Genomic DNA, 56,917 nt, shown 5'->3' with positions numbered 1-56,917 from the left:
TTCAGCGGGCTCTTTCTGGATCATAGCGTCGATCGAGATACCCAGATCGGCCAGGATGCGCGTCACATCGGCCAGCACGCCGGGCTTGTCGAACACGCGCAGGCGCAGATAGTAGGAGGTGCGAACCTCGTCGATCGGCAGTACCGGCACATCGGACAAGGCGTCCGGCTGGAAGGCCAGGTGCGGCACGCGGTTCTCCGGATCGGAGGTGAGCATCCGGGTCACGTCCACCAGGTCCGCTACCACCGCGCTGGCGGTCGGCTCCGCACCGGCGCCGCGGCCGTAATACATGGTCGCGCCGACGGCGTCGCCTTTCACCAGCACCGCGTTCATCACGCCTTCCACGTTGGCGATCAGGCGCTTGGCCGGGATCAGCGTCGGGTGGACGCGCAGCTCGATGCCCTTGTCGGTGCGTTTGGTGATGCCGAGCAGCTTGATGCGGTAGCCCAGTTCCTCGGCGTAGGCGATGTCTTCCTTGGTCAGCTTGCTGATGCCCTCGGTGTAGGCCTTGTCGAATTGCATCGGAATGCCGAAGCCGATCGCCGCCATGATGGTAAGCTTGTGCGCGGCGTCGACGCCCTCGATGTCGAAGGTCGGGTCGGCCTCTGCGTAGCCGAGTTCCTGCGCCTGTTTAAGCACGGTATCGAAGGCCAGGCCCTTGTCGCGCATCTCGGTCAGGATGAAGTTGGTGGTGCCGTTGATGATGCCGACGATCCACTCGATGCGGTTGGCGGTGAGGCCCTCGCGCAACGCCTTGATGATCGGGATACCGCCTGCCACCGCCGCCTCGAAGGCAACCATCACGCCCTTGGCCTGCGCCGCCTTGAAGATTTCATTGCCGTGCAGCGCCAGCAGCGCCTTATTCGCCGTGACCACGTGCTTGCCGTTGGCGATCGCTTTCAGGATCAGTTCCTTGGCGAGCGTAGTACCGCCGATCAGCTCGACGACGATATCGATGTCCGGGTTGTTCACCACTGCCATCGGGTCGGCGGTGATTTCCAGCTCTGGGCCGGCGAGTTTCCGTGCCATTTCCAGGTTGCGATCCGCCGCCATCTTGATGCGAATCTCGCGCCCGGCACGACGGGTGATTTCCCCGGCATTGCGCCGCAATACCGTGAGGGTGCCGCCGCCGACGGTGCCCAGGCCTAACAATCCTACGTTGATGGGTTTCATATGTGAGTTTTCAATTATCCGTTGTCAGTAATCAGTTCAGGAGCCATGCCGCTTGCGGTAATGCTCGAGGAAGCGCGCAATGCGTCCGATGGCCTCGGTGAGGTCGTCCACGTTGGGCAGAAACACCACCCGGAAATGGTCGGTATTGGGCCAGTTGAAGCCGCTGCCCTGAACCAGCAGGACCTTCTCCTCGAGCAGCAGCTCGAGGATAAACTCCTGGTCGTCGGCAATCGGATACATTTTCGGGTCGAGCCTGGGGAACAGATACATCGCCCCCTGCGGCTTGACGCAGGACACACCGGGGATGTCGGTCAGCAGTTTCCAGGCGAGGTCGCGCTGCTTAGCCAGACGACCGCCGGGCGCGACCAGATCGTTGATGCTCTGATAGCCGCCGAGTGCGGTCTGAATGCCGTATTGCGCCGGCACGTTGGAACACAGCCGCATCGAGGCGAGCATGGTCAGCCCCTCGACATAGTCCTGGGCATGACGCTTTTCACCCGAGACCACCAGCCAGCCGGCGCGATAGCCGGCGGCGCGGTAGTTCTTCGACAGCCCGTTGAAGGTGATGAACAGCACATCGTCAGCCAGCGAGGCGATCGAAGTGTGGGTCGCGCCATCGTACAAGACCTTGTCGTAGATCTCGTCGGCGTAGATGATCAGTTGGTGCTGACGGGCAATCTCGACGATCTCCTGCAGCAGTTCCACCGGATACAGCGCACCGGTCGGGTTGTTCGGGTTGATCAGGACGATGGCGCGGGTATTCGGGCCGATCTTGCCGCGGATGTCGTCCAGGTCGGGCAGCCAGCCCGCCTGCTCGTCGCAGATGTAGTGGCGCGTCACGCCACCCGCCAGGGTCACTGCCGCGGTCCACAACGGGTAGTCCGGCGTCGGCACCAGCACTTCATCGTCGGTATTCAACAGTGCCTGCATCGCCATCACGATCAGCTCGGACACGCCGTTGCCGATGTAGATGTCCTCCATCTGCACATCGCGAATCTTTTTTTCCTGGGTGTAGTGCATGATCGCCTTGCGCGCGGCGAACAGCCCCTTGGAATCGGAATAGCCGGAGGCATTGGGCAAATTGTGAATCACGTCCTGGAGAATTTCTTCCGGTGCTTCGAAACCGAACGGCGCCGGATTGCCGATGTTGAGCTTGATGATGCGGTGACCGTCCTCCTCCATCTGCCGGGCGCGCGCCATCACCGGGCCACGGATGTCGTAGCAGACGTTGGCGAGCTTGGTGGATTTAAGTACGGGTTGCATGGCTTCGAGCCCCTTTTTGCGCCGGCGACGTAGTCGCTCCACAGAATGCGCTTAAAAGGTATAATCTTACCCGACCGTCCCTTGTCCCGCAAATGGAGGCCCACCTTGAAATTCCACCTGGCCGACGCTGCCGGCTTAAACCTTTTCACCGGCTACGACACCGATTATGTCGCGGTCAACCATCAACACTATCAAGCCAGCCTGATCGTGCTGCCGGATCGGATCGTCGAAAAATGGCCGCCGCAAAGCTTCGCAGCGCTGGAGGCCGCCCATTTCGAGGCCATTCTGGAATTAATGCCGGAGATCGTACTGCTCGGCACCGGCAGCACCCTGCGCTTTCCTCACCCCCGCCTGACGGAGGCGCTGATCCGGATGCATATCGGCGTAGAGGTGATGGACACCCCGGCGGCCTGCCGCACCTACAACATCCTCGCGTCCGAGGGCAGGAAAGTGGCAGCGGTGCTGCTGCTGGGCTAGAGCCTGTAGGCTGGGGTAAGCTTAGCGCACCCCAGCCGGGGTCAAATCGCTGGGGTTCGGTTTCCTCACCCCAGCCTACGGACTGAGGGCAGAATATCGCGGAAACTGCGAATCGCCCGGAATTCCGCCACATCCTTGACCGGCAGTTGCGTATCCGGCCGATGCACCGCAAGCAGATGGGCAATGCCGTAATCCCGCGCCGAGCGCAGCACCGGCAGGCTGTCGTCCACCAGCAGCGTGGCGATGGGGTCAAAGCGCTCGGCGGATTGGAGCTTGCCCCAGAACTCGGGATGTTCCTTGGGCACGCCGATGTCGTGGGCACAAATCACCGCGTCGAAATAGCCATCCAAACGGGTTTTGCGCATCTTCAATGCCAGGCTTTTATGGTGGGCGTTGGTCACCAGCACAGTACGCCGGCGGCTGCCGTGCAGCGCTGCAAGAAAATCGGTGACATGCGGATGCACGGCGATGAGATGCTCCACTTCCTCCTTGAGTCGGGCGATGTCCAGCCCCAGTTCGCGCGTCCAGTAATCCACGCAATACCATTCCATGGTACCCACCACCTTGTGGTATCGCGGCGCCAATGCATCCTGCGCCTCCGCATAGCTCAGGCCATGCTTCTCGGCGTAGCGCAGCGGCACATGCTCGAGCCAGAAATGGTTGTCGAAATGCAGGTCGAGCAAGGTGCCATCCATGTCGAGGAAAACGGTATCGATTAGATTCCAGTTCAGCATTGTTCAGTCCTGAGTACGAAGTTCTGAGCCGGCTTTACCCGACACGCAGCACTCAGTACGGTTTCCCTTGATCGATTGGCTCACGCTATGTAATCATGAAACCGATAAGGTCACAATCACAAAATATATTTTTGGCAGTAGGGAAACCGCGTAACCGCCGGCCGCCTGCTCGTGGTAAACCCCAGTGGCTTCCATCACGCCATGCGCTTCGGTCAGGGAAACGCCTTGCTTGGTAAGCCACGCCGACAGGGCTTCCAACCCGGCTTTGTCGTTGCTGACCACTTCGGTCTTATGCTTGTCCGCTACCGGGTCAAGCAGGGTACAATCCAGGTTGGCCTTGGAAACGTCGATACCCAGATAAACCATGGGAGTCCTCCTTGCAGCTCAGGGTGTCTTTCACTGCCGCGTACCTTGTCCATACAGGGTCTCTGGTTCCCAGGTCCTTGGCTGCCGACCAGTGTGGTGTCCGGCGGAAAGAGAGGCGGAGGTCCCTATCTACAAATCAAGGTTCGACCCTTCAGGTTGACTCAAGCTCTCCCCGCCTCGTAGGGTGGAAGCCAACCACCACGGGAAACAAGATACAAGATCGGGCTTCAGCCCGACATGTCGGGTTAAAACCCGACCTACAATGACAGCATTTCATGTTCACTGACTACCAGCCTCTAAACTTGCGACTCAGCACTCAAAAAATTAGTTATGGCAGAATCCCCAATTAACGATGCACGCGAATTTCATTTCACTGCGCAAGATTTCGAACGTATCCGCAAGCTGATCTATGATCGGGCTGGCATTTCCCTGTCGCCCGCCAAGCAGGACATGGTCTACAGCCGCCTGGCGCGACGTTTGCGTACGACACGAATACCTAGCTTTAACGAATACCTGGCCCGCCTTGAGCGTGGCGACGATGTGGAAATGGAGGCTTTCACCAACTGCCTCACTACCAACCTCACCTCCTTTTTCCGCGAGCAGCATCATTTCCCGCTCCTGGCCGAGCATGTAAAAAAGCGCGGCATGAAGCAGCCGATCTCGCTCTGGTGCTCTGCCGCCTCTACCGGTGAAGAGCCCTATTCCATGGCCATGACCATGGTGGATCTGTTCGGCACATTCACCCCGCCGGTGCACATCCTGGCGACGGATCTGGACACCATGGTATTGCAACAGGCCCAGGAAGGCGTCTATCCGCTGGAGCGGCTGGAAAAGATGCCGGAGGAAATGGTGAAAAAGTTTTTTCTCAAAGGCACCGGACAGCATGAAGGACAGGCCCTGGTGCGCCAAGAATTGCGCGACATGATCACCTTCAGGCAAATCAACCTGCTCGATGAATCCTGGCCGATGCGCGGGCCGTTCGATGCGATTTTCTGCCGCAATGTCATGATCTATTTCGACAAAAAAACTCAATACGATGTACTGAAGAAGTTCGTCCCGCTGCTGCACAAGGACGGCTTGCTGTTTGCCGGCCACTCGGAAAGCTTTTATCATGCCGCCGATTTGTTCAAATCGCTGGGCAAGACCGTCTATGAACTATCGCCCCAGGCCAAGCACCTCGCTCTCGCTGCCCATAGATAACCGGGGGACAGAAAGGCGTTCACAACAACACCAGCGTTGAACGCGAGAAGGATTATGAGTCTCGTCTGGATTACGCCAAGATGGAAAGCGCGACGTGGAACTATTTTGAGCGGAGGAGAGGGGCTGCCAGCCTCTCGCCCCTAGCCCCTCACCTCAAACATGGAAGTTTATATGACCATCAAAGTTCTCATTGTCGCTGACTCTGCACTCATCTGCAGTGCGCTCAAGGAGATTATCGAAAGCCACAAAGATTTAAAGGTGGTCGGTTCAGCGCCCGATCCCCTCGTCGCCAGAAAAATGATCCAGACGCTGAACCCCGACGTGATCACCCTCGATGTCGAAATGCCGCGCATGGATAGCCTGGATTTCCTGGAAAAACTGATGCGCCTCAGGCCCATGCCGGTGGTGATGATTACTACCCTCACCGAGAAAGGCTCCGACATCACCTGCCGCGCGCTGGAACTGGGCGCGGTCGATTTCGTTTCCAAACCCAAACTCGATATCAGCCGCAGCTTGCAGGAATACAGCGATGAAATCGCCGACAAGATCCGTGCCGCCGCCAAGGCGCGCCTGAGAAAGGCTCCGGCCATGACAGTCCAGAAGAGTCTGACGGCCGATGCCATACTGCCATCCCTGTCCAATCATATCGCCTCGACAGAAAAATTGATTATCGTTGGCGCCTCCACGGGTGGAACCGAGGCGATCAAGGACTTCCTCATCAAATTGCCGTCGGACTGCCCCGGCATCGCCATCACTCAGCACATGCCGGAAACTTTCACCAAGTCGTTCGCCCAGCGCCTCGACACGCTGTGCAAGATTTCGGTGAAAGAAGCCGAAAATGGCGACCGCATCCTGCCAGGTCATGCCTTTATCGCGCCGGGACATTCCCACTTGATGGTAAAGCGCAGCGGCGCCAATTACATCTGCGAGCTATCCGATGGACCGCCCGTCAATCGTCACCGTCCCTCGGTGGACGTCCTGTTCCGTTCCGCTGCGAATCATGTGGGTAAGAATGCAATCGGCGTGATTCTTACCGGCATGGGCAAGGATGGCGCCAAGGGGATGCTGGAGATGAAGCAGGCAGGCGCCTTCAATTTCGCCCAGGATGAAGCCAGTTGCGTGGTGTTCGGCATGCCCAAGGAAGCCATCCTCACTGGCGGCGTCGATGAAGTCGTGCCACTGCATGACATGGCTGCGCGCGTTATGACCTACTTGACAAGTCTGGGCACGCACGCCTTCCGTGTTTAGACTTGCTATCTCTACAGTAATCCGCAAAATTCGTACCGACTGATTTTCCCGGGATCCTTGATTTCTCAGAGGGTATCGTCTCGCGATATCCCCTTGCGCTTCAAGCTGCGGCGCAAAAGTTTCAAGGCCTCCACCTGAATCTGGCGCACCCGCTCACGGGTGATATCCAGGGTGTCAGCTACTTCCTCCAGGGTGTGAATGGCGTGCCCGTTCAAGCCAAAGCGCCGCTCTATCACGCAGCGCTGTTTGTCTCCCAGTTCCTCCAGCCACTGACGCACAAGCGCCTCAAGCTCGGTGTGCTGCAGTTGCAGTTCTGGCGAGAGGGTGTTCTCGTCAGGAAGCGCATCACACAGGGAGAGGCTAGGGTCGATATCCAGCGGCGTATCCAGGGATGCTATGCGCTCATTCAGGTTCAGCACGTAGCGCACATCGGCCACTGGCTTGCCCAGCAAGTGCGCCACCTCTTCCACGCTGGGTTCGTGGTTCTTGTGGGCCTCAAGGTGACGAAACGCCTGCAGGCAGATGTTCATCTCCCGGATCACATGCACCGGAATGCGGATAGTGCGCGACTGGTTCATGATGGCGCGTTCGATATTCTGCCGTATCCACCAGGTGGCGTAGGTGGAAAAGCGGAACCCCCGCTCCGGATCGAATTTTTCCAGGGCATGGATGAGCCCCAGGTTGCCTTCCTCGATCAGGTCCAGCAATGCCATGCCACGACTCACGTAGTGCTTGGCGATATTCACGACCAACCGGAGATTGCACTCGATCATCCGCTGGCGCGCATCGAAATCTCCCAGCTTCACCCGGCATGCCAGGGTGTACTCCTCGGCAGCGCTCAGCAGCTCATTCTGACCTATTTCATTGAAGTAGATCAGCATGGGATCGGATTGATGCTCGCTTGGATTCTCTTTCAGCTCCGGCGCCACATCGGCCTTCTCCTCTTCAAGAGCAGCCTTCCCTACACCCGGGAATTCCTCTTCTTCGCCAAAGATATCATCGCTCATGCGGGTCTGTCATTCCCTATAAGGACTCCGACTTTACTACGGGCTGAAGCCCGTGGAAGGCCGTTTGCGGCAGATATTTTATCGGATCGACCGGTTTGCCAAACCGCCGTATCTCGAAATGCAGCTTGACCTGATCGGCATCGGAATCACCCATTTCGGCAATTTTCTGGCCCCTGATCACGTTCTGCCCTTCCTTGACCAGAATCTTGTGATTGTGCGCGTAGGCGCTCAAATAAGTCTTGTTGTGCTTGATGATCACCAATTTTCCATAGCCGCGCAGTCCGCTACCGCTATAAACCACTTTGCCCGGTCCCGCAGCGAGAACCGGTTGACCGCTCTTCCCGCCGATATCCAGGCCTTTGCCAGAACCGGATGACTCATTGAACGGCGCGATCACCTTGCCCGCAGCGGGCCAGTTCCATTCGACCCGCTCATCATCATCGGCCTGGATACCCTCTTTTTTCTCTGCCGGCAATTCAGCCGACGCTGGCTTGTCCTGGGATTCCGCCCTGGCCGTGGAACCCTTTTCTGCCTGTTCTGCATGCGATTCCGCACGGGCTTTAGCCCGTAGCGGATCGGAGTCCCCTAGCGGGGAATAAGCCAGCTTAACCGCTTTGGGCTGGGTCTTCAGCAACGGATCCTCGACGGCTTGCCGGGCATCCACCACCGACCCGGCTTTCAACGGAGTGACCACTACCGTCTGTGGAGAGACATTAAACTTCAATTGCTGGCCGATGCGGATGGTGTAGGGCGACGTGATGCCGTTCCACTCCGCCACTTCCTTGTAGTCGAAGCCATGCTCCAGCGCGATACCATATAAGGTATCGCCCTTCTGCACAGTATAAGCCTGGGGACGCCCGTCCCCGTCCTTCCTGCTTGTAACGGGTGCCTTTTGGGCCATTGAAACACGCTCGACCACAGGCGCACTCGACTTTGTCGATGCGCAACCGCTTACCATCAAAGCAAATGCACTAGCGGCCAGGACAGCGCCTAGGTTCATGCCAACCCCGGCAATAGCGGCACGAATTTCACCACTTCCAGCGTCGTTTGACGATATTCTTCAGCGGTATGTTCGATCAGACAAAGGCGCTGCTCGCCGGTTCCAATCGGGAACACCATCCGCCCACCCTCGGCCAATTGCGGCAGCAGCGCCTCCGGCACGTGGGTGGCAGCCGCAGTCATGATGATGCCGTCGAACGGCCCCAGTTCCTCCAACCCGAGGGAGCCGTCTGCATGCTTGACCTTGATGTTGGCGGCGCGAATTTCGCGCAGATGCCCCCGCGCCTTCATCAGCAGCGGCGCGATCCGCTCAACGGAATACACTTCCTTCGCCAGGCGTGCCAGCACGGCAGTCTGATAGCCGCAGCCCGTGCCGATTTCCAGTACTCGGCCCAGCGATCTGCCGCCGCGCAGCAACTCAGTCATGCGCGCAACGGTTTGGGGGTTGGAAATGGTCTGCCCGAAACCGATCGGCAGCGAGCAGTCTTCGTAGGCGCGGGTGGCCAATGCCTCGTCCACGAAAATATGGCGCGGCACGGAAGCCATCGCATCGAGCACCACCTCGTCCTTGATGCCCTGGCTGCGCAAGCGCTCCACCATGCGCACACGGGTACGCTGCGAAGTCATGCCGATGCCACTGAATTTCGCACTCATAACCACCCTTTGATCACGTCCATCTGCCCATAATGAGTCAAGTCGATCTGCAACGGCGTCACAGAAACCATGCCGCGTGCCACAGCACCGAAATCCGTGCCGGCCCCGGCATCCTGCGCAGCGCCGGCCGCGCCCACCCAGTATACCGTTTCGCCACGCGGGTTCTCCGATTTCACCACCGGCTCGGCCTTGTGGCGCCTGCCCAGCCGCGTGACTTCCCGGCCCTGAATTTGCTCGTAGGGAACATCCGGCACGTTGACGTTCAACAGCACCGGACTGGTGAAGGGCTGATCCTGGTGGTGCTTGACAATCTCGGCGACCACGCGTGCTGCAGCGACATAGTTGCCAGCCCCCCTGCTCACCAAGGACACAGCGATTGAGGGGATACCCAGGAGGTAGCCTTCAGTTGCCGCCGCCACCGTACCGGAATAAATCGTGTCGTCGCCCATGTTGGCACCGTGGTTGATGCCCGAAATCACCATGTCAGGCAGATGATCCAGCATGCCGGTCACGGCAAGATGGACGCAGTCGGTGGGGGTGCCGTTCACGTAATAGAAACCGCTATGGGCTCTGCGTAAGCTTAGCGGGCGATCAAGTGTGAGCGAGTTGCTGGCACCGCTGCGGTCGCGCTCTGGGGCGACTACAGTGATATCGGCAAGGGAGGAAAGTGTTTCGGCAAGGCAGGCCAAGCCAGGAGCGAAATAACCGTCATCGTTACTCAACAGAATCCGCATCGTTGATTTTTACGGTTGGCCAGTGAAATCTCGAAGCGGCATACCCATTCGGGCTTCCGCTTCAATTATTAGTTGGTCGGGGCGAGAGGATTTGAACCTCCGACCACTTGCACCCCATGCAAGTACGCTACCAGGCTGCGCTACGCCCCGAGAAACGGCATTATAGCCGAAACCTCCGGGCTCGGCTACATTCGAAGCATTTCCAGCACGCTTTTGATTTCCCGTCTTAGCAATGCCAGATCCATCGTATGGCCTGCTTCAGATATGGCGTCTGCGACCACTGCCGGCGCTTGCTGATCACCCGCGTCTTCCAGGCGATGGCGCGCGCCGCTGATGGTGAAACCCTGTTCGTACAGCAGGTCGCGGATGCGACGCACCAGCAGCACCTCGTGGTGCTGGTAGTAGCGGCGATTGCCGCGCCGTTTCACCGGCTTGAGCTGGGTGAACTCCTGCTCCCAGTAGCGCAGTACGTGGGGCTTGACCCCGCACAATTCGCTCACTTCACCAATCGTGAAATAACGCTTTGCCGGAATCGGCGGTAAATCAGGCTTGCTTGCGAGTTCCGCCATTTGCGGCCTCTAATTGATAGGATTCTTCCACCATCGCCTTCAACTTCTGGCTGGCATGAAAGGTCACCACGCGCCGCGCGGTGATCGGAATTTCTTCACCGGTTTTGGGATTGCGGCCAGGACGTTCGGGCTTGTCACGCAATTCGAAGTTGCCGAACCCGGACAACTTGACGCCTTCCCCTTTTTCCAGGGATACGCGAATCTCTTCAAAGAAGGATTCCACCATGTCCTTGGCTTCCCGTTTGTTCAATCCCACTTTTTCGAACAGCATGTCTGCAAGTTCTGCTTTTGTTAATGTCATGTCCGTTCCTCAATTACGTAACTTCGCGCCGAAGCGGGAAGTCAAAACTTCAGCAAGTTGCGCGGTCACCGCGTCTACTTCTTCATCGGTCAGAGTCTGTCGAGTATCTTGCATCAACACCCGGAATGCAAGACTTTTTTTACCCAAATCAATGCCTTTGCCTCGATAAACATCAAACAACGCGAGCTCGGCGACGACATCCGGCAAGTGCTCACTCATGCCATCAAGCAAGGTCTGCACGCTGACTCCCTCGTCCACGACCACCGCGATATCGCGGCGCACCACCTGAAACTTCGAGATCTCGGCAAACGCCGGAACCCGACCGCGCAGCATCACGGCCATATCCAGCTCGAACAATACCGGCGCAGCCGGCAGCTCGTATTTCTGCTGCCACTTCGGATGTAGCGTGCCTATCCAGCCGAGAAACTCACCTTCCAGCCACACCTTTGCTGACTGACCGGGGTGCAACGCTGGATGCGAGGCGGCTTCGAAGCGGGGAACCGCAGGCCAGAAGAGGGCTTCCACATCCGCCTTGGCGTCATAAAAATCCACTGCGCGCACCGCCTCGCCCCACTGCTCGGGCTTGGCGTTGCCGTAACACAGGCCGGCGATTCTTTCAGGCTGGTTAAAGCCATCTGCCGACCGGTAGAAGCAGCACCCGGTTTCAAACAGGCGCACGCGTTCCTGCTTGCGGTTGAGATTGAAGCACAGGTTATCGATCAACCCACCGAACAGGGTCGAGCGCATTACGCCCATCTGGCTGGCAATCGGGTTTTTTAGCGGCAGCGGACTGTCGTTGCCGGCAATATCGCGCTCCCACGCCGCGTCGACAAAACTGTAATTGATCACTTCCTGGTAATCGCGCGCAGTCAGCAGCGCCCGCAGCGCATCCCGCCCCCGCGCCGCCTCGGACTGGGCCAGCATGTTCAGACTGCCTCGGGGTGGCAGTGCGGGGATGTTGTCGTAGCCGTAGAGCCGCGCCATTTCTTCGATCAGGTCGGCCTCGATGGCCAGATCGAAGCGATAGCTCGGCGGTGTGACCTGGAATACCCCGCCGTCTTCGGCAAAATCGAATTGCAGGCGGGACAGCAGCGCCGCTATTTGGACTGCGCTCAAACCTATGCCCAGCACCTGATTGACGCGCGCCACCCGTAGCCGGATCGGCGCACGCTGCGGCAATTCAGCCGCCACCTCGGTGATCTCGCCTGCCGCGCCGCCGCAGATTTCCAGCAGCAACAGCGTTCCCCGCTCCAGTGCAGCACGCGTTGCGGCGAAATCCACACCGCGTTCGAAACGATAGGATGAATCGGTGGAAAGGGTCAGCCGGCGCGCCTTGCCGGCGATCGTTTCCGGGCTGAAGAAGGCGCTTTCCAGGAAAATATCGACGGTCTCATCAGACACCGCGCTGGCCTGGCCGCCCATCACGCCTGCCAGTGCCAGAACCTGGACAGCGTCGCTGATGACCAGCATGTCGGAATCCAGTGCTGCCGTCTGCTGGTTGAGCAGTTCCAGTCGCTCTCCGGAACGGGCGAAACGCACGCTGATGCCGCCCTGAATTTTCGCCAGGTCAAACGCATGCAGCGGTTGCCCCAGTTCCAGCAGAACGTAATTGGTCACATCCACGATCGCACTGATCGGACGCAGTCCGCTTCTTTTCAGCCGGCGTGCCATCCATTCCGGCGTAGTTGCCATCGCATTGAGGCCTTTCAGCACCCGACCGCAATAACGCGGACAAGCCGCGGGTTTATCCACCGCAACAGCGATCCGGTCAGGAATGGAGGCAGGCACGACCACCGCATTCGGCAGGTTCAACGCCGCGCCCGTCACCGCCGCCACTTCGCGCGCCACGCCGGTTACGCTCAGGCAGTCGCTGCGGTTGGGAGTAAGCTTGAGGGTGTACAGCTTGTCGTCGAGGCCGAGATAGTCGCGGATCGATTGCCCGACCGTCGCATCGGACGGCAGCAGCAACAGGCCGCTGCTTTCATCGGCCAGTCCCAGCTCCTGCTCGGAACACAGCATGCCGAAGGATTCGACGCCACGCACCTTGGCCTGCTTGATCGCCATCTTCGGCAGTTGCGCACCGACCAGGGCGCACGGAACCTTCGCTCCGGCACGAACATTGGCCGCACCGCACACAATCTGCAACGGTTCGCCGGCACCGATATTGACCCGGCAGACATTCAGCCGGTCGGCATCGGGATGCTTCTCCAGCGACAGCACTTCTCCCACCACCACCTTGTCGAAGGGAGGCGCGACCGATTCCAGCGCCTCCACCTCCAGCCCCGCCATGGTCAGGGCATGGGCGAGCCGGTCACTGTCGAGATCGGGATTGACGTAGGCACGCAGCCAGTTTTCGGAAAATTTCATTCAGTTGAACTGCCTTAAAAATCTCAGATCGCTCTCAAAGAACAACCTCAAATCGTTCACGCCGTAACGCAGCATCGCCAGGCGCTCAACACCCAGACCGAAGGCAAAACCGAGGTATTTCTCGCTGTCCACGTTGACGTGGCCAAACACGTTGGGGTGCACCATGCCGCAGCCCAGCACTTCGAGCCAGCCGGTATGGCTGCACACGCGGCAACCCGTGCCGCCGCACATCACGCAGCCGATGTCCATTTCCGCCGAAGGTTCGGTAAAGGGAAAGAACGAGGGACGAAAGCGCACCTTGAGGTCATCGCGCTCGAAGAAGCGCTGCATGAAATCGGCCAGCACGCCCTTGAGTTCGGCGAAGTTCACCTGCTCGTCCACCCATAGCCCCTCAACCTGATGGAACATGGGTGTGTGCGTGACGTCGGAATCGCAGCGGTATACCCGGCCCGGCGCGATGGCCTTCAGCGGCGGTTGATGATTCTGCATATAGTGCACCTGCACCGGCGAGGTATGAGTGCGCAGCACATGCTGGTCGTCCACGTAGAAGGTGTCGTGCATGGCACGGGCGGGATGATTCTCGGGAATATTCAGCGCGGTGAAGTTATAGAAATCGCTCTCGATTTCCGGCCCTTCTGCGACGCTGAAACCGATGGAACGGAACAAGGCCTCGATGCGCTGTAGAGTGCGCGTAACCGGATGCAGGCCGCCCACCCCCAAACCGCGGCCTGGCAGCGTCACATCGAGCGCTTCCTGCGCCAGTTGAGCCTGCAGCAGCCGCTCCTGTATCGCCTCACGCCGATCTTTCAGGGCCTGCTCCAGCAAGTCCTTCGCCTGGTTGATGCGGGCACCCGCTTCACGGCGCTCATCGGGCGGCATTTTGCCGAGCTGCTTGAGCTGCTCGGTGAGCACGCCACTCTTGCCCAGATAGCGCGCCTTGGCCTGCTCCAGCTCAGCCGGATTATCTATTCCGGCGAAGGCAGCCTGCGCTTCTTTCAGGATTGCGTCTAGATTTTGCATTTATTTTTCGTCGATGCGGCATACGCAACGGAGGGATGCGCATGGCGCATCCTACAAATGAAACCACCCAAACAAAAAAAGGAGGCCTCTCAGCCTCCTTTTTCTTTACTGCTGGCTAGGCAGCGAGGCGGACTTTTACCTGATCCACGATGTGTGCAAAAGCGGGCTTGTCGAACACCGCCAGATCGGCCAGAACCTTGCGGTCCACTTCGATTGCGGCTTTCTTCAGGCCGTTCATGAACACGCTGTAAGTCAGGCCCAGTTCGCGAGCTGCCGCGTTGATACGGACAATCCACAGCGCGCGGAATTGGCGCTTCTTCTGGCGACGGTCACGATAAGCATACTGACCGGCTTTCATCACCGCCTGTTTGGCGATGCGGTATACGTTCTTGCGGCGGCCGCGGAAACCCTTGGCCTGTTCCAGAACTTTCTTGTGGCGCGCGCGCGCCGTTACACCACGTTTAACTCTTGGCATTTTTCCGTCTCCTTACGCGTAGGGCATCATGGCGCGAACCGACTTCATGTCGCTCGCACAAACCATCGTAGTACCGCGCAGCTGACGCTTGCGCTTGGTCGTTTTCTTGGTCAGGATGTGGCGCAGGTGGGAATGGGTGCGCTTGATACCGCCGCCACCCAGAGACTTGAAGCGCTTGGCAGCGCCGCTCTTGGTTTTCATCTTAGGCATGTTCAACTCCTACATTTTAGCTTGATGCCAGGCGCTCCCCTGCGGGGAAACTTGGTAGCCTGAACACCACTTGTTTTTAGCGGTCAACAATACCGATCTGTTGACCGCCAGATTCCTATTACTTCTTCTTCGGCGACAACACCATCACCATCTGACGGCCTTCCATTTTCGGGAACTGCTCGACCGTACCGTGTTCCATCAGATCGGCCTCAACGCGCTTGAGGAGCCGCAAACCGATCTCCTGGTGCGCCATCTCCCGACCGCGGAAACGCAGCGTGATTTTGCACTTGTCGCCTTCTTCCAGAAAACGGATCAGATTGCGCAACTTGATCAGATAGTCGCCCTCGTCCGTTCCCGGACGAAACTTCACTTCCTTGACCTTGATCTGAATCTGCTTCAGCTTGGCTTCGTGCTGCTTCTTGCTTTCGCGGTATTTGAACTTGCCGTAATCCATCAAACGGCACACCGGCGGCTGGGCTTGCGGAGCGATCTCGACCAGGTCGATCTCGGCATCTTCCGCCATTTTCATGGCCTCGGCCAGGCTAACTATGCCAAGCGGCTCACCTTCCACACCGACCAAACGAATCTCGGGCGCAGTAATCTCGCCATTGATTCGTGATTCTTTTTCCTGAGCGATAGCAAAACCTCCAAAATCAAAAAAATTAAACCGTACCTACCCTCTCGGCGACCTCGCCTTTGAGCCGCTCAATCAACGCTTCGAGCGGCATCTGGCCTAGGTCTTCGCCTTTACGGGTACGTACGGCAACCTGTTTCGAAGCCACCTCTTTGTCCCCCACGATCAGGAGGTAAGGCAGCCTTTGCAAACTATGTTCCCGTATTTTATAGGTTATTTTCTCATTTCTCAAGTCCGCCTCGACGCGCAGACCATTCTTTTTGAGCTCGGCCACCACCTCACGCACATAATCCGCCTGGGCATCGGTGATATTCATGACCACCAACTGCTGCGGTGCCAGCCACATCGGGAAAGCCCCGGCGTAGTGTTCGATCAGGATGCCGATGAAGCGCTCGAGCGAGCCGAGAATGGCGCGGTGCAGCATTACCGGCGTCTGCTTGGCGCTCTCTTCGTTGATGTAGGTTGCGTCCAGCCGGCCAGGCATGGAGAAGTCCACCTGAATGGTGCCGCACTGCCAGACGCGATTCAGGCAGTCACGCAGCGAAAATTCGATCTTCGGCCCATAAAATGCCCCCTCGCCCGGCTGCAGTTCGAATTCCAGACCCTTGCGCTTGAGCGCCGTTTCCAGAGCTGCCTCGGCCTTGTCCCACACCTCGTCGGAGCCGACGCGCTGCTCCGGCCGGGTGGAAAGCTTGACGACAATATCGTCGAAGCCGAATTCAGCATAGACCTTTTGCAGCAGGTCGATGAAGGTCGCCACTTCATCCTGGATCTGCGCTTCGGTACAAAAAATATGAGCATCGTCCTGGGTGAAGTTGCGCACCCGCATGATGCCGGCGAGCGTGCCGGAAGGCTCGTTCCTGTGGCAAGAGCCGAATTCGGCCAGCCGCAGGGGCAGATCGCGGTAGCTCTTCAGGCCCTGGTTGAACACCTGGATATGGCACGGGCAGTTCATCGGCTTGACTGCGTAATCGCGATTTTCCGAATGGGTGGTGAACATCATCGCCTGGAACTTGTCCCAGTGACCGGATTTCTCCCACAGGGAGCGATCCACCACCTGCGGCGTGCGGATTTCCTGGTAGCCGTTGTCGCGGAACACGCCGCGCATGTACTGCTCGACGATCTGGTACAGCGTCCAGCCCCTGGGATGCCAGAACACCATGCCCGGCGCTTCTTCCTGGGTATGGAACAGGTCCAGCAGCTTGCCGATCTTGCGGTGGTCGCGCTTTTCGGCTTCTTCCAGACGATGCAGATAGGCTTCCTGGTCTTCCTTCTTCGACCAGGCTGTGCCATACACGCGCGTCAGCATTTCGTTCTTCGAGTCGCCGCGCCAGTAAGCCCCTGCCACCTTCATCAGCTTGAACACCTTGAGCTTGCCGGTGGAGGGTACGTGCGGGCCACGGCACAGGTCGGTGAAGTCACCCTGGGCATACAGCGACACATCCTCGTCGCTGGGAATGGATTCGATGATCTGCGCCTTATACTGCTCGCCCAGCCCCTTGAAGAAGGCAATGGCGTCAGAGCGCGGCAGCACCTTGCGTTCGACTTTCAGGTCGGCCTTTGCAAGCTCCGCCATTTTCTTTTCGATGGCCAGCAGGTCATCAGGCGTGAACGGGCGCTTGTAGGAGAAATCGTAGAAGAAGCCATCCTCGATCACCGGGCCGATCGTAACCTGAGCATCAGGGAAGAGGGATTTTACGGCTTGCGCGAGGAGATGCGCAGTGGAGTGGCGGATCACTTCCAGGCCTTCTGCATCCCGGTCGGTGATAATAGCCAGTTCGGCATCCACCGCGATGAGGTGGGAGGTATCCACCAGCTTGCCGTCGACCTTGCCGGCCAGTGCCGCGCGAGCCAAACCCGCACCGATGCTGGCAGCCACTTCGGCTACCGTTACTGGCTGATCGAATTTGCGCTCGGAGCCATCAGGCAAGCGAATAACAGGCATTTGAATCCTACCAAAACAAAAGTGCGGCATGGCCGCACTTTTTAAGAATTTGGTAGGCGCGATTGGACTCGAACCAACGACCCCCACCATGTCAAGGTGGTGCTCTAACCAGCTGAGCTACGCGCCTAAAAAAACGAATTCTAACCTAATTTCGCCTACGATTCAATTAGCATTTGAACAGATTACTCGTACTCGCTAGCGTTTTTCCAATCCCGCAATCAGCCGATGATTATCGGCTTGGCCGCACGCCAGACGCTGAACTGTTTTGAATCGCCGCTGAAATTAATCACTATGGGTCTAAGTTCCCCGCCGCTTGCAGCGTATGAATAAAATTGCAATGAAAATCTATAATTTTCGAGCAATTCGTCACAATAACCCGCTGCTTGCGGCGGGGTTCTTTATTTAACCTCTCGCAGCTTGCGCCAATACTATTTCACTATGGGTGGTTTGGGTGGTTTGGGTGGTTTGGGTGGTTTGTGCATGATGCGCAAACATCATTTCCATGTGCTGTTCCATCATCTGCATGCCCGGTTGCGCCTGCGCCGAACAGCAACGCCGGTAAACGTGTCTGTTGAACTCCTTGGGTCAGCGGTAGGGTTGAAAAACCGTTGAGTTGCCGTCCCTGCGGACCAGCAGCACATCGTAGGGATCTTTGCGGTTGCCGTATTCCGGACCGTCCATGCCGGGTGAGCCGATCGGCATCGCGGGCACGGCAAGGCCCACGGCCTTGGGTCGCTCCTTCAGCAAGCGGTGAACTTCGCGCGCTGGCACATGGCCTTCCAGCGCATAGCCGCCAACGCTCGCCGTGTGGCACGAGCCGTACTTGATGGGCATGCCAAGTCGAACGCGAGCGTCGGTATTGCCGTCATCATGACTGCGCACTGAGAAGCCGTTCTGTTCCAGGTGCTTGATCCAGTCCTTGCAGCATCCGCAGGTGGGCGATTTCCAGACTTCGACCAGCGGCTTCGCCATTTGCGTGCCAATTGCTGTCGAGGCTTTAGGTGCTTGATCCTGCTGCTTGGGATGGTGCGCAGAGACTGCCAATGTGCTGTTTGAGATCAAGGCGCCGAAGATTAGGGCGATCAAGGGAAAGTTGTGCATGGCTGGGTTCCTTTTCGGATGGGTGGCACAAAATAAAACGTCCGCACCTTGCGCCGATGTGGACGTCGATACCATTTCTTCACCATAGGCACGGTTTGTCCCTGATGCGCTATCATCAATTGGCATCATTTCCTGATTTCCTGGCCTTGGGGGTTCACCAAGCGCATAAGGCATGTCGAGTGCCAATGTCGCAAGGGTAAATATGAAAAAATTGCTTCATTTTTCATTTTCTTCTTAAGGGGATGAGTGGTAACGTTTTTCTTGAAAATCGCCCCTATGTCTTCTGCAAATCGTCGCGTTTTTGCAAATAGTCCTCGCGCGTCAATTCCCCGCGGGCATAGGCCTCGTCCAGAATGTCGAGGGCGGACCGATGCGTTTCTTCCTTGGCGGGCGCGCCGAATTTTTGGCTACCGAACAGGTATTTGGCGAGAGCGAACAGCAGCAGGATGGGAACCAGCCAAATGAGCGCCATCCAGAACCAGCCGAAAATCATCCAGCCGCCGCTGCCGGACATCCAGCCTCCGTGATCCCATCCATACATGTCGCACTCCTTTCCACTTTCTACGTTCCCGTAGTCAGCGTTGTATCGGTTATGCCTTCAGGCTGTCGCGCACGCGTTCCAGCCGGGCGCGCGCTTCTTTTGCCACTTCCAGGATTTCAGGATTGTCGATGAGCTTCACCATCACGTCGGGATCCAGGAAAGCGACGGTGATCTTGCCGTCCGCTTCTTCGCGTACCACAACATTGCAGGGCAACAGCAGGCCGATGTCGGATTCCGCATCGATGGCACGGTTGGCCAGCGGCGGGTTGCAGGCGCCAAGAATGCGGTAGGGGCGTTTGTCGATATTGAGCTTTGCCTTCATGGTGGCCTTGACGTCGATATCGGTAAGCACGCCGAAGCCTTCCTTCTTCAGGCCTTCGACAGTTTTTTCAACTGCGGCGTCAAACGGTATGTCGAGTTGAATGCTGAAACCATACATAACTTCAATCTCCTAAAATAATAAAATGACAAACGAATGAATCTCCTGCCTTCCGATGGTGGGTGCTGCAGACGGGATAGCTTCGCAGGTATTCGGAGTAATTATCATTAAGTATAAATTATATCCCGTCTGATGCAATGTTGCTTAGCTTGCTTTTACTTGCCTTCCGTCTTCGTTTTTTGCAGCGGCGTGAAGCGCGCCTGTTCCGCGGATTGGCCCGGCAGGGTGGTGGAAACCACCACCTTCATGTCCGGTGCAAGGCCGAATTTGCCCGCCCCCTTCAGCACATTGTCGCTGGCAGGTTGCAGCTTCACCGAGGCTTTGTCTTTGCCGGAAAGCACGGTGGCCGTTCCGGCCGCAGCGTTGCTCGGTATTTTCGTACCAGCATGGTCAGTGAGGTAAACCGTAATTTCGTTGGCCTTCACCACCAGCTCGTAGTGGTACATGCCCGCCATGCGCAACTGCCCACCGTGCGGTGCGGCTTGGGTGTCGAGATATTCATCGCTGTGAGCAAACGCGCCTTGCGAGAAAATCAGGGATGCTGCCAGCAGTGACAAATTCAGGTATTTCATTTCATTTTCCTTTTCGATTAAAAAAACCGCATTCCCGTGAAGTCCGCGCCCATCCTGGACGCGGACAGGATACTTATTTCGGCATTGGCATGGATTCTTGCTGACCCTGGTGTTCCATCATTTGGTCCATCATCATCTGCATCATCTGCATCATCTCCATGTGTTTTTCCATCATGTCGCCTCCCTTCATTCCACCTTTCATGCCGCCGCCCATCATGCCGCTGCCCCCTTCATGTCGCCACACATACCGCGCATCATCTTCATGCCTTCGTTCATGCTTTGCATATGCTGCTGCATGAGTTTCTGGCGTTCCTTGGGATCCGTGGTTTTGCGGATTTTTTCCATCTGCGCTTGCATTTTTTTCATCTGCTCCTGCATCTGGTCCATTTGCATATCGGTTTGTTTGTCTGCGGCACCTGCGGTCTTGCTTGATTTGGCTGGCGCGGCTTTTTTATCCTGCTCCGGGTGGTGTGCGTCATCGGCAAAAGCAATGGGTGCGGATAGCGCAACCGTGGTGAGAACGGCAAACAAAATTGATTTTTTCATGATGTATCTCCTTAACTTAATGTAAAAAAAGACTACTGTTTTTAGCAATTACTCGTTACTACTTTTGCAAGTCGTCACGCCATCGAAAAAATATTGCGCGGCCGACTTCCTCTTGCCCTCCTTGATTTGTGTGAATTCAGAAGTTTTCCTTGCTGCCCTGCGCCAACAATTTCATCATCGGCCTCTCCCCCCACAGATAAAACATCACCGGCGTGAGCAAGGTATCCAGCAGCGTGGAGCTCACCAGGCCGCCGAAAATCACCACTGCCACCGGATGCAGGATTTCCTTGCCTGGATCGCCTCCGGCCAGCATCAGGGGGATCAGTGCGAAAGCCGCCACCAGCGCGGTCATGAGTACGGGCGTGAGGCGTTCCAGGCTGCCTCGGACGATCATCTGTTTGCCGAACGCTTCACCCTCGTGCGCAACCAGGTTGATATAGTGGCTGATCTTCAGGATGCCGTTGCGCGTGCTGATGCCGGCCAGGGTGATGAAGCCGATCAGGCTCGCCACCGACAGCGCGCCGCCGGAGAGCTTCAGCGCGATAACGCTACCCACCAGCGCGAGCGGAATATTGCCCATGATCATCAGCGACAGCACGGTGGATTTGTAGCGGCTGTACAAAACCAGGAAGATCATGGCCAATGACACCAGCGACAGCCCCGTAATCAGTTGGCTGGCTTCTTCCTGTGCCTGGAACTGGCCTTCCAGTTTGGTGAAATAACCTTCTGGCAGCGGGTATCTGGCAAGCTCGGCGCGGATATCGCGAATAATCTGCGCCATGTCGGTGCCGTCACTGTTGCCCATCAGCACCATGCGGCGGCGGCTGTTTTCCCGCAAAATCTGGTTGGGGCCGTCGCTGTCCTCGATTTCAGCGATGAGGCGTAGCGGGATGCGTCCGCTCGGCGTTTCCACCAAAAGATTGCTCAAGCCCTGCGCAGTGCGGTCGGTATCAGCAAGACGGATCACCACGTCGAAGCGCCGGTTGCCTTCGATCACCTGTGCTGCGGTAGCGCCATTGGACAGCGTTTCCAGCGCGGTATTGATCGCTGCCGGAGTAACGCCGTACTGTCTGGCCTTGGCGTAATCGACGCTGATTTTCAGCTGCGGAATGCGCACCTGTTTTTCCAGCTGCAAATCCACCAGGCCGGGGATGTTGGCAAGCCGGGTTTGCATATCCGCCGCCAGTCCGCGCAGGGTGTCCACGTCGTCGCCGAAGATTTTCAGCACGATCTGCGCGCGCACCCCGGACAGCATGTGGTCAAGCCGGTGCGAGATGGGCTGGCCGGTGCTGATGGCCGCAGGCAGTGGCGCGAGGCGGTCGCGGATGTCCTGCAGAACGGCCTCACGGGAGCGGGCGGATTTCTTCAGGTCCACCTCGATCTCGCCGTAGTGCACGCCTTCCGCATGCTCGTCCAGCTCGGCACGACCGGTGCGGCGTCCCACCTGAGTCACTTCCGGCACCTGCAGGATCAACTGTTCCGCCAGGGTGCCGATGCGATTGGCCTCCGAAAGCGAAGTGCCTGGGTTCATGATGGCCGTGATGGTGAGCGTGCCTTCGTTGAACGCGGGCAGGAAAGAACGGGCGAAAAATGGCACTGCGGCTGCGGCGAGCACCACCGCGAGCAGTCCCGCGCCTAGCACCAGCTTGCTGTGGTCGAACGACCATTGCAGCAGGCCCGTATCCCATTGCTTGAGTTTTTTGACGACCGGGCTGTCGTCATGCTCCAGCCGCTTCATTTTCGGCAGCAGGTAATAGCACAGCACCGGCGTCAGCGTCACCGACACCAGCATGCTGGCGAGGATGGACACGATGTAGGCCACGCCCAGCGGCGCGAACAGCTTGCCCTCGATGCCGGAAAGAACGAACAGCGGCACGAACACCAGCACGATGATGAGGGTGGCATAAACGATGGCGGAACGTACTTCCAGGGTGGCCGCCGCGATCACTTCCAGCACGGGTATTTTGTCGCCCTCCGCGCGGTTCTGCTTCAAGCGCCGGAATACGTTCTCCACCCCCACCACCGCGTCGTCCACCAGCTCGCCGATGGCAATGGCCAGCCCCCCCAGCGTCATGGTGTTGATGGACAGCCCGAAGTACTTGAACACCAGCACCGTAATCAGGATGGAGACGGGGATCGCGGTGAGCGATATGAAAGTCGTGCGAAAATTGAGCAGAAACAGGAACAGCACCACCGCCACCATGATGGCGCCGTCGCGCAAGGCCTCTTCCACGTTGCTCACCGAGCTTTCGATGAAATTGGCCTGCTTGAACAGGATGTCTTTCACGGCGATGCCGGCAGGCATGCCCTTGTTCATCTCCTGGAGCGCCGCCTCGATTTCCCGCGTCAGTTTGACCGTATCCGCCGCAGGCTGCTTCTGCACCGACAGGATCACCGCCGGCTTGCCCATGAAGCTTGCGTCGCCGCGCTTCAGGCGGGCGGCGAAGTCCACCTTGGCGACTTGCTTGAGCAGGATAGCCCCCCCCGCGCGGTAGCCCACCACCAGATCCTGCAAATTTTCGAGTTTGGTGGTGCGCCCGATATTGCGGATCAGGTATTCCTGCGCCTGCGATTCCAGGAAGCCGCCGCTGGTGTTGCTGGCGAAATTCGCCAGCGTCTTTTCCATCTGTTCCAGCGAGATGCCCAGGCGGTCGAGATTGGCCGGGTCTGGCGTGACGCGGTACTGCTTCACCTCGCCGCCGATGGGGATGACCTGCGACACGCCGGGAATAGTCAACAGACGCGGCCGCACCACCCAGTCGGCCAGTTCACGCGCCTGCATCGGGTTCGCCTTGGCGGGGTCAACGGTCATGGCGATCAGCATGATTTCGCCCATGATGGAGCTGATCGGCCCCATCTGCGGCGTGATCCCGGCAGGAATCTGCTCCTTGACCAGGGACAGGCGCTCGGCGATCTGCTGGCGGTTGCGGTAAATATCCGTGCCCCAGTCGAACTCCACGTACACGACGGACAGCCCGATGCCGGAAACCGAGCGCACGCGGGTCACTCCCGGCAAGCCGTTCATCGCCGTCTCGACGGGGAAAGAAATGAGCTGCTCCACTTCCTCCGGCGCCATGCCCGCAGCCTCGGTCATCAGCGTCACGGTGGGTTTGTTGAGGTCGGGGAATACGTCCACCGGCAACTGCTTGAGGCTGAGCATGCCGTACACCAGCAGCAGGATCGCCACTGCGAGCACAAAAATGCGCTGGCTCAGGCTGGAATGAATGATTGCCTTAAACATGTTTGTCCTTATGTGAGGAGTAATGGGTGAGGAGTGATGAGTAAAAGCGGGGTCGGTGCGGGTTTGAGCTTTCGCCTCACCCCTTACCCCTCACGCCTAACCTCTTACCTGATCTGCGAAAGCAGCGCCGCGCCCTGCGTCACTACCCGGTCGCCGTCATGCAACCCCTCCAGTACCGTGACCGTATTGCCGTCCAGCAGCTGCTGCTTCACCCGTTGCGGCACGAAGCGCTCGGCGGAGGCGTGCAGCCACACGATGCTCTCGCCGTTGCTGCTTTTCATGACGCTGCCTTGCGGAACAGGGATGCCGCGGATGGCCTGCTTGGTTTGCACGAACACCTTAACCGGCTGGCCCACGCTTAATGTTGGCAACGGCGGCTTGACGGCGAACTGCATGGGCAGCGCCTGTTCGCGGAGCTGATGGCTGAGTCCGATGAACGCCAACGCCAATGGCTGGTTGCCAGCGGTCACGCCGGAGGCGCCCGCCACCTGTCCGGCCAGCGCGGTATCGTAGGCGACGGCCTCCACTCGGAGTCTGGATGGATCCATCACTTCAAACAGGATCTCCCTGGCTTCCACCACTTGGCCAGCGACCACATCGGCTCGGCTGATCACGCCGGAAACCGGCGCACGCAGGGCCTCGCGCTGAAACAGGCTAGCCGCCACCGCCGCCTTGCGGGCCTTGAGACTGGCTGCTTCAGCCCGCGCCGCTTCGATCTCCTTTTGCGGCAGGCTGCCCACCAATTGCTCCAGCCGCTCTGCACGCCTTTCGGCGAGGCCGAGATTGCTGCTCAATTCGGCCAGTTGAGCCTGCTGATTGCCTTTCTCGATGTTGCTGGCGGCGGGTTCGATGTAGGCCAGGATTTGCCCTTTACTTACCTTCATGCCCAAAGTTGGGAAGCCGCCGACTGGCGTTGCAATCCGCCCCGACTGGCCGGACTGCACGCGCCCGCTGAAATTCGGGTCGGTACTGACATGGCCATTGAGTTCCACGGTTTGGGCGATGTCGCGCAGCTCGCCCAGCACGGTACGGATGCCGAGCAGCCGCTGCACCGGCTTGGGCACGAAAACACTGCCGTCGGGCAAGCGCACAGGAGCAGCCTGCGCGGCGGCCGGCACGTTACTCGCCGCACCAGCAGGCGCGGCATGGGGTTTGTCGCCGTGATCTTCGTCGCCGTGCGCGAAGCCTGGATTGCCGTGCCCGCCGAGCAGAAAAGCCGCAAACAAGGGCAACAACGCGCTTGCCGCAACGCCCTTGCGGCGGCGCACACGCCTGAACAACACTGCCAGCAGGGTGGCCGCCGCGACACCGCCAGCCACCCACTTCGCATCATCGAGCCAGGTGCGCCCGAGGGCTTCGGGTTTCGTGCCGGGAACTTCCAGGGCGCCGATGAGCAGGTCTTCCAGCCCGTCCGCTTCCACGCTCGCCACGACTTCATGTTTGCCGGGCTGCCTGAGCCAATCCGCGGCGGCCGTATAGCTGCCGTCTTTTTCCGCTTGTGCCTGAACCTTGCGCCCGTTGCTTTCGAGTTCGATCCTGGCGCTGCGGATCGGCTCATTGCTGGCGTAGCGGTCGACATAGAGAGTGAGCTTGCCGTCGCGGAGTATTCCCAACAGTTCCACGTCGGGCGACTTCAATTCCAGCCGCGCCCCGCCTGCTGCCGTTGCAGCGATGGGCGCCTTGGCCTCGTCGCCGTGGCTGTGGTCATCGCCGCCGCCGGCAAAGGCGAACAGCGGCAAAAGCATGAGAACCAGCGCCAAGATCAATGCTGTTGACCTTGGCCGTTCGTGGTGAGCCTGTCGAACCACACAGCCCTTCGACCCTTCGACATGCTCAGGACTCAGTGCGAACGATTGAGAGAAGCCGATATTGAATACGGTCACGGTAAGACTCCTTGCGCTTGATTGAGGCGGGCGCGGGCCAACGCCTGCGCGATCTCTTGTTGGTTGTAAGACTGCTCCGCCTCAAAGGAAGCAGCCCTGGCGCGTAACAGGGTAAACAGGTCGGATTCTCCGAGATTGAAGGATTTCTGGATCAGGTCGAGGTTTTCCCGCGCTGCGGCGCGCTGCTGCCGCGCCAGATCCAGCACTTGATCGGCGGCTTGCAACGCCTGATCCGCTTGCTGTCCGTGGTATTCCAGCGTAAGCCGGACACGGGCGTATTCGCTATGCGCGCCGGTGAGGGCGGTTTGGGCGGCGCTGCTCCGCGGCAGGTTGCGCGCGTCGGTGGACAAAGGCAGACGCAGGGAGATTGCCACGGTGCTGGCGTAAGGGTCGTTCAGGTTGCCGCGCTCACGGCGCGTGCTGAGTTCGACCTCGGGACTGTCGCGGCGCGAGTTCATCGCCACGCGCACTTGCGCCTGCGCCGCTTCGATGGCTAGTCGCGCTTCTTCCAGCACCGGGTGGTCGTCTGGCAAGGGCTTCGGCTGTGCGATTTCCGAAACGTCGTCAGGCAAGGCCGTCATGCCGGTGAGGGTGGCATAGGCTTGCTGCGCCTGAAGCTGCCGGTTGCGACTGTGCAAAACCGCGGCCTGGGCGGTGCGCCATTCATTCTGCGCCAGATTTAAATCGGTCTTGGCCAGTTCACCTGCCAGAACCCGCTTGGCGACATCTTCCGCCAGCTTTTTCGCGGTTAGCGCGCGTTCTTCGTCGAGCCGGGTTTGGGCCTCTGCCTGGCGCACCTGCCAGATTGCCTCGCGCAGCTCCCCCGCCAGCTTCAGGCGCAGCGCACGGATATTGGCTTCCAGGCCATCCTTGCCGGCCTGCGCCTGGCGTTGCCGCGCGTCGCGTTGGCCGGGCAGCCAGATGGGCATGGCAATGCCGGCTTCCCACTCGCGCTTGCCGGCGTTACTGTTCAACTGGTCGCCACGATGGCCCAGGATGACGGCGGGCGCGCCGGGCAACAGGCTGTTCGCGGCGACGGTCTGGGCATCGCTTTCCGCGCGCCTTGCCTCAAGGGTTTGCGCTTGGGGGCTATTTTCCCAGGCTTGATCCAGCGCCGTGCGCAGGCTGGCGGCGTAAACGGGTTGCGTGAGCAGCAAGCCTAAAATCAACAGGGTGTGTCGCATGATGTCCTCGATCGACCAGCGTGAGCCCCATAAAAATGGACGACTGGGTATAACCCGTCGCCCTGTGGGAGGCGGAACCTGGGGTTAGGGTTCGGCGGCGGTGCCGCCGAACTGCCCTGCGCCCCTTGGGTCGTCAAATGCCACCACCGTTTAACGTTGGCGAATCTGCCCTGTCGCTTCCAGGTACCAGGGTTCGTCGAGGAGGGTACTTGCTCCTGAACCGGACTTCCCTTCCTTCTTCGCGGCGGTGCCTTGCGTCATTTGCTGGTAGTGCGGATCATCCAGAATGGTTCCCTGTGCCGCCTTGCCGCTTTTCTCGACGGCTTTACTCGGCGCCCCCGTCATCTCGCGATACATGTGGTCGTCCGTCGCGTGGGCGGCGGCAATGGTGCCCAGGACGATCCCCAGGGTGGCGATAGTCAAACGAATTGAGGTTTTCATGATTGATCTTTCCTTTAAATTGAGTAGGGCCCTTTCGGGCCGGCAACCCACCAGTGTCCTGATGGTGAAGCCCATCGTACGCCCCGCGTGCCTACACCAAGCTGACCGGAAAATTACATTTTGGTTATCTTCGCCGAGCCGGCTAGAATGTTTGAATCCATGACTAACGAGGCTTGCAGATGAAGGTTCTGATCGTTGAAGACGAAGCCAAGACCGGCGACTACCTGCGCAAGGGTTTGACCGAGAACGGGTTCGTCGTCGATCTGGTGCGCAACGGCGCGGACGGCCTGCATCTTGCCATGACCGGGGACTACGCCGTTATCGTGCTCGACGTAATGCTGCCCGGCATGGACGGCTGGAGTATGCTGCGCGAACTGCGCAAGGCCAAGGATACCCCGGTGATCTTCCTCACCGCGCGGGACGAGGTCGAAGACCGGGTCAAAGGGCTGGAACTCGGCGCAGACGACTATCTGGTCAAGCCCTTCGCCTTTTCCGAACTGCTCGCACGGCTGCGCACCTTGTTGCGGCGTGGCCGGAACGTCCAAGCTGAAGTTCTGGCCATCGCCGACCTGGAACTCGATCCGGTGCGGCGCCGGGTGGCGCGGGGCACCGCCCGGATTGATCTCACCGCCAAGGAATTCGCGCTGCTGCACCTGATGATGCGGCACCAAAGCGAGGTGCTGTCGCGCACCTTCATCGCCGAGCAGGTGTGGGACATGAATTTCGACAGCAACACCAACGTGGTGGAGGTCGCGATCCGGCGGCTGCGCGCCAAGATGGACGACCCGTTCGACCGTAAATTGCTGCATACCGTGCGCGGCATGGGGTATGTGCTGGAGGAGCGGGAATGAACATAACAATGCGTTCCGTTCAAACCGTTACCGTTCACGGTGAGCTTGTCGAACCGCCAATTCCACGCCAATGCTGGCCTTCGACAAGCTCAGGCCGAACGGTTTATTGTAATTGTTTTAGCGGAACGGACTACCCGGAATGAAGCCGGGCTCGCTCACCCTTCGCCTCAGCATCCTGTTCGCGCTTACCACGGTTCTGCTGCTCGCCGGCATCGGCGCCTATCTCTACCGCTTTCTCGACGTCGAGCTGATGCAGCGGGATCACGCCGAACTGGTCGGCAAGGTGGAGCTTTTCCGCCATCACCTCGCGGCGGTGAACTCGCTGTCAGAAATCGTCGCCGCACCCAACGAATTCCGCGACGCCATCATCGGCCATCCTCACCTGCGCCTCGCCCTGCTGGACGAGGCGGGCAATGTTCTGCTCTCGTCCGCGGACTGGCGGCCCGGCACGGAAATATTCCAAGCGCCGGTCGCCGAAGGGGCCGCGCCGGGTGGCATCGCGATCCGCATGCCGACCCCCGGCGACCCTTATCACACCGTTGCGGCGTGGGGCGCCTTGGGGGGCGGCGCGGGGGAGCGGGCGCTGATCGTCCTGTCGCTGGACTCTCGGGAAGCGCTGGAACTGCTGGCGAATTACCGCCGGGCACTGTTCGCCGCCATGCTGTTTGGCGGACTGGCTGCCGCTGCCCTCGGTTTTCTCACCGCCCGCAATAGCTTGCGGCCGTTGCGCCAGATGGCGGAAACGGCCAGCGACATCTCCGCCAGCCGCCTCGACCGCCGACTGGAGGTGGCGAACGCCCCGCAGGAGCTGAAGGCGCTGGCCGCCGCCTTCAACGCCATGCTGGAGCGGCTACGGGATTCGTTCACCCGCTTGTCGGATTTTTCCTCTGATCTGGCCCACGAGCTGCGCACCCCCATCAACAACCTGATGGGGCAGACCCAAGTCGTCTTGTCCCGCGCCCGTAGCGCCGAGGAATACCGCGCCGTGCTGGAGTCGAACCTGGAGGAATACGAGCAGTTAGCGCGCATGATCGGCGACATGCTGTTTCTCGCCAAGGCGGATAACGCCCAGACGCCGCTCCATGCAGAAGAAATCGACCTGCGGGTGGAACTGGACAAGGTCGCCGAGTTCTATGAAGTGCTCGCCGACGAGGCCGGCCTGAAAATCGTTTGCGCGGGTGAAGGTCGCGCCGTGGCGGAACGCATTCTGGCGCAACGCGCCATCGCCAACCTGTTGTCCAACGCCATCCGCCACACCCCGCCGGGCGGCGAGATTCGCGCCACCCTCGCCGCGTCTGGCGACGCCATGGAACTGCGCGTCAGCAACCCCGGTCCTGGCATCCCCCCCGAGCATGTAGAAAGAGTTTTCGACCGCTTCTACCAAGTGGATGACGCGCGCGAGCATACCGACGCGGGGACCGGATTGGGGCTCGCCATCGTCAAATCCATCATGCGTCTGCATGGCGGCGATGCCACGGTAACCAGCGAACCGGGCTGGCTCACCACCTTCACCCTGCACTTTCCCACCGGCGGCGGTCGGGCCTGACACGTGTTGCGAGACTCATCACCTGGCCGCTTATCATTACGAGCCCAAATTTATACTCCATGGGTTCTGCGCTCTGTACCGAATGCGCGAAGATCTTGAGCAAAGCATACGCGCATGTCCATCACCGACACCCAGCCTCTGCTTGACTGGATCGCACAACACTCCCACTGGGCTGGCGCCGCAGTTTTTTTTGTTTCTCTGGCCGAATCCCTGGTGTTGGTGGGCTTGTTCATTCCCGGCACGTTAGCGATGTTTGGAGTAGGAGCCTTGGTGGCCGCCGGCGTGCTGAATTTATGGGCTACCCTGGCTTGGGCGGCGTCCGGGGCGATTGCGGGCGATGGCATCAGCTACTGGCTGGGTCACCGTTACCGAGGGCAGTTGCGGACCCTGTGGCCGTTCAGACGTTACCCGCAATTGCTGGCGAGAGGCGAAGCATTCTTTCGTCGGCATGGTGACAAAAGCGTCTTGCTGGGCCGCTTTGTCGGGCCGGTACGTCCGGTCATTCCTGCCGTAGCGGGAATGCTGGGAATGCCGCCGCTACGCTTTTACTTCGTGAATATTCTGTCCGCATTGTGCTGGGCGCCCGTCTACATTCTCCCTGGCGTGGTGTTCGGCGCATCACTGGGGCTGGCGGGAGCGGTGGCGACGCGCCTCGCCGTGCTCATCGCGTTGCTGCTGCTCGCCGTCTGGGTCGGGATATGGGTGATACGCCACGCTATCCTGTGGCTGCTACCACCCTTTGAAGCCAGCTTGGCTCATATGCAGGCATGGGCTGCGGCACCTGGAGAAGGTCGCTCTTTTCGGGGCTTGGTCAACGCGCTGTTTGATCCAGAAAAACCAGAATCCCGCGCCCTATTGGCATTTGCGGGGCTGTTAGTTCTTGCCGCCTGGGGATTTTTCGGCATTCTGGAAGATGTCGTCACCCGCGACCCTTTGGTGCTCATCGACAGCTCCATTTATCACCTGTTGCAGGGGCTGCGCACCCCTTTCGGCGACAGTATCATGGTCGCACTGACCGAACTGGGCGATGCTGCGGTCACCCTCACGGTGGTGTTGGCGGTACTGCTCTGGCTGTCGTGGAAACGCGCCTGGCGGGCGACGGCCTATTGGCTGGCCGCGGCAGGCTTCGCCGCCGCCTTGACCATGGCAATCAAAGCGGGATTGGGCCGGGCGCGTCCGTTTCCTCTGTATGAAGGGCCAAGCCTGTTTTCCTTTCCGAGCGGCCACGTCACCATGAGCATGGTGACCTACGGTTTTCTGGCAGTGCTGATTGCGCGCGAGCTTTCTCCCCGTGGGCGTCTGATAGCATTTACCGCGATTATCCTGCTGGTCGCCTTGATCGCCTTTTCACGGCTATACCTGGGCGCGCATTGGCTTTCCGATGTATTGGGCGGTGTGGCTTTTGGCATGGCGTGGGTGGCCGTGCTGGGTATTGCGTACTCGCGCCATTCCGCGGCGGCGCTGTCACCCCGCGGCTTGATGATCGTGGCGTTCTCGGCTTTGCTGGCAGGGGGAGCCTGGAATGTGGCAACGCGGCACGGCGCCGATACCCTGCGTTATGCCGTGCGTCAGGAAACCAGAATAATGGCGCAACAGGATTGGTGGGGCAACACGTGGCAAACCCTGCCTGCATGGCGCATCGATATCGAAGGCGAGTACGAGCAGCCGCTTACCGTGCAATGGGCAGGCTCGCTCGAATCCTTGCACCATAGACTGCTGACAAGTGGCTGGCGGGATCCGTTGCCCGAAAAAAGTTTGCTGCTGTGGCTCGATACAGCCCGCCCCGCCATGCAATTGCCGCTGCTACCACGTGCCCACGACGGCCGCTACGAAGCGCTGGCACTCGTCTACCCGGTGCTGAACCGGGACGACAGGCGCCTGGTATTGCGCCTTTGGCCCGCAGATACGGTCTTGCGCGACCAGGGCCAGCCCGTATGGGTCGGAACCGTGACGCAGGAAACCCTACGCCGTCCACTGTCCTGGTTTAACCTGCCCCAGGACAGCAAGAATTTTGACCAGCCACGTCAAGTCTTGCTGGAAAGCCTCGTGGATGTGCGGGTGCGCTTGGCGAGGCGGGCCAATACGCTCGGCTCAAAAGAGGAGCGGATAACGTGGGACGGGTGGGTCGTGTTGGCGCTAGAATTGGATAAACCATGAAAAACCAAAAGTTCATCAACCGTCTCGATTTTGCCTGGGCAGGCATCCGCGTAGCCTGGAAAAAAGAGCGTAGCTTCCGGGTGCAGACCGGTTTTGCAATCGTCTTGCTGATTGTGCTGTTGCTCTTGCGTCCGCCCCCCATATGGTGGACGTTGTGTTTCATCATGGCCGTTCTGGTCTTGGCGGCGGAATTATTCAACACCGCCCTGGAATCCTTGATCGATCACCTGCATCCGGAAATCCATCCTGCCATCAAAACCGCCAAAGACTGCGCTGCTGGAGCCGTGTTGCTGCTTAGCTGCGGCGCCCTGGTCGCGGGGACGGTCACGCTGCTGGTTGCGTTGGGGATTGTGTCCTAGCAATTATTATTTCATCCCATGCTTGCATCTCGGAAAATTCATCTGTCAAACTTTATTCAGCGCGCGTGCCTTGCCCGCTGTCCGCGCCCACATGCTCGTCCAGGAACTCACCCAGCGTCCGCACCCAGGAATCGCGCACGAATATAAACCCCTCGTTGTGACCGCCGCTGAGTTCGAGGAACTGCTTGGGCGGTTTCGCCGCATCGTAAAGCGCTCGCCCGTGCCGGTAGGGGATGATTTCATCGTCCGGGCTGTGGGCGATGAAGACGGGAGCCGAGACTGATTGCAGATATTCCCGCGTGTCGTAACTGAAACGGGACAGCCACCTGACAGGAAGGTAGGGGTAGAACTGCGCCGCGATATCGGGCACGGAGGTGAAGCCGGAGGCAATTACCAACGCCGCCGGTTCGTGGCGAACCGCCAACCAGGCGGCGACGGCGCCGCCCAGTGATTCGCCGAACAGCACGATCGAACTGGGAGAGGTTTGCCGACTTTCTCTCAAATAGCGCCAGGCCGCCTCGGCATCCTGATAGGTGCCCTGTTCAGAAGGCTTGCCGCCGCTGTTGCCGTAACCGCGGTAGTCGATGATCAGGGTGCTGTAGCCGAGGCGGTGGAACATCAGCAGGAAATCGAGGCGGTGGGAAATATTGCCGGCGTTGCCATGCAGGAACAGCACCGTGCCGCGGGATTCAGCGCTGGGGACGAACCAGCCATGCAGGGTGATGCCGTCCGCCGTAACCAGCTTCACGTCTTCGTAATCGAGCCCGGCCTGGCGCGGCGTGGCAACCATTTCGCGCCCGATCTCGGGGTAATAAACCATGTTCGACTGCAACGCAAACAGCGCCAGGCCAAGACCGGCGTAGGCCGCAGCCAGGATACCCAGAGCCTGCCACATCATGCGCACCCGGTTCCCCTGCTCATCCGCCCTGCAGGATCCTGGCGGAAAAAAGCAGCAAGCTGCCGGTACACCTCGGGATATTCCCGCCGCAAGGTGTGCGGAACTTCAAAAAAGGCCTCGCTCAACACGGCAAAGAATTCCGCCGGGCTCTCCGCCGCGTAAGGGTCGATCAGCGTTTCCACGCCGGATTCGACTTTGGCGCTAAAGTCGTCAAATGCCCCGGAGAAAGCCTGATTCCAGGCGATCCGATCCATCTCACGGTGCAGCGGCGGGAAGCCGTCCGGCGCGCCGTTCAGCATGTCCAGCTTGTGGGCGAATTCATGGATCGCCACATTGACGCCGTCGTGCTCGCCGGAACGCTCCACGTCGGCGCTGGACAGGATGACCGGCCCGCGCTCCCAGGATTCGCCGACCATCGGCTCGCGCGCGAGGTGCACCACGCCCGCTTCGTCGATGTACTCGTATTCCGGCACGAATTCATCGGGATAGACGATCACCGAGACCCAGCCCGCGTAATAATCCAGGCCGAGATTGAGTATCGGCAGGCAAGCCTGAGCGGCGATTTTCAGGCGCACCACCTCGTCCATCGAATAGCCGCCCGCCGCGACCACCTCCTTTTCGTGCAGGAACAGAACCACCAGTTCACGCAAGCGCTCCAGCTCCTCACCTGCAAGCCCCCGCAGCAAGGGCAGAGCTGAAACCACCGTGCGCCACGCCCCTTCCGGCAAAGCATTGCGCCGCAAGATGCGCTTTCTGTGCCAGGATTTAAGCGCCTTCAACACCCCAAAAAATCCCCTTGAATTAATCGCGCCAACTTCTATATTTAAATAATAAAAAAAGACGTCTTCCGCTTTGAATATGAAATCTGGAAACCCAACATGATGGAGGTGACAAATGCATCGTTTTTTCATTCAAACAGAAGCAATGCTGTACGAGTTCCGCAAAAACATTCCCACCGACTGCAAAACCGCAAAATCCATCGATCGCAACGATCCTTGGGACAGGGTTGCCCTGTTCGCCAAGGACGACGGTTTTCTGGAAATCGCCGAACAACTAGAGAAATCGAAAACCCAATTGGCCGCGCAATCACACTGAGCGGCCCGCGGCGCCCAACCGGCTGTTACTGGCCAAGGCGCCGCGCCCAAGCCACGCCGGGCACTTCCTGAATAAGGGCAAGGAGACGGCTTAACTGACCGAGATCGGCGATCTGCACGGTGAAGCGCATCCCTGCCTGCAGCCCGCGGCTCAGGGTGCTGACTGCCGTCACGTTAATCTTCTCGCGCGTAAAGATATCCGAAATATCGCGCAGCAATCCCTGCCGGTCGTTCGCCTCGACCTCGATATCCACGTCGTAGTGGCCGCCGCTTTTTATACCCCAGCTGGCGTCGAGCAGCCGGTCGTGCTGACTCTCGTCGAAATGCAGAATATTCTGGCAATCCTTGCGGTGTATCGCCACCCCCCGGCCGCGCGTGACGAAACCGACAATCGGGTCGGGCGGCACCGGCTTGCAGCATTTGGCGATCGAGGTAAGCAAGCCGCCTTCGCCATAGATCAGCACCCCGGATGAAGACGGCCCGAGTCCAGCGCGCGGCGCCGGCATCTGCCATTCTTCTTCCTTCTCCTTCAACCCCGCCTCTTCCTGTGCCGCCGCAGCTACCTGGCGGGCGGTAATGTCGCCGCGGCCGATGGCGGCGAGCAAATCCTCTGGCTTGGCAAAGCGGTTCTTCTGTGCCAGCGTTTCCAGGTTGGGCAGGGGCAGGCCGAGGCGGTGGGTTTCCTTTTCCAGCGCCTCGCGCCCCTGAGTGACGTTCTCCTCGTAGTGCTGGTGCTTGAACCAGTGGCGAATTTTCGCCTTGGCGCGCGAGGTTCTGACATAGCCCAGGTTGGAGTTGAGCCAGTCGCGCGAAGGCCCGCCCTGCTTCACGGTGATGATCTCGACCCGCTGGCCGTTCTGTAACGGGTAAGTGAGCGGCACGATATTGCCGTCTACCTTGGCGCCACGGCAGCGGTCACCCAGGTCGGTGTGGACATGATAGGCGAAGTCGATCGGGGTCGCCCCCTTGGGCAGCGCCACCACCTTGCCCTGCGGGGTAAGGATGTAGACCGTGTCCTGGAACAGCCCGGTCTTGAATTGCTCCATCAGCTCGCCGGCATCGTGGACGTCCTCCTTCCACTCCATGATCTGGCGCAGCCAGGCGATCTTTTCCTCGAACCCGGCATCCTGCCTGCCGCCTTCCTTGTAGCGCCAATGTGCCGCCACGCCCAGCTCGGCATGGTTATGCATGTCGTGGGTGCGAATCTGCACTTCCAGCGCCTTGTCCTCCGGCCCGACCACGGCGGTGTGCAGCGAGCGGTAGTCGTTGCCCTTGGGATGGGCAATATAATCGTCGAACTCGCCCGGAATCGGCTGCCACAGACTATGCACTACGCCCAATGCGGTGTAGCAGTCCTTGAGGTCGTGCACCAGCACTCGCACCGCGCGCACGTCGTAGAGTTCGGAGAAGTCAACTCCCTTGCGCTTCATCTTCTTGTAAATGCTGTAGATGTGCTTGGGACGACCCGACACCTCGGCAACGACACCGTTCTTGTGCAGTTCCTGCCGCAACTGCTCTTGCACGTCCGCAATGTACTGCTCGCGGCCGAGGCGCTTCTCGTCCAGCAGCCGGGCGATCTTCTTGTAGAGATCGGGCTCGAGGTAACGGAACGACAGGTCTTCCAGTTCCCACTTCACCTGCCACACACCGAGGCGGTTCGCCAGCGGCGCAAAAATATCCTGCACCTCGCGCGCTACGTGGTGGCGCGTGCCCTCGTCGCCACGAGAAAGCTCGCGCATGGCCTGGGTGCGCTCGGCCAGCTTGATCAGCACCACCCGGATATCCTCCACCATCGCCAGCAGCATTTTGCGCAACGACTCGATATGCGCACCCTGCTCGCGCTTGTCGCCACCTGCCGGTGCGGTGTATTCGCTGATCTGGCCCATGCGGGCAACACCATCGACCAACTGGGCGATCCCATCGCCGAAGATGGCCGCCACTTTGGCTAACTCATCCGGACCGTGCTCTGCCGCTCCTTGCAGGATCGCGGCAATAATACTTTCCTTATCCAGGTTCTGATGCGCCAGGATAGCGGCAGTGCCCAGCACATGGCTCATGGCTTCCGGATCTTCGGCGTGAAGTCGCTGCGCAAACTCGCAGGCGTGCAGGAGGGTTTCCCGCTCTTGGGGGCCGAACTCTATGCCCAGTGAATCCAGCCAGGAACGGAAATCGGGTTGAGCGCCGCCGATCGGCAGCGCGAGAGAAGTGTGGACGGAAACCATTGCGAAATAATAGCAGACTTGGCCAGAAATGCCGGGTTCTCCATATCCCCTGCATCTGTGCATTCACTACACGGAAAAATCCTCCTAACCTTTCAGTGCCCGCCGTGTCTGTGCGATCACCTCCTCGGCCGTAGCCGAATCCATGACAAAGGGGTTCTTGCGCGCAACCGAACGAAGACGGGTCACTTTAGGACTGATTACTTCCAGCTCAAGCTCGATGGAACGCCCTGAACTTTTGGCATTAATCGTTTCAAAAACTCCGTTTTTCTCTGTCGATTCGACCTTGATCGACATCCGTTTCAGCGCCACCAATGCGGCCTGTTTGACACGCGGCAAGGCTTCGGAAAAAGTGTGATAAGTGTAGCCATTCACGGTGTGGTTGATGCCGGCCCCGGCACCGACTCCCAACGCAGTCAATGACAAGGGGTCGCAACCGGTCAGAATTGTCAGCGAAGCAATCAATAAAGCATTGCAGACCTGCCTCATCATTACTCCAATCCAAAATACGGGGATTTGATGGTAGCCAGCAATCAGATGACCCACCAGTTAACGATTGGTAACCTGAAGTTCATTGCGGAATCCGCTCAATTACCGCTTTGCCAATAACGCCGTCGTTCCTGGCGCCAGGTTTGCAGCTTGATGCCAACTCCCTTCTCAAAGCGCAGCAGCACGGCACCGTCGAAATCCGAGCGGTACAACCGGCTCCCCGACACCCGGTAGCGTTCCACCACTTCCGGCTTGGGATGGCCGAAGTGATTCCGGTATCCCGCAGTGAAAATCACGATGGAAGGATGGACCTGGCGAATGAACGCCTCGGTGGAAGAGGTCTTGCTGCCGTGATGCGGCGCCACCAGTAGCGTGGCGGCGAGGGCGTCGGGGGTGCGCGCGAGGATTTCCGCTTCCGATTCGCGCTCGATGTCGGCGGGCAAAAGCACGCTGCCGTAGGGCGAGGTGATTTTCAGCGTGCAGCCGCGTGCGTTGTGCCTGAGACGCTCGTCGGCATAGCTTTCCCAGGCCGGGTGCAGCATCTCGAAGCGCACCCCGTCCCATTCCCAGGACTGGCCGGCGAAGCAGGGCAGCGACTTTCGAGCATGGGGCAGGATAGTACTTTCGGCGGGTAATGACGAAGCGAGCCAGCCGACCGGAACCGCATCCAGCACCGAAGCCGCCCCGCCGCTGTGGTCGCTGTCGTCATGGGTCACGATCAGTCCGTCGAGTCGCTTGATGCCGGCGGCGCGCAGGTAAGGCACCACGATGCGGCTGCCGCTGTCGGCATCGGCGGTATAGCGCGGGCCGGTATCGTAGAGCAGGGCATGGTTTTGGGTCTGCACCACCACCGCCAATCCCTGCCCGACATCCAGCACGCTAAGCCACAAGGCACCCTGCTCGGGCTGCGGCGGCAGCACCAGGAACATCGGCACAAATCCCGCCGCACCCAGCCAGCGCGCCGGGAAACCGCGCGGCAGCAGCAGCCAGAGGATGCCCAGCGCCGCCGCCAGCACTGTCCACGCCGACGGCGCATGCTGCTGCCACACGGCATCCGGCATCTGACTCAACCATTCCAGTGCGGCCATGCACCACGCCATCACCTGATGCGCCAGCAGCAATGGGAAATCGAGCGGCAGAATCGCTCCCGCCAAGGTCAACGGCACCACCACCAGGCTGATAACCGGGATGGCGAAGGCATTGGCCAGCGGCGAAACGATGGAGACCTGCTGGAACATCAGCAACAAAGCCGGGATCAAACCGAGCGTCACCGCCCACTGCACGCGAGCCCACTGGTGCAACCAGTGCGGTCTGCCGAGACGCCCGACGCCAACGTAGAGGATCACCGCCACTGCGCCGAAAGAGAGCCAGAAACCGGGCGCGAATACTGCCCACGGATCAGGCACGACGACTGCCAGCAAGGCCAGCGCCAGTACCGATGAAGCCGAGCTGGCTCGCCCCAGCCACAGCGCCACGGCGACCACGGACAACATGTACAGGGTGCGCTGGGTCGGCACACCGAAACCCGACAGCAACGCATAGAGCAAGGCGGCCAAGGCGCCCGCCACTGCCGCCGCCTTGCGCGCCGGCAGGCGCAGGGTGAGTATCTGGCTGCGCCGCCACAGGCCATACACCAGTGCAAAGGCCAGGCTGGAGATCAAGGTAACGTGCAAACCGGAGATGCTCATCAGGTGGTTCACCCCGGTGCGCAGGAACACCTTCCATTGGTCGGGGGAAATCGCGTTCTGCTCGCCCACCGCCAGCGCCTTGAGCACGCCGGCGTAGGGCCGCTCGCCCAGCACCGCCTGGAACCGCTGGGCCACCCGCTCGCGCAGCATCTCGACGATGTAGCCGGGCCGATAGACGTGTTCTGCCAGGCGGCGGTTACCGTCCTCCTGGCGCACATAGCCGGAGGCGCGGATGTTGCGCTCCAGCAGCCACGCCTCGAAATCGAAACCGTTGGGGTTGGCATTGCCGTGCGGGCGCTTGAGGCGCACCGTCAGTTGCCAGCGCTCACCGGCATGGAAATCGGGCGGCGCGACGCCGGATGGTTTCTGGCGAAAACCCTCGCTATAGGCAGTGAGCTGGATGCGATGGGGCACGACCGCTTCCAGGGTTTTCACGCGCTCGACGTCGAACGTAAAGCGCAGCCCGCGTTCGGTTTCCACCGGCAGGCCCGCCACCACACCGACCACCTGGATGTCGCGCCCTTCCCAGACGGAAGGCAGTGCATCGGCCAGCCGCAACTGGGCCATGAAGGCGGCCCAGAAGAAACCGAGCCCGAGAAAAAACACCTTGGCCAGCAGCCCCCGTGGCACCGCCGGAAGGAAACGGCCTGCCAGCCACAAAGGCAGCAGCAGGCCAAGCCAGGCCAGACCAGGCAACGCCGCCTGCTGCTGCAGCAGCCAAATACCCAGGATGAAGGCGAGAATATTGGTGCGCATATTTTAAGATAGAATCAATTATGCCGCGAAAAATCCTGAGGAAGTTTCTGCCCAGCGCCCACAGTATGAGGGAGCACTGGCATCTGCGCCATTTTGGCACGCTGCTGCATCATCCCAACCTGTGGCACCTGAACCGCCACTCTGTCGCAGGCGGTGTGGCGGTGGGCCTGTTCACCGGCCTGATTCCGGGGCCGGTGCAGATGTTGTTCGCGGCAATTTTCGCTGTCGTGTTCCGCGTCAACCTGCCGGTGGCGGTATTCACCACCCTTTACACCAACCCGCTCACCTTCGTCCCGCTCTATCTGCTCGCTTATAAAATCGGCGCATTTGTGACCGGCAGGAGCGACGGTACACACAACCTCTACACTGAATTCCAGGCAGAAAGTCTAGCTAACTGGCTACCCGCCTTCTTCAACTGGCTGGGCCCACTCGGCTTGCCGCTGCTGGTTGGGGTTCCCATCCTCGGCTCGATCTTTTCGGTGTGTGGTTATTTCCTGGTGCGCGGGCTGTGGCGGCTGCATGTCGTGATCAGTTGGCGGCGACGGCAAAAGCGAATTCTGAGTAGAAAGTACTGAGTAAAACCACTTTCAGGACTCAGAACTCAGCACTCCGTCAACCAGACGAAGCACCCGCTGCGTCCGCGCCGCCAGCTCCGGGTCATGGGTGACGATGATGAAGCTGGTACCAAGCTCCCGGTTCAGTTCCAGCATCAGGTCGAACACCCCTTCCGCGGTATGGCGGTCCAGATTGCCGGTCGGCTCGTCCGCCAGCACGCAAGCCGGACGCGTCACCAGGGCACGGGCCACGGCGGCGCGCTGGCGTTCGCCGCCGGAAAGCTCGCCGGGGGTGTGGCTGAGGCGATGCCCCAGGCCCACCTGCTTGAGAATCTCCGCCGCTTGCTCATAGGCGGCATCCGGCTTCATGCGCCGGATCAGGAGCGGCATGGCGACGTTTTCCAGCGCGGAAAACTCCGGCAGCAGATGGTGGAACTGGTAGATGAAGCCGAGCGACCGGTTGCGCAGGCTGCTGCGTTCGGACTCGCCCAGTTCATGCACGTTTCGCCCCATGATAGCGACCTCGCCCGAGGTGGCATCATCCAGCCCGCCCAGCAAATGCAGCAGCGTGCTTTTACCGGAGCCTGACGTACCCACAATCGCCACCCGCTCGCCTTGCTCGATTTCCAGGTTCACGCCGAGCAACACCGGCACTTCAACCTTGCCCTGGCGGAAAACCTTGTGCAGATTGGTGCAGGAAAGCACGCTACTCATATCTCAACGCCTCCGCCGGGTTGGTCTTGGAAGCCCGCCAGCTGGGGTAGAGCGTCGCCAGCAGGGTGAGAACGAAAGACACGATGGCGATTACCCCGACGTCGCGGCTTTGCAAGTCGGAAGGCAGTTCGCTGATGTAATACACATCCTTGGCGAGGAAATGCACGCCGAAAAGCCGTTCGATGGCCGGCACCACCACGTCGATGTTCAGCGCCAGCACCACGCCGCCGGCCACGCCGATCAGCGTCCCGATCACCCCGATCAGGGTGCCCTGGACGATGAAAATCTTCATGATGCTTGCAGGCGAGGCGCCGAGGGTGCGCAGGATGGCGATGTCGGCCTGCTTGTCGGTGACCGCCATCACCAGGGTGGAGACGATGTTGAACGCCGCCACCGCAACGATCAGCAGCAGGATGATGAACATCACGTTCTTTTCGATCTGGATGGCGCGGAAGAAATTGGCGTGTTGCCGCGTCCAGTCGCTAATGGTGATATCGTCACCGAAGCGGGCGGACAGCTCCCGCGCCACCTGCGGCGCAAGGTTCATGTCCGAAAGTTTCAGTCGTACCCCGGAAACGCGGCTGCCCATGCTGTACAGCCTGGCCGCATCGTCCATATGAACCAGTGCCAGTCCGGCATCGAATTCGTACATGCCAGCCTCGAAAATCCCCACCACGCTAAACTGCTTCACCCGCGGCATGATGCCGGCCGGCGTAACTCGTCCCTGAGGCGCAATCAGCACCACCTTGTCGCCCACCGAGACAGACAACGTCCGCGCCAGTTCGGAACCCAGCACAATGCCGAACTCGCCGGAGCGCAAAGCGTCCAGCCGGCCCACTTTCATCTTCTCTGCCAGCTCGGACACCTGCGCCTCGCGATCAGGCAGGATGCCTCGCACCACCGTCCCCTGCACGGTCTGGTCGTAGGATAGCAGCCCCTGCGCCATGACGTAGGGTGCCGTGCCGACCACCTCGGGATGCTGCGCCGCCACCCCGGCAACACTTTGCCAATCGGCCAGGGTATTGTTCGCGCCGCTGATCTGGACATGTGCCGCCACGCCCAGGATGCGGGTGCGTAGCTCCTTCTGGAAGCCGTTCATCACGGAAAGCACCACGATCAGCGCCGCCACGCCGAGCGCAATGCCCAGCATGGAAACCAGGGAAATGAAGGAAATGAAGTGGTTGCGCCGCTTGGTGCGGGTGTAACGCAGGCCGATGAAGAGCTCGAAAGGTTGCACGGTTTAGAATGGCTGGCAAAGGCGCCAGTTTGCCACTTAACGGCCGGAAACACAAAACCGGCTAACCGAAGCCGGGAAGAGTTGGCCTGCCGCCGCTCTGATGATAACCTAGCCCCTCAATGCACTGCCATCTTCTCATTCCGGGCCTGTTTCCGCCCTTCCGCCCCGAAACCAGACACGCGCTACGGGATTTATCCCTGCCCGCTCTGGCAACGCTGCTGGCGCGCGGCAGCCAGAAGACGCTTCCGGATGACAGCATGGATGCCTGGCTGTGCCGAAGCTTCGGTGTCGAGAAACAGCACGACTGGCCCGTAGCGGCCTTCACTCTGCTGGCGGACGGCGGCAACCCCGGCGGCGATTTCTGGCTGCTGGCGGACCCCGTGCACCTGCAGTTGCAACGCGACCGACTGGTGCTGGCGGATGCCGGCAACCTGGACATCACTCAGGAAGAGGCGAACAGCCTGACTGCCGCCCTTAACGAGCATTTCGCCGATGAGGGGATGCGCTTCTTTCCGACCCGGCCCGGCCACTGGCATTTGCGCCTGACTCACCCCCCCGCCCACCTGCAAACCCATCCCCTGGAAACCGCTATTGGCAGGAATATCCGGAATATTCTGCCAAGTGGATCGGATGGCAAACGCTGGCACAGCCTCCTCAATGAAACCCAGATGTTGCTGCACCGCCATCCGGTTAACGAGGCGCGAGAGCAACGCGGCTTGCTCCCGGTGAACAGCATCTGGCCGTGGGGCGGCGGAGTCCTGCCTTCTAACCCGACCCCCCATTTCACCCATATCTGGGCCGACTATGCGCTGGCCCGCGGCTTAGCTGTCGCTACCGACACCCCCTGCGCCAACGTGCCGGAAACCGCCATGGAATGGCTGCCTGCTGCCCAAGCCGGCTCGCATCATCTGGTCGTTCTCGACGCGCTGCGCAACGTGGCTTTTTACGGCGATGTCCACTGCTGGCGCGAAACCCTGTTGCACCTGGAAAAAGACTGGTTTGGGCCGTTGCGGCAGGCCCTGTCCAGCGACAAGATTTCCCGATTGACGCTCACTGCTTTCGATAGTGGGCAGGCCCGGTCGTTTTCGGTCAGCCGAACCGACCTGTGGAAAATCTGGCTTCGCGGCAAACCGCTGGAAGCCTATTTTGGAGAATCCTGAGCATGATGAACACCCCGAGTTTCTATAATGACGTCCCAAAAATCACCCTTTACGATCCGCTGGCCGAGTTTCTGGGCGCGGCAGAAAAAGGGATCGTCGAATACCGCTACCTCGACGCGGTCAAACTGGCCGGGCACGCCTGCCCCACGGTGGCGGGCGCCTGGCTGATGGCGCGCAAGGCGCTGGCGAGCCTGTATGGCGACGAGCTGCCGGTGCGGGGCGCAATCGAAGTTTCATTCCGTGATGGCCAGGCTGACGGCGTGACCGGGGTGATCGCGAATGTCGTCGGCCTGCTCACCGGCGCTGCGCAGTCCGGCGGCTTCAAGGGAATCGGCGGGAAATTCGACCGCAGAAACCTGCTGCATTTCAATGCCGGCATCACCGGCGAGATTCGCTACACCCGACTGGATACCGAAATCAGCGTGGAGACGACCTATCATCCGGAATGGGTCAGCCCCTCCCCCGGCATGAAAGAACTGATGCAAAAAGCCATGATGGGCGTTGCCAATGCGGAAGAACGGGACCGATTCGGCGTGCTCTGGCAGGATAGGGTCAAGCGCATCCTGATCGACCATGCCGACAATGCTGAGCTGATCTCGGTCGTCATCAGCGGGAGGTAGGCGTATGGCCGAACACAACGAAATCGCCCTGCTGCTCACGCCTGATGCTGCCGAAACCCAGTGCCTGGAAGCCATCAAACAAGCGCGCAATACCAGCCACGCCCTGGCTGCACTGATCGCCCTGCAGGCATTTATTTCAGCCACTGCCCGCCCGACAGATCGCCACACCCCTGCTTATGAAGCGGTCAAGGCGGTCGTCGAAAAGCATGCCATCGCAGCACGGGCAAAAATTCTCGCCGAAAATGCTGGCGACCTGGCCAAGGCGATCCGACAGAGAAACCGGTCGGAAATCGCACGTATCCACTCCGCACTATCCCGCAACGGTTTTTGGCAGGCGGCGCAGCAGGCCATCGGCCAATTCAGGCCGGACGATCTGGCTACCGCTGCCACATGGGCAAAAGACTGGTGTAGCGAAGCCAAGAAGCAAGCCCAGGCTGCCAGCGGCTACCCGGATGCGCTGGATTTCAGCAAGGCCGGGATTGCCGCAACCGAATATGCCGCCATGACGGAAATCAATCTTTATTTCACCGATATCATTAGTTAAATGGCATTTTAGGGAAAATCCTTATTGACAATTAAACCTTCCACATAAGCTGTGGATAAGTTTGTGCATAAGCTATATAGATGTGTCGCAAGTCCATTACACACAAGGAAGAACAACAATTTGATTAAATTCTAACCTTACGCTCTTATTGTTTATAATCAATTAGTTATAAATAAGTCCATGGTTTATCATGGGGTTGTGATCGTAATTCGTCGCTACAGCCAAAATTGTGGATGAATCAGCCATCCGAGGCTTTGTCAAGTGAGCAACGGCCCGTGCATTAAAGCCCGGGAACAACCTCGGCGTGCATTCACTGGATGCGAACTATAATGAGCAAATAACTCACTCAAGCACAGACCGCAGTAATGCATCGTGAAAAACAGCGCACTCTTTCCTTTGAACCTTCGCCCGCACTCCGGGGACGCCCTACTGCTGATAGACGTGCAGAACGATTTTCTGCCTGGAGGCAGCCTGGCAGTACCGTCCGGCGACGAAATCATCCCAATACTTAACCGCTATATCGAGGCCTTCAGCAAGGCCTCTCTGCCAGTTTACGCCTCCCGCGACTGGCATCCGCCCGACCACAGATCCTTCCGGGCACAGGGCGGCATCTGGCCGCCGCACTGCATCGCCGGCAGCCGGGGGGCGGAGTTCTCGCCGAAACTCGACCTACCCGCCAATGCGGTGATCATTTCCAAGGCCACGAACCTGAACGCTGACGCCTATTCCGACTTCGACGAACCTGACCTAGAACAGAGCCTGCACCAAAACGGCATCAGCCGCCTCTTCATCGGCGGCCTGGCAACCGATTACTGTGTGCTCTACACCGTCAGGGACGCGCTGTCCCACGGTTTTGAGGTGCATCTTCTGCTTGACGGCATCCGCGCCATCAACGTTAAGCCCGGAGACGGACAGCGCGCGATCGAGGAGATGACTTCACTCGGCGCGCACCCCATCCACTTCGAGGATATCGCCGCGTGAACCCCCAATCCAGCCCGCTGCTCACCGACCTTTACCAGTTCACCATGCTCCAGGCCTATTTCGACGAGGGCATGGATGACACCGCCGTGTTCGAATTCTTCGTGCGCGACCTGCCGCCGCAGCGGAATTTTCTCATGGCGGCTGGGCTGGAGCAGGTACTGCAATTCCTGGAAAATCTGCACTTCACTCCCGAGGAGCTGGACTGGCTGGCCGACTGTGGCCGTTTCAACACGGATTTCATCGACTTTCTCAAGACGCTACGCTTTACCGGCGAAGTCCACGCCATGCCGGAAGGCACTTTGTTCTTCCCGCACCAGCCGATCCTGCGCATCACCGCCCCGATCACCCAGGCGCAACTGGTGGAAAGCCGCATCATCAACCTGCTGCATTTCCAGACCCTGATCGCCTCAAAAGCCGCACGCAGCGTACTTGTCGCCCCCGAAAAGCTGCTGGTGGATTTCGGCCTGCGCCGAGCCCACGGCGCCGAAGCGGGGGTGCTGGCGGCGCGCGCCAGCCACCTGGCAGGCTATTCCGGCACTGCCACGGTGCTGGCTGGTGCACAGTTCGGTATTCCGCTCTACGGCACCATGGCGCATTCCTACATCCAGGCACACACCGACGAAACCGCCGCCTTCGAGCAGTTCGCCCATTCTCAACCGACCAACACGGTGCTGCTGGTCGATACCTACGACACCGAGGCCGCCGTCGAAAAAATCATAGAGCTGTCGCTCCGCCTGGGGCGGCAAGGCATCCACATCAAGGCAGTGCGCCTGGACAGCGGCGACCTGTCCGAGCACGCGCACAATGTTCGTCGCATTCTCGACCGGGGCGGGCTCGGCGAGGTCGGCATTTTCTGCAGCGGCAACCTCGACGAGCACGAAATCGCCAGACTGCTGGCACAAGGCGCGCCGATCGACGGGTTCGGAGTGGGCACTCGCCTCGACACCTCCGCCGACGCGCCTTACCTCGATTGCGCCTACAAGCTGGTTGAATACGCCGGCCAGCCGCGCCGCAAACGCTCGGAAGGCAAGGCCACCTGGCCCGGCAGAAAACAGGTTTACCGCATCCACGCCCCGGATGGCAGCCTGGATCACGACATCCTGACGCTGGAAAACGATGTGCAGGCGGGGACGCCCCTGATTCATCCCCTCATGCTCTCAGGTAAGCGTCTGGCCGCACCCGAACCGCTTGATGAATCGCGGCACCGTGCAGCCGTCGAACTGGCGCGGCTGCCGGAATATTTGAAACAACTTGAAACGGCGCCAAGGCCCTACGCAGTCGAGATCGCTCCAGCGTTACATCAATTAACGGAAACGGTTGACCGTACCGCCCATTATTAACCCAGCAATTCCCGAAAACGCCGTGCATTATGCAGCGCCGCCCCAGCCGCGGTGTTGTCGAAATAGACATGGGCATCGCGCCCCTGCGCTTGCAAATCCCTGACCCGTTCTGCCCAGCCACCAAGTTCGCCCTCGCTGTAGGCTGAAGCATAGGTGCGGGCATGGCCATGCAGGCGGAGGTAAACCAGATCGGTGGTGACCGCATTCCATGAAGGCCAATCGGCGGCATCGGACCAGCAGTTGGCAATCCGGTGGGTGCACAGGCAGACAGCGACCTCGTCATCGAACCAGGAAGCGTGGCGAAACTCCAGGACGTGACGCACTTCCGGCCATGTAGCGAGGGCATTGGCGAAGTTCTGCAACCTCGCCATGTCCTTGTGCAGGCTGCGCGGCATTTGCCAAAGCATCACGGCCAGCTTCCCGCCCAAGCCGGCGGCGGCTTCGCGGCTTTGCTGCAGTGGCTTTTCCGGCTCGGCCAAGCGCTTCACATGGGTGAGATAGCGGTGCCCCTTGATGGCGAAGGCGAAATCCGCCGGAGTCTGGTCGCGCCAATGCTCGAAGGTACTTTTGAGCTGGTGGTGATAGAAAGTGGCGTTAACCTCGACGGTATTGAAATGGCGCGCGTAGAAAGTGAGCCAGTCCTTATGGGGAATGTCGCCATAGAAGCTGCCCGACCAATCCGGATAGACCCAGCCGCTGGTGCCGACGAAGGTGCGTCCGCTCATCCCTTGATGCACGCCAGAGGTTTGAGTTTGGCCACTTTCCGCGCCAGACCGGCACGGTCTGCCGCCTCCACCACCGCGCTCACATCCTTGTAGGCGCCCGGCGCTTCCTCCGCTACGCCACGTAGCGAGGGGCTGCGTATCAGGATGCCCTGGCTTGCCAGCTCGCGCACCAGATCGCTGCCGTGCCACTGGCGGGTGGCCTGATGGCGGCTCATGGCGCGGCCGGCGCCATGGCAGGCTGAGCCGAAGGAGCGCGCCATGCCTTGCTCGGTGCCGACCAGGACATAGGAAGCGGTACCCATGCTGCCGCCGATCAGCACCGGCTGGCCGATGTCGCGCAAATCCTGGGGCAGTGCCGGATGGCCGGGGCCGAAGGCGCGCGTCGCCCCCTTGCGGTGCACGAACAGGCTGCGCGTCTGGCCGTCCACTACGTGCTGCTCCTGCTTGCAGGTGTTGTGCGAAACGTCGTAGATCAGGGTCAAATGGCTGCCCGGCAAGATTTCGGCGAACACCTCGCGGGTGAGGTGGGTGATGACTTGGCGGTTGGCCAGGGCGCAGTTGACTCCGGCACGCATCGCGCCGAGATAGTCCTGGCCGAGCGGGGAGTCGAGCGGGGCGCAGGCGAGCTCGCGGTCGGGCAACTGGATGCCATAGCCCGGCGCCGCGATCACCATCTGCTTGAGGAATTCGGTGCCGATCTGGTGTCCCAGCCCGCGCGAACCGCAATGGATGCTGACCACGACCTCGCCCGGCAGCAGCCGGAAGCGCTCGGCCGCCTCGGCATCGTATATTTCGACGACCTCCTGCAACTCGAGATAGTGGTTGCCGGAGCCCAGCGTGCCGACCTCGTCGCGCTGGCGATGTTTGGCGTGTTCTGAAACCTTGTCCGGTTCGGCACCGGCCATGCAGCCGTATTCCTCGGTGCGATCCAGGTCCGCCTCGGTGCCGTAGCCGCGCTTGACTGCCCACTGCGCCCCGCCCCGCAGCATCGCATCCATTTCCGCCGCATCCAGACGCAGCCGCCCGGTGCTGCCCACCCCCGCCGGGATTCGGGCAAACAGCCGGTCGGCCAGCTTCTGCTTGATCGGCGCGAGGTCAGCGGCCTTCAGGCCGGTATGCAGGGTGCGCACCCCGCAGGAGATGTCGAAGCCCACCCCGCCGGCGGAGATCACGCCGCCCTCGTCGGGGTCGAAGGCAGCCACCCCGCCGATCGGGAAGCCGTAGCCCCAGTGCGCGTCGGGCATGGCATAGGCCGCCTTGACGATGCCAGGAAGCATGGCGACATTGGTGATCTGCTCGTAAACCTTCTGGTCCATTTCGAGCAGCAACACCTTGTCGGCGTAGATCACCGCCGGCACGCGCATCCTGCCGAACGGGGCGATGCGCCACTCGTAATCAGATACCTGCTTGAATTGGGAAAGATCCATATCACACGTCCACTACACACTGGGCAAACCACAGCCCGGTTTCGGTTTTGCCCACCTTGAGTTCGGTGTAGGTGGCGCCCTTGATTTCCACTGCCGGCTGATGCTTGTCCACGTCCACCCGCTCGCCCCAGGCGGTGGCGCGCAAGCGGTGTCCGTCCAGGTTCACCGCGAAACGGCTGAACAGCATGCGGCGGGTCGCCATTTCCAGGATCAGGCCGTTCAGCCAATCCACCAGCAGCAGTTCGTCATCCGGCGCCTCGCAAGCGATTTCCACGGATTCGATCGGCGCCACCAGCGCCGGGTCGGTCGTCACGGCAGTCATCGCCAGCGCCGCCTGCTCGAAGGCTGCCGCCAGCGTCGGCCCGACGCCACGCACGCCGATGTCGGCCTGGTGCGGGAAGTGTTCCCAGTATGCGTTGTCCATTTCACCCGCCCAATCAATCCGCTTCAAATAAAGGATAGTTGAAGCGCCGGGGTTTTCCATGCCTTTTTAGCGGGAGGCTGGCAAGCATCCGCACGGTGCCGCTGCCGTACTTGCCGTTGATCGCGTCCATCGTTTCCAGCAGCGCGCCCTGCCGTCCATCCTGTTCCATGACGCCGAACAGATCGTGGGTCACGCTGGCGGAAAACCGGATCTCCGACGCGACCACGCCGCAGCCGCGGTACAGCTGGCCGGGCTGGTAAAGCCGATCCAGCGCCGCCTGCACCGCCCTGGACAGGACGAAATAGCTGGCGGTCGGGTAGTCGAGACGGGTTTCCACGCTGGCGCTGTCGAACGACTTCAAGCGCAGGAACACCGCCAGTTTTGCCGCCAGGTAGCGCTTCATCACCAGTTCCGTCGCCACGCGAGTGGTGTGATGGGTCAGGTGGGCGGCCAGCGTTTCCCGGCTGGCGATGATCTCTCCCAGGGAGGCGGTGCGGGCGATGCTTTTCGGCAGGCGGGGTTCAAGCTCCAGCGCAAACACCGGCTCGCCGCGCAGTTCGCGCCGCAGGTCGGTTCCCGACCGGCCCATCAGCTTGCGGATCAACGCTTCGTCGGCCTCGATGAATTGCAGGGCAGTGGCGATCCCGAACTTGTCGAGCAGGGCCTCGCGGTTGGCGCCGATGCCGGGAATCGCCCTGGCTTTGACGCGGCCAAGGAATTCGGCGATGCGCCGCCCCGGCACGATGGTTGTGCCGTCCGGCTTGTTGAATTCGGAAGCGATCTTGGCCAGGGTTTTAGTGACGGAAACGCCGACCGAAACGGTGATGCCGGTTTCGCGCCTGACCGCCTCCCGCATGGCATTTGCAATCTCGCCATAGCTCTTGCGCCACAGGCTGCGCAGGCCGTGCAGATCGATGAAGCCCTCGTCGATGGAATAGACTTCGATTTCCGGCGAAAAGCGGGCAAGGATGGCGAACAGCTTGTCCGACATCTGGCCGTAATAGCCGAAATCTGCAGGGAGGTACTCGGCCTGGGGGAGCAGCTTCTTCGCCTCCCACACCGGCATGCCGGTGCTGATCCCGGCAGCCTTGGCGTCGTAGGTCTTGGCCACCACGCAGGCGTCCTGGCTGGAGAGGACGCACACCGGGCGGTTTCTCAGGTCGGGACGGCGCGCCAGCTCGCAGGAAGCGAAGAAACAGTCGGCGTCGACGTGGGCGATGGCGTGCGGCCAGTCGGAAACAAGCATGGCATTTGCAGATGAGGGGTGAGGCGATAGGGGTGGGGCGTAAAGGCTGCGACGGCGGGGATTTTGTTTTCCCCTCACCCATTACCCTTCACTCCTCACCTTCATTTGTATTTCCTGACCAGGCCGACCACCACGCCGAAAATCTCCAGCGATCCGGTCGGGCGGATGATCGGGTAAGCAGGGTTGGCCGGGCGCAAAACGAACTGGCCCTTTTCCCGTTCCAGATATTTGAGGGTGAATTCGTTGTCGACGATGGCGACGACGATATCGCCGACATTGGCGGCGGGCTTCTTCTCCACCGCCACGATGTCGCCGGGATGGATGCCGGCGTCGATCATGGAATCGCCCTTGACCGTCACCAGCACGGTTTGCGATGGGCGCTCGACCAGGTATTCGTCGATGGTCAGCATATCGTGCTGAACGTCGTTGGCCGGACTGGGGAAACCCGCCCGCACGCTGTCCGCGAGCAGGCGCTCGAAAAACCTTCCGCCCGGCTTGAGCCGCTTGTCCGGCGTGACTTCGAGAAAGTCCTGCAACTTCAGGCGTGCGACCAGCGCCGCCACCGAGGATTTCGACTTGAGGCCGAGCAGCCCGGCGATGGTGGCATAGGAAGGCAAGACCCGGTGCTGGGCATAGTAATCCTGGAGCTGGTCCAGGTAAGAACGATCGTTCGACATGGGTTGAAGTGTAAGGAACGATCGTTCGTTCGTCAAGTCTGTCTACATTACACCCACAACCCTGCGGCACCGCGTACACCGCTGGAATCGCCGAACCGGTTGCGCACCAGTCGGGTATCCACCCGATCGGAAAACACATAGCGCCCCCAAATCCGGGGCACATTTTCATACAGGCGTTCGATATTCGACATGCCGCCACCCAGCACGATGACATCGGGGTCAAGAATATTGATCACGTGAGCCAGCGAGCGCGCCAGGCGATTTTCATAGCGTTGCAAGGTCAGATCGCACGCGGCATCACCGGCCGCCGCCCGCGCCACGATGGTTGCGGCGTCGAGTTTCTCGCCGCTAACGCGCTGATGATCTCCCGACATCCCCGGCCCGGAAAGAAAGGTCTCGATGCAGCCGTGTCGCCCGCAGTAGCAGGCTGGCCCTGGAAGTTCCACGCCTTCTGGCCAGGGCAGAGGATTGTGCCCCCACTCGCCGGCGATGCCGTTGGCGCCGGTCAAGACATGGCCGTTAACGACGATGCCGGCACCGGTGCCCGTCCCGATGATCACCCCGAATACCACCGCGGCACCGGCGGCGGCGCCATCCGTGGCTTCAGAGAGGGCGAAACAATTGGCATCATTGCTGATCCGCAGCTTGCGCTGTAGCAAGGACTCCAGGTCCTGAACAATCGGTTGGCCGTTGAGGTGCACGGAATTGGAATTTTTGAGCAGGCCGGTGACCCTGGAAATGGTACCCGGCGTGCCGATGCCGACCGTTCCGGCCTGCCCGAGTGCAGCCTCCACCTGATGCACCAGATCGGCAATTGCCCGCAACGTGCCAGAGTAATCGCCCTGAGGGGCAGGTACGCGCCGACGCAGGAGTTCACCGCCCTCATTATCCAGAGCGATGATCTCGATTTTGGTGCCCCCGAGGTCAATACCCAGCTTCATGGCGCTTTCTCACGACATCGGCCTGGTGCGATATGCGGTAAGAAATTCGATAATTGATCACATCAAACTGCCACAGTGCAGTAAGTGGAATCGATAACCATCCCCCAGTACCCCAGCCAATCTGTTTTGAACCGCGAAATATATTGTCTTGTCATTGCCAAGGCCTGCCCTGCAGTATCAAAAATTTGGCCCGAAAATAAGCGTTCTCTTTACTATAGAATGCATATTTCTGCTTATTACAGAATATACCTTCTCCTTATTCTAGGACTTCGTCCGCCTCTGTAGACTGGCTCTTGCATGCTGAAGAAAATCACTGCGCATTTCCGAAAAACGGACACAAGGAAAATAACATGTTCGAGATGACTCTCAATAAAGCAGATCGGGAAGACGATGCCATTCTGGAAATCCTGGAAGAAGAATCCACTCAGCCGCCAGAAGATCTAGCGGAACTCCCGTCTGGAACGGAAACATACAGCGCCGAATTCCAAGGCGATGCCACAATGATCTATCTCAATGAGATCGGGCGCAACTCCCTTTTAACAGCGAAGGAAGAACGGGAGCTTGCAACCCGCGTCAGAGAGGGCGATTTCAATGCTCGCCAGCGCATGATCGAATGCAACCTTCGACTGGTAGTCAGCATCGCAAAACACTACATCAACCGTGGCATGGCACTGCTGGACCTGATCGAGGAAGGCAACCTGGGGCTCATACACGCCCTGGAAAAGTTTGAGCCGGAGCGGGGGTTCCGCTTTTCCACCTACGCCACTTGGTGGATTCGGCAGAATATCGAACGCGCCATCATGAACCAGTCGCGCACCATCCGCATTCCGGTGCATGTGATTCGGGAGATGAACACCTGCCTGCAGGCATTCCGTCTCATTGAGTCCCGTAACGGCGATGAACCCAGCGTAGAAGAGGTGGCGCACTTGCTGGAAAAGCAGGTGGACAATGTGCGCTACGTGCTGAACCTGAATGAACGCATGGCATCCCTGGATACGCCGCTGGATATCGACCCAAGCCTCTCCCTGGGTGACGCAATTCCCGACGAGAACACCCCACCGCCCGAGGTGCAATTGCAGCAGTCCCAGCTTGAGGCGCTCGTTCAGCAATGGCTGGGGGAACTGGGAAGCAAACAGCGCTGCGTGGTAGAGCGGCGCTTCGGTCTGAACGGCCACCAAATCCACACCCTGGGAAAGGTTGCCGAAACCCTAGAAATCACCCGAGAGCGAGTGCGCCAGATTCAGCTTGAAGCGCTGCAATCCCTGCGCCACATCCTCTTGCGCAACGGCCTTTCGAAAGAAGTATTATTCTGACCAAGGCTGGCGTGATTGCTGGCCACAACAGCAAACAAACCTCAAACATCCGAGCCAGGTAAGCTTGCGGAGACCATAAAGAACCCCGGCATGCCGGGGTTCTTTATGGTCTCCGTTCTCACTAGCACATTATCGTTTTGGGCATTACACTGGAGCCCATTCAACCTTTGCAATTCAGCAACCCATGACCCTAGACACTCAAAATAATTATCTGGTGATCACCGCCTCAGGCGAAGACAAAGTCGGCCTCGTCGATCGGCTTTCAAGCAAGATTGCCGAGAGCGGATGCAATATCGAGGAAAGTCGCATGGCCGTATTGGGCGGACAGTTCGCCCTGATCATGCTGCTTTCCGGCCCATGGAACGCGCTTTCCAAGCTCGAAGGGCAAATGGAGTCGCTGGGCGATCAACTGGGGCTCTCTATCATCCACAAGCGAACCCAGCAACGGGAACGGACGCAACCAGTGGTTCCTTACAGGGTGGAAGTGGTAGCCATGGATCATCCCGGCATCGTCCGCAACCTGGCCGCTTTCTTCTCCAGGAACGGCATCAATATCGAGGAACTCCAGACCGACACGTACCCGGCGCCCCACACCGGCACCTCGATGTTTTCCGTCACCATGACGGTGGGCATTCATGCCGACGTTCACATTCCCACCCTGCGTGGAAATTTCCTCGATTACTGCGACGACCTGAATCTGGACGCGAGCTTCGAACCTGCACGGATGTAATGCCCGGCTACGTACACTCAGCCTTCAAGAAGAGCGACAGAGTGCGCAACAAATTGATTTATTGACTAGGAATGCCGACTATCCAAGCGGCGGCTTGTTAGCGTAATCTCCCAGCGTGTGCCACCCCTTCCAAACTGAAATACACCGGCCTTCACAGGCCGGTGTGACTATTCCGTGGCTTGCCTCAGGCGTCCTTAGCGAGCCGGGACGATCACTGTGGTGCCACCGGTAGTGCTTCCTGTCGCGCCGGTGCTTCCCTTTGCACCGGTGCTACCGGTTGCACCCGTGTATCCCGTGGCGCCCGTGTCTCCGGTTGCGCCCTGACCACCAGCGGGGCCGGTGTATCCGGTTGCGCCTGTGTCTCCGGTTGCCCCCGTGGTTCCGGTCGCTCCCTGGTCACCGGTGGCTCCGGTGTATCCTGTATTACCAGTGTTACCAGTTGGGCCTTGCGGACCGGCTGGACCCGTACAAGCGCTCAACGCGAGCACCACCAGTGTTGCGGCAGTTAGGTTTGAATATTTCATGATGATTCCTCCTGGTTGGCTTACGAGAACCACCCACGTCATTGTGAGCAATCCCCCAGACTTGATCAGCATCTGGCAAAAAAATCAGCGTCGGCAGATCAGGCCATCGCCACTGCGGGAGCGGATTAGCATCCGACTTGAACGCAACACATCAGGGATTACCTGATTTCGGCGCATCACCGCACGCAATCAGACTACGCGAACTCCGCCATCAACTCTGTACGCTAGCGCGCATAGCCCGGTTTTTGTCAGATTCATTCACGTGCTCGCCGTGATTGGCGTAATGATCGGCGCGGCCAACCGACAAACGCTGCTTTATTGCAACTCCGGTGTATGGGTTGGACGCGCCAGAAACCCACAAAATGAAAAGGGCCTACATAGCTGTAGACCCTTAAATTTACTGGTGCGCCCGGACGAATTCGAATCGCCGACCCCTTGATTCGTAGTCGGCCAATATTAATATATTATTTATGTTAATCAGTTGCTTGCAACTATTGCCACCAACCACAATCAGTCTCACCCAATCACAGCCGCACTAAGTCGCCCCTCAGATTCTAAACGGTAGCTGACTGTGTTTTTACGCCCACCATTACTTACGCACTCCAGCCGCCATCACCTTGTCAAACGCCGATGAGCTGACATAACCATCGGCATCCAGAGCATTTGCACGCTGGAAATCACGCAAGGCGCGACGGGTATTGGGTCCAGCTAAGCCGTCTGGCTGGCCCGAATTAAACCCTAGCGCATCAAGCGCGGCCTGCAATTCTCGGGTTTGCGAGCTGGTCAACGGCACATCGTCTTTCGGCCAAGGCCCGACAATGGCGTCGCCACCGGCAATGCGTTCAGCGAGATACGCAACACCGAGCGCATATGAGGTGGAATTATTATAGCGCTTGATCACCTCGAAATTCGGGAATGTCAAAAAGCCCGGCCCAGATCGACCCGCAGGTAGCTCCAACTTTGCAGAATGCATCAGGTTATCGGCGGCCCAAGGCACATCCCCGACAAGGAGAAGCCCACGCTTCGCCCATTCGCTGACCAGACGGCTGCGCTCGGGGTCCCACTGATCCAGTTCAAATGTGTCGGGAACCACCACTTCCATAACCACCGGAGCTCCGACCTGCCAACCTGCCTGCTGGAGCAAATTGGCAGCAGATGCCAGGGCATCAAACTCATTAGTCCAGATATTGCGGCGCCCATCGCCATCCCAGTCAGCGGACCATTCCAGATAAGTCGTCGGTATGAATTGTGTCTGTCCCATTGCGCCAGCCCAGGAACCGGTGAGCTGATCACGTGTAGCAAATCCGCGGTCAATCATTTGCGCTGCAGCGATAAGCTGGCTCTCTGCCCAATCACGACGGCGGCCTTCCCAAGCCAATGTAGCCAGGGACCGAATAACATCGTTATTGCCGGTAATCACGCCGTAGGAGCTTTCCAGACCCCAAATGGCAAGCAGGATTTCAGCGCGCACACCATAGTGCCGGGCAATCGCATCGATGGTTTCACGGCGCGATGCATAGGCCTTCTGCCCTTTGGATATCCGCAAATCGGATACCGCAATGTCGAGATAGGACCAGATCGGACGGACAAATTCCGGCTGACTTTGGTCACGCTCGATAATGCGCTTATCGGGCTCAAGACCATCAAGCATTGACGCGATCGTCACAGCCTTGGCACCCGAATGGCTCAACCGGACACGAAAAGCGGTCACCCAATCGGAAAAGCTCCCACCCTCCGGCTTCGCTTCCGTCAGGTCCGCGCCACTCAAATTACAGCTAACACATGCCCCGGTCGTCAGGGGCTGGCTTCGGGCGGCGGATGTACCCACCGCTTGCCCATTTACCGCACAACCGAAGGCTGCCAGCGCAACGGCTATTGTGGCCGCTAATGTGGCTGCTTTAGCGACTATACCCATATTAATTTGTCTCATCCGACCTCATCCTCGAAAAAACTCGATCGAAAAACGGGGACATGCACCAATTATTTGAACTAGGCGCGTGTCCCCGTTTTTTACCGACTTCGATTCTACTGTGCCGCGATGAAAATCATTCGCAAAAACCGGTTTGTCCATTATGGCCGCTATTATTCACGCTCCCGTCCGCCATTGGAGTATGGCACACAAATATATGCGGTGAATCAGCATACCTGATTTTCTGGTTTTCTAGAAAAAACACACTGAGTTACACAGAAATGAAACGGACATATGACTACGGGTGTTGATGCCGAGTAAGCGGCCAACCGCTCCACCTGTAGTTTCCCGCTAATCCCGTGCATTCTGGGTGCTTTTTCGGAGGGACTCCAGATGGCGAAGAGGCATGGGCAGGCATTCTGGCGAGCGCATCTTGAAGCTTGGCATCGGAGTGATCTGACGCAGAGGGA

At 59.6% G+C, this 56,917-nt stretch carries 56 protein-coding genes and 2 tRNA genes (1 of these 58 cut by a window edge); 16 read left to right on the top strand and 42 right to left on the bottom strand.

Features of this window, described 5'->3' with window-relative positions; all coding sequences use genetic code 11:
* Together VMV64_RS10920 and VMV64_RS10915 are read right to left on the bottom strand one after the other, a co-directional pair.
* A protein-coding gene (locus VMV64_RS10920; RefSeq protein ID WP_325330193.1) for a homoserine dehydrogenase crosses the window boundary here: on the bottom strand, positions 1-1,173 show its 5' portion. It extends 144 nt beyond the left edge of the window; 1,173 of the gene's 1,317 nt are visible here — the first part of the coding sequence; the start codon lies at positions 1,171-1,173; its stop codon lies off the left edge, out of view.
* A gap of 36 nt (positions 1,174-1,209) precedes the next feature.
* Positions 1,210-2,436, bottom strand: coding sequence for a pyridoxal phosphate-dependent aminotransferase (locus VMV64_RS10915; protein WP_325330191.1), 1,227 nt, complete (start codon positions 2,434-2,436; stop codon positions 1,210-1,212).
* Between the two features lie 105 nt (positions 2,437-2,541).
* On the opposite strand from VMV64_RS10915, the gene VMV64_RS10910 reads away from it, so the two are divergent.
* Entirely contained in the window at positions 2,542-2,913 is a 372-nt protein-coding gene (locus tag VMV64_RS10910; RefSeq protein ID WP_325330189.1) for an Mth938-like domain-containing protein, read from the top strand.
* A 65-nt stretch (positions 2,914-2,978) separates the two neighbouring features.
* Here the strand turns inward: VMV64_RS10910 and yrfG are convergent, their stop codons facing one another.
* Both yrfG and VMV64_RS10900 read right to left on the bottom strand, forming a co-directional pair.
* Positions 2,979-3,647, bottom strand: coding sequence for a GMP/IMP nucleotidase (yrfG, locus tag VMV64_RS10905; RefSeq protein WP_325330187.1), 669 nt, complete (start codon positions 3,645-3,647; stop codon positions 2,979-2,981).
* A gap of 93 nt (positions 3,648-3,740) precedes the next feature.
* Entirely contained in the window at positions 3,741-4,013 is a 273-nt protein-coding gene (locus VMV64_RS10900; protein WP_325330185.1) for an IS110 family transposase, read from the bottom strand.
* Positions 4,014-4,343: 330 nt separating this feature from the next.
* Between VMV64_RS10900 and VMV64_RS10895 the strand changes: the two genes are divergently transcribed.
* Entirely contained in the window at positions 4,344-5,213 is an 870-nt protein-coding gene (locus VMV64_RS10895; protein WP_325330183.1) for a CheR family methyltransferase, read from the top strand.
* Between the two features lie 171 nt (positions 5,214-5,384).
* A complete protein-coding gene (locus VMV64_RS10890; protein ID WP_325330181.1) occupies positions 5,385-6,461 on the top strand; it encodes a chemotaxis response regulator protein-glutamate methylesterase in 1,077 nt (358 codons plus the stop codon).
* Positions 6,462-6,526: 65 nt separating this feature from the next.
* On the opposite strand, the gene rpoS (VMV64_RS10885) is transcribed toward VMV64_RS10890, so the two are convergent.
* From rpoS (VMV64_RS10885) to VMV64_RS10770, 24 genes are all read right to left on the bottom strand, one after another.
* A complete protein-coding gene (gene rpoS / locus VMV64_RS10885; RefSeq protein ID WP_325330179.1) occupies positions 6,527-7,468 on the bottom strand; it encodes an RNA polymerase sigma factor RpoS in 942 nt (313 codons plus the stop codon).
* 16 nt (positions 7,469-7,484) lie between these two features.
* On the bottom strand, positions 7,485-8,306 hold the full coding sequence (locus VMV64_RS10880) for a peptidoglycan DD-metalloendopeptidase family protein (protein ID WP_325330177.1): 822 nt from the start codon (positions 8,304-8,306) through the stop codon (positions 7,485-7,487).
* A 158-nt stretch (positions 8,307-8,464) separates the two neighbouring features.
* On the bottom strand, positions 8,465-9,121 hold the full coding sequence (locus tag VMV64_RS10875; RefSeq protein ID WP_325330175.1) for a protein-L-isoaspartate(D-aspartate) O-methyltransferase: 657 nt from the start codon (positions 9,119-9,121) through the stop codon (positions 8,465-8,467).
* A complete protein-coding gene (gene surE, locus VMV64_RS10870) occupies positions 9,118-9,855 on the bottom strand; it encodes a 5'/3'-nucleotidase SurE (RefSeq protein ID WP_325330173.1) in 738 nt (245 codons plus the stop codon). The genes VMV64_RS10875 and surE overlap by 4 nt, the downstream gene beginning before the upstream one ends.
* Before the next feature lie 73 nt (positions 9,856-9,928).
* Positions 9,929-10,005: transfer RNA gene (locus VMV64_RS10865), tRNA-Pro, on the bottom strand.
* Positions 10,006-10,040: 35 nt separating this feature from the next.
* The gene (locus VMV64_RS10860; RefSeq protein ID WP_325330171.1) at positions 10,041-10,424 is read right to left on the bottom strand and encodes a MerR family transcriptional regulator; all 384 of its coding nucleotides are present in this window, start codon (positions 10,422-10,424) and stop codon (positions 10,041-10,043) included.
* On the bottom strand, positions 10,399-10,725 hold the full coding sequence (locus VMV64_RS10855) for an integration host factor subunit alpha (RefSeq protein ID WP_325330169.1): 327 nt from the start codon (positions 10,723-10,725) through the stop codon (positions 10,399-10,401). The genes VMV64_RS10860 and VMV64_RS10855 overlap by 26 nt, the downstream gene beginning before the upstream one ends.
* A 9-nt stretch (positions 10,726-10,734) precedes the next feature.
* A complete protein-coding gene (pheT, locus tag VMV64_RS10850; protein WP_325330167.1) occupies positions 10,735-13,092 on the bottom strand; it encodes a phenylalanine--tRNA ligase subunit beta in 2,358 nt (785 codons plus the stop codon).
* Positions 13,093-14,112, bottom strand: a complete 1,020-nt coding sequence (gene pheS, locus VMV64_RS10845; RefSeq protein WP_325330165.1) for a phenylalanine--tRNA ligase subunit alpha — start codon at positions 14,110-14,112, stop codon at positions 13,093-13,095.
* A gap of 115 nt (positions 14,113-14,227) precedes the next feature.
* Positions 14,228-14,587 carry a 50S ribosomal protein L20 gene (rplT, locus tag VMV64_RS10840; protein WP_325330163.1) on the bottom strand — a complete coding sequence of 120 codons (360 nt, stop codon included), beginning with the start codon at positions 14,585-14,587 and terminating at the stop codon, positions 14,228-14,230.
* 12 nt (positions 14,588-14,599) lie between these two features.
* Positions 14,600-14,797 (bottom strand): 50S ribosomal protein L35, encoded by a 198-nt coding sequence (gene rpmI, locus VMV64_RS10835; protein WP_325330161.1) that lies wholly within the window; start codon positions 14,795-14,797, stop codon positions 14,600-14,602.
* A 118-nt stretch (positions 14,798-14,915) separates the two neighbouring features.
* Positions 14,916-15,434 carry a translation initiation factor IF-3 gene (gene infC, locus VMV64_RS10830; RefSeq protein WP_325330233.1) on the bottom strand — a complete coding sequence of 173 codons (519 nt, stop codon included), beginning with the start codon at positions 15,432-15,434 and terminating at the stop codon, positions 14,916-14,918.
* A gap of 25 nt (positions 15,435-15,459) precedes the next feature.
* Positions 15,460-17,376 carry a threonine--tRNA ligase gene (thrS, locus tag VMV64_RS10825; RefSeq protein WP_325330159.1) on the bottom strand — a complete coding sequence of 639 codons (1,917 nt, stop codon included), beginning with the start codon at positions 17,374-17,376 and terminating at the stop codon, positions 15,460-15,462.
* A 50-nt stretch (positions 17,377-17,426) separates the two neighbouring features.
* A tRNA-Val gene (locus VMV64_RS10820) sits at positions 17,427-17,503 on the bottom strand.
* A gap of 458 nt (positions 17,504-17,961) precedes the next feature.
* Positions 17,962-18,477: a DUF411 domain-containing protein gene (locus VMV64_RS10815; protein ID WP_325330157.1), complete on the bottom strand. Its 516-nt coding sequence runs from the start codon at positions 18,475-18,477 to the stop codon at positions 17,962-17,964.
* Positions 18,478-18,751: 274 nt separating this feature from the next.
* A complete protein-coding gene (locus tag VMV64_RS10810) occupies positions 18,752-19,018 on the bottom strand; it encodes an SHOCT domain-containing protein (protein ID WP_325330156.1) in 267 nt (88 codons plus the stop codon).
* A 49-nt stretch (positions 19,019-19,067) separates the two neighbouring features.
* Positions 19,068-19,457, bottom strand: coding sequence for a DUF302 domain-containing protein (locus tag VMV64_RS10805; RefSeq protein ID WP_325330155.1), 390 nt, complete (start codon positions 19,455-19,457; stop codon positions 19,068-19,070).
* A gap of 155 nt (positions 19,458-19,612) precedes the next feature.
* The gene (locus VMV64_RS10800; protein ID WP_325330154.1) at positions 19,613-20,029 is read right to left on the bottom strand and encodes a hypothetical protein; all 417 of its coding nucleotides are present in this window, start codon (positions 20,027-20,029) and stop codon (positions 19,613-19,615) included.
* Positions 20,030-20,102: 73 nt separating this feature from the next.
* Positions 20,103-20,246 carry a hypothetical protein gene (locus VMV64_RS10795; RefSeq protein WP_325330153.1) on the bottom strand — a complete coding sequence of 48 codons (144 nt, stop codon included), beginning with the start codon at positions 20,244-20,246 and terminating at the stop codon, positions 20,103-20,105.
* Positions 20,243-20,623: a hypothetical protein gene (locus tag VMV64_RS10790; protein ID WP_325330151.1), complete on the bottom strand. Its 381-nt coding sequence runs from the start codon at positions 20,621-20,623 to the stop codon at positions 20,243-20,245. The genes VMV64_RS10795 and VMV64_RS10790 overlap by 4 nt, the downstream gene beginning before the upstream one ends.
* An 88-nt stretch (positions 20,624-20,711) precedes the next feature.
* The gene (locus tag VMV64_RS10785; RefSeq protein WP_325330149.1) at positions 20,712-23,816 is read right to left on the bottom strand and encodes an efflux RND transporter permease subunit; all 3,105 of its coding nucleotides are present in this window, start codon (positions 23,814-23,816) and stop codon (positions 20,712-20,714) included.
* A gap of 104 nt (positions 23,817-23,920) precedes the next feature.
* A complete protein-coding gene (locus VMV64_RS10780; protein WP_325330147.1) occupies positions 23,921-25,699 on the bottom strand; it encodes an efflux RND transporter periplasmic adaptor subunit in 1,779 nt (592 codons plus the stop codon).
* Positions 25,696-26,883, bottom strand: coding sequence for a TolC family protein (locus VMV64_RS10775; protein ID WP_325330145.1), 1,188 nt, complete (start codon positions 26,881-26,883; stop codon positions 25,696-25,698). The genes VMV64_RS10780 and VMV64_RS10775 overlap by 4 nt, the downstream gene beginning before the upstream one ends.
* 150 nt (positions 26,884-27,033) lie before the next feature.
* A complete protein-coding gene (locus VMV64_RS10770) occupies positions 27,034-27,324 on the bottom strand; it encodes a hypothetical protein (RefSeq protein ID WP_325330143.1) in 291 nt (96 codons plus the stop codon).
* A gap of 179 nt (positions 27,325-27,503) precedes the next feature.
* Between VMV64_RS10770 and VMV64_RS10765 the strand changes: the two genes are divergently transcribed.
* The 4 genes from VMV64_RS10765 to VMV64_RS10750 all read left to right on the top strand — a co-directional run bounded on the left by VMV64_RS10765 (position 27,504) and on the right by VMV64_RS10750 (position 32,237).
* Entirely contained in the window at positions 27,504-28,175 is a 672-nt protein-coding gene (locus VMV64_RS10765; protein ID WP_325330141.1) for a heavy metal response regulator transcription factor, read from the top strand.
* 139 nt (positions 28,176-28,314) lie between these two features.
* Complete coding sequence (locus tag VMV64_RS10760) at positions 28,315-29,721, top strand: heavy metal sensor histidine kinase (protein WP_325330139.1); 1,407 nt, start codon at positions 28,315-28,317, stop codon at positions 29,719-29,721.
* Positions 29,722-29,835: 114 nt separating this feature from the next.
* Positions 29,836-31,878, top strand: a complete 2,043-nt coding sequence (locus VMV64_RS10755; RefSeq protein ID WP_325330137.1) for a bifunctional DedA family/phosphatase PAP2 family protein — start codon at positions 29,836-29,838, stop codon at positions 31,876-31,878.
* On the top strand, positions 31,875-32,237 hold the full coding sequence (locus tag VMV64_RS10750; RefSeq protein WP_325330135.1) for a diacylglycerol kinase: 363 nt from the start codon (positions 31,875-31,877) through the stop codon (positions 32,235-32,237). Before VMV64_RS10755 ends, VMV64_RS10750 begins: the two co-directional genes overlap by 4 nt.
* A 52-nt stretch (positions 32,238-32,289) precedes the next feature.
* Here the strand turns inward: VMV64_RS10750 and VMV64_RS10745 are convergent, their stop codons facing one another.
* A complete protein-coding gene (locus tag VMV64_RS10745) occupies positions 32,290-33,135 on the bottom strand; it encodes an alpha/beta hydrolase (protein ID WP_325330133.1) in 846 nt (281 codons plus the stop codon).
* A complete protein-coding gene (locus VMV64_RS10740) occupies positions 33,132-33,917 on the bottom strand; it encodes a M90 family metallopeptidase (protein WP_325330131.1) in 786 nt (261 codons plus the stop codon). Before VMV64_RS10740 ends, VMV64_RS10745 begins: the two co-directional genes overlap by 4 nt.
* A 112-nt stretch (positions 33,918-34,029) precedes the next feature.
* On the opposite strand from VMV64_RS10740, the gene VMV64_RS10735 reads away from it, so the two are divergent.
* Positions 34,030-34,230 carry a hypothetical protein gene (locus VMV64_RS10735; RefSeq protein WP_325330129.1) on the top strand — a complete coding sequence of 67 codons (201 nt, stop codon included), beginning with the start codon at positions 34,030-34,032 and terminating at the stop codon, positions 34,228-34,230.
* Positions 34,231-34,255: 25 nt separating this feature from the next.
* Here VMV64_RS10735 and relA read toward each other — a convergent pair whose 3' ends face one another.
* The 3 genes from relA to VMV64_RS10720 form a co-directional block, all read right to left on the bottom strand.
* Positions 34,256-36,451, bottom strand: coding sequence for a GTP diphosphokinase (gene relA / locus VMV64_RS10730; protein ID WP_325330127.1), 2,196 nt, complete (start codon positions 36,449-36,451; stop codon positions 34,256-34,258).
* Between the two features lie 84 nt (positions 36,452-36,535).
* Positions 36,536-36,940, bottom strand: coding sequence for a DUF3568 family protein (locus tag VMV64_RS10725; protein WP_325330124.1), 405 nt, complete (start codon positions 36,938-36,940; stop codon positions 36,536-36,538).
* A 95-nt stretch (positions 36,941-37,035) separates the two neighbouring features.
* Entirely contained in the window at positions 37,036-39,381 is a 2,346-nt protein-coding gene (locus tag VMV64_RS10720) for a DNA internalization-related competence protein ComEC/Rec2 (RefSeq protein WP_325330122.1), read from the bottom strand.
* 20 nt (positions 39,382-39,401) lie between these two features.
* On the opposite strand from VMV64_RS10720, the gene VMV64_RS10715 reads away from it, so the two are divergent.
* Positions 39,402-39,956, top strand: a complete 555-nt coding sequence (locus VMV64_RS10715) for a DUF2062 domain-containing protein (protein ID WP_325330121.1) — start codon at positions 39,402-39,404, stop codon at positions 39,954-39,956.
* A gap of 12 nt (positions 39,957-39,968) precedes the next feature.
* Here the strand turns inward: VMV64_RS10715 and lolD are convergent, their stop codons facing one another.
* Positions 39,969-40,649: a lipoprotein-releasing ABC transporter ATP-binding protein LolD gene (gene lolD, locus VMV64_RS10710; protein WP_325330119.1), complete on the bottom strand. Its 681-nt coding sequence runs from the start codon at positions 40,647-40,649 to the stop codon at positions 39,969-39,971.
* Entirely contained in the window at positions 40,642-41,886 is a 1,245-nt protein-coding gene (locus VMV64_RS10705; RefSeq protein WP_325330117.1) for a lipoprotein-releasing ABC transporter permease subunit, read from the bottom strand. Before VMV64_RS10705 ends, lolD begins: the two co-directional genes overlap by 8 nt.
* Positions 41,887-42,005: 119 nt before the next feature.
* Between VMV64_RS10705 and VMV64_RS10700 the strand changes: the two genes are divergently transcribed.
* The 5 genes from VMV64_RS10700 to VMV64_RS10680 all read left to right on the top strand — a co-directional run bounded on the left by VMV64_RS10700 (position 42,006) and on the right by VMV64_RS10680 (position 46,531).
* Complete coding sequence (locus tag VMV64_RS10700) at positions 42,006-43,046, top strand: phosphoglycerate mutase (RefSeq protein ID WP_325330115.1); 1,041 nt, start codon at positions 42,006-42,008, stop codon at positions 43,044-43,046.
* A 2-nt stretch (positions 43,047-43,048) separates the two neighbouring features.
* Positions 43,049-43,666 (top strand): hypothetical protein, encoded by a 618-nt coding sequence (locus tag VMV64_RS10695; protein ID WP_325330113.1) that lies wholly within the window; start codon positions 43,049-43,051, stop codon positions 43,664-43,666.
* A 4-nt stretch (positions 43,667-43,670) separates the two neighbouring features.
* Positions 43,671-44,210, top strand: coding sequence for a hypothetical protein (locus tag VMV64_RS10690; RefSeq protein WP_325330111.1), 540 nt, complete (start codon positions 43,671-43,673; stop codon positions 44,208-44,210).
* A 372-nt stretch (positions 44,211-44,582) separates the two neighbouring features.
* Positions 44,583-45,191, top strand: a complete 609-nt coding sequence (locus VMV64_RS10685) for a nicotinamidase (protein ID WP_325330109.1) — start codon at positions 44,583-44,585, stop codon at positions 45,189-45,191.
* Entirely contained in the window at positions 45,188-46,531 is a 1,344-nt protein-coding gene (locus VMV64_RS10680; protein ID WP_325330107.1) for a nicotinate phosphoribosyltransferase, read from the top strand. The genes VMV64_RS10685 and VMV64_RS10680 overlap by 4 nt, the downstream gene beginning before the upstream one ends.
* On the opposite strand, the gene VMV64_RS10675 is transcribed toward VMV64_RS10680, so the two are convergent.
* The 6 genes from VMV64_RS10675 to VMV64_RS10650 form a co-directional block, all read right to left on the bottom strand.
* Positions 46,528-47,256 carry a DUF72 domain-containing protein gene (locus tag VMV64_RS10675; RefSeq protein ID WP_325330105.1) on the bottom strand — a complete coding sequence of 243 codons (729 nt, stop codon included), beginning with the start codon at positions 47,254-47,256 and terminating at the stop codon, positions 46,528-46,530. The genes VMV64_RS10680 and VMV64_RS10675 overlap by 4 nt on opposite strands.
* Positions 47,253-48,683, bottom strand: a complete 1,431-nt coding sequence (locus VMV64_RS10670; RefSeq protein WP_325330103.1) for an RtcB family protein — start codon at positions 48,681-48,683, stop codon at positions 47,253-47,255. The genes VMV64_RS10675 and VMV64_RS10670 overlap by 4 nt, the downstream gene beginning before the upstream one ends.
* A gap of 1 nt (position 48,684) precedes the next feature.
* Positions 48,685-49,107 (bottom strand): archease, encoded by a 423-nt coding sequence (locus tag VMV64_RS10665; protein WP_325330101.1) that lies wholly within the window; start codon positions 49,105-49,107, stop codon positions 48,685-48,687.
* A gap of 13 nt (positions 49,108-49,120) precedes the next feature.
* Positions 49,121-50,353, bottom strand: a complete 1,233-nt coding sequence (locus tag VMV64_RS10660) for a DNA polymerase IV (RefSeq protein WP_325330099.1) — start codon at positions 50,351-50,353, stop codon at positions 49,121-49,123.
* A 101-nt stretch (positions 50,354-50,454) separates the two neighbouring features.
* Positions 50,455-51,030: a LexA family transcriptional regulator gene (locus VMV64_RS10655; RefSeq protein ID WP_325330231.1), complete on the bottom strand. Its 576-nt coding sequence runs from the start codon at positions 51,028-51,030 to the stop codon at positions 50,455-50,457.
* Positions 51,031-51,077: 47 nt separating this feature from the next.
* Positions 51,078-51,971, bottom strand: a complete 894-nt coding sequence (locus VMV64_RS10650; RefSeq protein ID WP_325330097.1) for an ROK family protein — start codon at positions 51,969-51,971, stop codon at positions 51,078-51,080.
* A gap of 350 nt (positions 51,972-52,321) precedes the next feature.
* Here VMV64_RS10650 and rpoS (VMV64_RS10645) point away from each other — a divergent pair, with 350 nt between their 5' ends.
* A complete protein-coding gene (gene rpoS / locus VMV64_RS10645; RefSeq protein WP_325330095.1) occupies positions 52,322-53,284 on the top strand; it encodes an RNA polymerase sigma factor RpoS in 963 nt (320 codons plus the stop codon).
* A 184-nt stretch (positions 53,285-53,468) separates the two neighbouring features.
* Entirely contained in the window at positions 53,469-54,014 is a 546-nt protein-coding gene (locus tag VMV64_RS10640) for a glycine cleavage system protein R (RefSeq protein WP_325330093.1), read from the top strand.
* A gap of 1,113 nt (positions 54,015-55,127) precedes the next feature.
* On the opposite strand, the gene VMV64_RS10635 is transcribed toward VMV64_RS10640, so the two are convergent.
* Entirely contained in the window at positions 55,128-56,468 is a 1,341-nt protein-coding gene (locus VMV64_RS10635; RefSeq protein ID WP_325330091.1) for a lytic murein transglycosylase, read from the bottom strand.
* Between the last annotated feature and the right edge of the window lie 449 nt (positions 56,469-56,917).

It is taken from the genome of Sulfuricella sp. (assembly GCF_035531155.1).
Classification (GTDB): Bacteria; Pseudomonadota; Gammaproteobacteria; order Burkholderiales; family Sulfuricellaceae; genus Sulfuricella.
This window is presented reverse-complemented; position numbering and strand designations above follow the sequence as displayed.

Coding starts and splice junctions, on each gene's coding strand:
- VMV64_RS10915 (WP_325330191.1), bottom strand. CDS start 2,436: ATGCAACCCGTACTTAAATCCACCAAGCTCGCCAACGTCTGCTACGAC.
- yrfG (WP_325330187.1), bottom strand. CDS start 3,647: ATGCTGAACTGGAATCTAATCGATACCGTTTTCCTCGACATGGATGGC.
- VMV64_RS10900 (WP_325330185.1), bottom strand. CDS start 4,013: ATGGTTTATCTGGGTATCGACGTTTCCAAGGCCAACCTGGATTGTACC.
- VMV64_RS10895 (WP_325330183.1), top strand. CDS start 4,344: ATGGCAGAATCCCCAATTAACGATGCACGCGAATTTCATTTCACTGCG.
- VMV64_RS10890 (WP_325330181.1), top strand. CDS start 5,385: ATGACCATCAAAGTTCTCATTGTCGCTGACTCTGCACTCATCTGCAGT.
- rpoS (WP_325330179.1), bottom strand. CDS start 7,468: ATGAGCGATGATATCTTTGGCGAAGAAGAGGAATTCCCGGGTGTAGGG.
- VMV64_RS10875 (WP_325330175.1), bottom strand. CDS start 9,121: ATGAGTGCGAAATTCAGTGGCATCGGCATGACTTCGCAGCGTACCCGT.
- surE (WP_325330173.1), bottom strand. CDS start 9,855: ATGCGGATTCTGTTGAGTAACGATGACGGTTATTTCGCTCCTGGCTTG.
- VMV64_RS10860 (WP_325330171.1), bottom strand. CDS start 10,424: ATGGCGGAACTCGCAAGCAAGCCTGATTTACCGCCGATTCCGGCAAAG.
- VMV64_RS10855 (WP_325330169.1), bottom strand. CDS start 10,725: ATGACATTAACAAAAGCAGAACTTGCAGACATGCTGTTCGAAAAAGTG.
- pheT (WP_325330167.1), bottom strand. CDS start 13,092: ATGAAATTTTCCGAAAACTGGCTGCGTGCCTACGTCAATCCCGATCTC.
- pheS (WP_325330165.1), bottom strand. CDS start 14,112: ATGCAAAATCTAGACGCAATCCTGAAAGAAGCGCAGGCTGCCTTCGCC.
- rplT (WP_325330163.1), bottom strand. CDS start 14,587: ATGCCAAGAGTTAAACGTGGTGTAACGGCGCGCGCGCGCCACAAGAAA.
- rpmI (WP_325330161.1), bottom strand. CDS start 14,797: ATGCCTAAGATGAAAACCAAGAGCGGCGCTGCCAAGCGCTTCAAGTCT.
- thrS (WP_325330159.1), bottom strand. CDS start 17,376: ATGCCTGTTATTCGCTTGCCTGATGGCTCCGAGCGCAAATTCGATCAG.
- VMV64_RS10815 (WP_325330157.1), bottom strand. CDS start 18,477: ATGCACAACTTTCCCTTGATCGCCCTAATCTTCGGCGCCTTGATCTCA.
- VMV64_RS10810 (WP_325330156.1), bottom strand. CDS start 19,018: ATGTATGGATGGGATCACGGAGGCTGGATGTCCGGCAGCGGCGGCTGG.
- VMV64_RS10805 (WP_325330155.1), bottom strand. CDS start 19,457: ATGTATGGTTTCAGCATTCAACTCGACATACCGTTTGACGCCGCAGTT.
- VMV64_RS10800 (WP_325330154.1), bottom strand. CDS start 20,029: ATGAAATACCTGAATTTGTCACTGCTGGCAGCATCCCTGATTTTCTCG.
- VMV64_RS10795 (WP_325330153.1), bottom strand. CDS start 20,246: ATGATGGGCGGCGGCATGAAAGGTGGAATGAAGGGAGGCGACATGATG.
- VMV64_RS10785 (WP_325330149.1), bottom strand. CDS start 23,816: ATGTTTAAGGCAATCATTCATTCCAGCCTGAGCCAGCGCATTTTTGTG.
- VMV64_RS10775 (WP_325330145.1), bottom strand. CDS start 26,883: ATGCGACACACCCTGTTGATTTTAGGCTTGCTGCTCACGCAACCCGTT.
- VMV64_RS10770 (WP_325330143.1), bottom strand. CDS start 27,324: ATGAAAACCTCAATTCGTTTGACTATCGCCACCCTGGGGATCGTCCTG.
- VMV64_RS10765 (WP_325330141.1), top strand. CDS start 27,504: ATGAAGGTTCTGATCGTTGAAGACGAAGCCAAGACCGGCGACTACCTG.
- VMV64_RS10760 (WP_325330139.1), top strand. CDS start 28,315: ATGAAGCCGGGCTCGCTCACCCTTCGCCTCAGCATCCTGTTCGCGCTT.
- VMV64_RS10755 (WP_325330137.1), top strand. CDS start 29,836: ATGTCCATCACCGACACCCAGCCTCTGCTTGACTGGATCGCACAACAC.
- VMV64_RS10750 (WP_325330135.1), top strand. CDS start 31,875: ATGAAAAACCAAAAGTTCATCAACCGTCTCGATTTTGCCTGGGCAGGC.
- VMV64_RS10745 (WP_325330133.1), bottom strand. CDS start 33,135: ATGATGTGGCAGGCTCTGGGTATCCTGGCTGCGGCCTACGCCGGTCTT.
- VMV64_RS10735 (WP_325330129.1), top strand. CDS start 34,030: ATGCATCGTTTTTTCATTCAAACAGAAGCAATGCTGTACGAGTTCCGC.
- relA (WP_325330127.1), bottom strand. CDS start 36,451: ATGGTTTCCGTCCACACTTCTCTCGCGCTGCCGATCGGCGGCGCTCAA.
- VMV64_RS10725 (WP_325330124.1), bottom strand. CDS start 36,940: ATGATGAGGCAGGTCTGCAATGCTTTATTGATTGCTTCGCTGACAATT.
- VMV64_RS10720 (WP_325330122.1), bottom strand. CDS start 39,381: ATGCGCACCAATATTCTCGCCTTCATCCTGGGTATTTGGCTGCTGCAG.
- VMV64_RS10715 (WP_325330121.1), top strand. CDS start 39,402: ATGCCGCGAAAAATCCTGAGGAAGTTTCTGCCCAGCGCCCACAGTATG.
- lolD (WP_325330119.1), bottom strand. CDS start 40,649: ATGAGTAGCGTGCTTTCCTGCACCAATCTGCACAAGGTTTTCCGCCAG.
- VMV64_RS10700 (WP_325330115.1), top strand. CDS start 42,006: ATGCACTGCCATCTTCTCATTCCGGGCCTGTTTCCGCCCTTCCGCCCC.
- VMV64_RS10695 (WP_325330113.1), top strand. CDS start 43,049: ATGATGAACACCCCGAGTTTCTATAATGACGTCCCAAAAATCACCCTT.
- VMV64_RS10690 (WP_325330111.1), top strand. CDS start 43,671: ATGGCCGAACACAACGAAATCGCCCTGCTGCTCACGCCTGATGCTGCC.
- VMV64_RS10675 (WP_325330105.1), bottom strand. CDS start 47,256: ATGAGCGGACGCACCTTCGTCGGCACCAGCGGCTGGGTCTATCCGGAT.
- VMV64_RS10670 (WP_325330103.1), bottom strand. CDS start 48,683: ATGGATCTTTCCCAATTCAAGCAGGTATCTGATTACGAGTGGCGCATC.
- VMV64_RS10665 (WP_325330101.1), bottom strand. CDS start 49,107: ATGGACAACGCATACTGGGAACACTTCCCGCACCAGGCCGACATCGGC.
- VMV64_RS10660 (WP_325330099.1), bottom strand. CDS start 50,353: ATGCTTGTTTCCGACTGGCCGCACGCCATCGCCCACGTCGACGCCGAC.
- VMV64_RS10655 (WP_325330231.1), bottom strand. CDS start 51,030: ATGTCGAACGATCGTTCTTACCTGGACCAGCTCCAGGATTACTATGCC.
- VMV64_RS10650 (WP_325330097.1), bottom strand. CDS start 51,971: ATGAAGCTGGGTATTGACCTCGGGGGCACCAAAATCGAGATCATCGCT.
- rpoS (WP_325330095.1), top strand. CDS start 52,322: ATGTTCGAGATGACTCTCAATAAAGCAGATCGGGAAGACGATGCCATT.
- VMV64_RS10640 (WP_325330093.1), top strand. CDS start 53,469: ATGACCCTAGACACTCAAAATAATTATCTGGTGATCACCGCCTCAGGC.
- VMV64_RS10635 (WP_325330091.1), bottom strand. CDS start 56,468: ATGAGACAAATTAATATGGGTATAGTCGCTAAAGCAGCCACATTAGCG.